Raw genomic sequence first — 57376 nt, 5'->3', positions numbered from 1 at the left:
GAGGGCGGCGTGACGGCCGGCCCTGCCAAGGGCGTCGGCGCCGCCGTGCGCTTGCGCCCCGGACAGGCCGTACGCCTGTCAACCGCCGGACAGCCTGGGCCGATCTTCGTCGCTCAGGCCGGACGGATCGATGACTGGAACCACGGCCGGATCAGCTTCGACGGCGCATCGCTGGGCGAGGCCGTGGCCGAGATGAACCGCTACAGTCGCACGCCGCTGCGCGTCCTGAACCCTTCCCTGAACCGCCTGCCGATCGACGGCGTGTTCGAGGCCGGCGACACGGCCGCCTTCGCCCGGGCGGTCGGCCGCCTGCACGGCGTGGCCGCCCGCACCGATGGAAAGGCCTGGACGCTCTCGTAGGCTAGTTTGCGGCGTCGACCTTCCAGCCCCAGGCATCCATCATGATCTGGAACAGGTGAGTGTTGGGGAAATAGCCGCGCACCCGCTGGGCGCCGGCGCCGGTCGCCAGGGCGACGACCTCCTCGCCCGTATGGCTGCGGTTGACCATGACGTTCTTCAGGCGAACGACGTCATCGTCCTTGCCGGCCGCCTTCCAGGCGTCATAGCCCTCCAGCAGCGGCTCGCCGCGACGGCCGCCGTCGACCTGCAGACCGAACGAGTGGTCGGCGGTGAACAGCAGCAGGGTGTCCTTCAGGTCGACCCGCCCCTCGACCTCGGCGATCAGCTTGTCGAAGTCGACGATGTTCTGCAGGCCCTTGCGGGGGTCGTCGGTGTGGGCGTCCCACTCGACCACCAGCAGATAGCCCTTCGGCGAGCCCTTCAGCAGGTCCAGGGCCCGCAGCGTGGCGGCGCGAACGTCGATCTTGTCGGAGACGACGACCGGCCTCGTGTTCGCGAGGGGCGCATCCTCGAGCCTCGCGTAGATCGGACGGCTGTGCGCCTTGGCCAGTTGGTCGAAACCGGCGCCGGTCGCAGCCAGTTGCTGGCCGATCTTGTCGCGCCCTGCGCCGATCAGCACGTCGACGCCGTCGCCAAAGCGCGGCTTGAAGGCCTGCTGGAAAATCTCGCCCCATTTGCCGCGATCATTGGAGTGGGCGTAGGTCGCCGCCGGCGTCGCGTCGGCGATCGGCTCGGAAGTCACCACGCCGGTGCGAAGCCCCCGCTCCTCGGCATATTCCAGCAAGGTCTTGGTCGGCGCGCCGTCGGTCTTGCCACGCACCGCGGCGGGCGACTGGCTGATCACGCCGTTGCGCGTCTTCACGCCAGTCACGATCGAGGACATGCCGTTGGCCGAGTCCGACACGAAGTTGTCGACCGGCGAGGTCTCGCTCAAGCCCAGGTTCGGCCACCCCTGGACATGCAGCTTGAGGGGCTCGCCATAACCCAGAAGGCTCGCGGCGTTGATCGACGCCACGCCGCCCGCGTCCGCAAGGAAAAGAATGACGTTCTTGGCCTGGCCTAGAGCCTCCGGGTGCGCCGTCTTCGGCGCCTGGACAGCAGAGCGCGGCGATACAGTCTGCGCCCAGGCCGGAGCCACGACGGTCAGCGACAACACCGATGCAACGACCAAAAAACGTCCGACCATACGGGTCTTCCCAACAAGTGCTTCCACCAATTGGGACGCCTTCTAGCGGCCTGTTGCAGGGATTAGTGTGAAATGAGTGTCACACGCCAAGCTCGGTAAGAGCCTCGGCCAAAAGGTCCATCTCGGCCATTGTGTTGAAAAGGTTGGGCGTCACCCGGATGCAGGCCCCGCGCTCAACGCCGTCGCGGGCGACGGTGAAGATCCGGTGGCGCTCCAGCAGCTGTCGCGCAATCGCGCCATTGTCTCGCATCGAGGTCTTCCCGGCGATCCGGAAGGCGGTGATGGCGCCATAGAGTCCGGGCTCGTCCGGCGTGAGGACCTGCACGCCCGCGATGGACCGCGCCCGGACGACCCAGCGATCACGCAACGCGCGCAGCCTCTGGCTCTTGCGGTCCAGGCCGATGCGGGCCTCGAACGCCAGGGCGGCCGGCACGGTCAGGAAGGCGGCGGCGTTCAGCGTGCCGGTGTGGACGCGTTCACCGATCTGGTCGGGCCCATCGGGCGCCGTGGCCAGGTCGTGATCGATCTTCGAGAGCGCGCTCTTGCGGATGTGGACGATGCCGACACCCAAGGGCGCGGCCAGCCATTTGTGGCCGTTCAGGCCGACGAAGTCGCAGTCCAGGTCCGGTAGCGAGAAGTCCAGCTGACGCCAGCTGTGGGCCGCGTCGACGATGACGTCGATGCCCTTCTCGCGGGCCAGGGCGGCGATCTCGCGCACCGGCAGGGCCAGCCCGGTGCGGTGGCTGACATGGGTCAGGAGAACCAGCCGCAGGCGCGGGTAACGGGCGAACGCCTCGGCATAGGCCGCGATCAAGGAGGCCTTGGTGGCCGGTTCCGGCAAAGCGATGCGTACAACTTCGGCCCGCTCGCGCAGCGCCATGCGCTTCATGCAGTCTTGCATGCTGTCGTAGTCGAGATCGGCGTAAAGAACCGCATCGCCCGGCGTCAGGCGGTTGTAGCCGCCGATCAGGGTTTTCATCGCCTCGGTGGCGTTGCGGGTGAAGGCGATCTCGTCCGACGGCACGCCCAGGGCCTCGGCGAGACGATCGCGCACCGCCATCAGGTCCCGACCCATGCCGCGACGGGAATAGTAGCTGGTGTCGCGGTTCACCCGCGCCAGCTTTTCGAAATAGTCGGCCTGGACCGGACGGGGCGTCGCGCCCCAGTTGCCGTTCTCCAGCTGGACGATCTCGCGCGTGACGTCGTACTCGGCGGCGATCTCGCGCCAGAAGGCCTCGTCGTTGTTCGGGGCGTTTGCCGAAGCCGGCGTGAGAGACGTGGCCGTCGGCAGAGCGGCGCCGCCAATCAGAAGCGCACGACGGTTGAGCTCAGGCATGGTGTTCTCGCTGCAAGGCAGAAGGAGCGTGGCGGTCGAACCACCACGCTCCGTTGTTCGATCCTGATCGGGATCTACGTCAGAAATTGTAGCCCACGCGCACCCAGTACTGGCCACCGTCGGTGTCGAACGGCGCGTTGCGCGAGTAAAGCAGGCCACGGTTGGCGTCGAGCGTGGCCCGGCCGGGATAGGAGTTGAACAGGTTCTCCGCCCCCACCTTCAGGTTCACGCCGTTGGAGAAGCTGTAGGAGACCGACAGGTTGGCCAGCACCATCGGGTCGAACTCCTGCCACAGGCGCGTGGCGTCGTCCGGGTCGGTGCCCATGTCGATCCAGGTGCCGTAATAGCGGATGCGCGACGAGATGGAGAACGCGCCCAGGTCGTAGCCGAAGCCGGCCGAGATGCCCGCGCCGGGACGCGAGCGTCGGGCGAACAGCTCCTTGTTCAGCGGGTTCAACGGCGCCAGCCGGTCGTCCAGGATCTCGGTTTCGTTCTGATTGTACGAGACGCTGGTGTTGAAGCGGCCCGGCCCGATGTCGCGCCGATAGGCCGCTACGATGTCCACACCCTGGGTGCGGGCCTCATAGGCGTTCATGAAGAAGCTGAGCGAGGTGAAGTTCTGCGGGTTGGGCATACCCGCCGGGATCGACTTCGACTGGGTCGTGAGGCGGTTCTTGGAGTCGACGCGATAGAAGTCGACGCTCAGGGTCAGGCCGTGATTGTTGTAGACGAGGCCCACGGCGCTGTTCTTCGACGTTTCCGGCTTCAGCGGCTTGGCGCCCAAAGCGATCGCCAGCGGATCGTCGACATTGAGGCGACCGCTGTTGTTCACGCTGCCGTTGGTCAGGTTCAGGCTCTGGGTGAACGCGGAGGAATAGAGGTCGAAGGGCTTGGGCGCGCGGAAGCCCGTCGAATAGGTGCCGCGAATGGCCAGGCCGACCGGCAGCTCGTAGCGGGCGGCCAGGCGGTAGTTGAAGTTGCCGCCGAACGAGTCGTGGTCTTCGTAGCGGCCGGCGGCGCCGAGGGTCAGGGGCTTGATCGGCCGCCATTCCAGGTCGAGATAGGCGGCATAGCTCTTGGCGTCCCATTCGCCGGCGCGCGTGGGGCCATAGCCCGGCATGCCGTTGGAGCCGACGGCCAGACCTTCCGCCGCGCCCGGTCCGATTTCCCACGACGCCTGGTCGCCCTGCTGCACGCCGTAGGTCAGCTTCCGGGCTTCGGCGCCGAACGCGATGTTCAGCGGCTCTTCGCCGCCCACCGGAAGGCGGTAGACGAAGTCGGCGTTGGCGACGAGGTCGTCCTGATACTCACGGCCCAGGAAGAAGTTCGTCGGGCTCTTGGGGCCCAGCGAGGCGTTGACCGTGTCGTCCAGGGTGAAGGCGACGCGGCTGCGGCCCCAGGTGAGCGCGACGTCATAGGTCAGGCGATCGGTCAGGTCGCCGCGCGCTCCGCCCGACAGGTGGTAGTCCTCGATCTGCGAGCCGAGCTGCGGCGTGAAGCCAGCCGGAAACAGCGAGAGGAAGCTGAAGCCCGGGAAGGCCTTCGTCGTCTTGTAGACGTTGCTGGTGGCGTCGGGATTGCGCCAGTTGAAGTCGGTCATCCCCTCGCTGTCGTTGAACAGGCCGAAGGCGTAGAGCTCGACATTGCCGGTCAGATGGTAGTTGGCGTTGATCGAGCCCTTGAGGCGCTCTTCCTCCGGCTGCCCCCACTTCTGGACCGGATCACGAACCTTCACACCGGGGTGGTCCTGCTCGAACTTGATGGCGTCGGGGCGCTGGACCTGGCGGCCGGTGCGGCCTTGCTTGTTGTACTCGAGCGCGCCGCTGACGGAGCCCTTGTCGCCCAGGCGCAGACCGCCGCCCAGGCCGAAGCGATATTCCTCGCCGTCGCCCGCGTAGTAGCGCGAGACCTGGCTGAAGGCGCGCAGGCCGGGGCGGTCGTCGAGGATGATGTTGATCACGCCGGCGATGGCGTCGGAACCGTACTGGGCCGAGGCGCCGTCCCGCAGGATTTCGGTGCGGCGGATCGAGGCCGACGGGATGCTGGACAGGTCCGGGGCCTGACCTTGGGCCGAGTTGTGGTAGCGGCGGCCATTGACCAGGGCCAGGACGTACTTGCCCGGCATGCCGCGCATGGTGGTCGGACGCACGAACGCCGGCGGGTCGGCGTGCAGGCGCTGGACGTTGAACGACGGGGCCAGCAGGGTCAGCGTGTCCTGCAGGTCGCCCGAGACGCTTTCGCGGATCTCCTGCTGCGACAGGACATCGACCGGCGACAGGGTCTCAGCGGCGGTGCGCGAGGCCTGACGGGTGCCGGTGACCACCAGCTCGGTCAAGGCGTCGGTGTCGGCGTGGGTCGTCGCCGTGGGCGTCGCCGACGGCGCGACGGGCCGGGCTTGCGACGTGCGGGCGGGCGCTTCGGGCGCGGCCTCGATCAGCACGGAATCGCCAACGATGCGAGCCGTCACGCCGCTGCCGCTGACCAGGCGCGACAGGGCGTCCACCTGGCTGAAGCGGCCTTCGATCGCGTGGCTGCGGCGCCCCTGCAGCAACGCGGGGCGTGCGGCGACCTGCAGTCCGGTGACGCGCGAATAGGCGGTCAGCGCGCGGCTCAGGTCTTGGGCCGGAATGGAAAAGGCGTGCTGGGCGGTCTGCGCCGTCGCGACGGCGGGCGACACGGCCAGGGCGGCTGCGAGCGCAAAGATAGAAGCGCCAAGAGCGCGTTTGGACGTCATGTCGGTATCCCCCAAGAAACGTCGATTTCCGATCGACAAGGGTTCGATGTCCGGCCGCCGCCGAACCCGACATTTCTTTTTGTGAAACCTTAGTGACGACCTGGCGGAGACTTCCGGGTGCGGACGATAACCTGTTCAGCGGTCGTCTCGACCTCGACGTCATACACACGCGAGATCAGCGCCAGAGCCGCCTCTGGCCGCGACAGTCGGAAACGCCCGCTCACCGGGATTTGCCCGGCCGTCGCGTCGATCGTGATCGGCGTCGTCGAGAAGCGGTCGATCTCCGCCACCAGGCGTCCCAGGGTCGATGCGTCGGTGTCGAACCAGCCGTCGATCCAGTCGGGTTGGTCGGAGGGGGCGTGTGGCGTTCTGAGGATGGCGCCGCGTTCCAGCGTGGCCCGGTCGCCGGGCGCCAGATCGAGGGTGTGGCCGTCGCGCGTGCGCAGGCGCACAGCGCCGCGATAGAGGGTCACCTCCGCGCGGGCCGGGTTCAGGCGGTCGATGTTGAAGGCGGTGCCCAGAACGCGCACGACGCCGGCGCCGGTGTCGACCACGAAGGGGCGACCGTCGTGGCGCACGTCGAAATAGGCCTCGCCCTGCTCAAGGGTGGCCGAACGCCTGAGCAGCCCCTGCCGGACCGACAGGCGCGCGCCGCCGTTCAGTCGGATCGCGCTGCCGTCGGAGAGGGTCGCGATCCGCGTCTCGCCGCGCCGGGCCTCCAGGGTTCGATGCTCCATCCAGGGAACAAACAGCACAGCGCCGATGCAGGCGGCCGCCATGGCGACACCTAGAGGCGCCATCACAAACCAGGGGATCCGCGCCGCCCTGCGAGGGCGCGATCCTTGCGCCACGGCGCTCGCGGCCTCCGCCAACGCGTCGGAGCTCCAGAGCGCGCGCATCTCGGCGAAAGCCTCACGGTGGGCCGGGCTGGCGTCCATCCACCTTTCGAACGCGTCGGCCTCTTCCGGAGGAACGCCGGGCTCCGCGGTGCGGTCCGCCCAGGCGGCGGCCTCGGCCCGTATGCGCTTGTCGTCGACCATCAATGCGCCGCCCCCGGTCCGCGGCGCTTCTGGCCGCAGGCTTCGTTGAGGTCCAGCAGGCCGCGCGTGACGTGTTTCTCGACGGCCTTCAGGTTTAGGCCCAGTTCCTCCGCGATGAAGGCGCAGCTCTGACGGTGGATGCGACGACGGATGATGATCTCCCGCCGCAGGCGCGGCATACGCTCCAGGGCGCGCTTCAGGGTTTCGACGGCTTCGCGGCCTTCGACAACCCGCTCGGGCGAGGGCTGCCCGCTGACAATGGATTCGCTCAACTCTTCGGCTCCCCAGCGGCGTTCGCGTCGGAATTGCTCGTTCACGAGGTTCTCGGCGATGCGCGTGGCTAGGCCGTAGAGATTGTCGATCCGGCCGCCGCGCTCGTACTCGATGAGCCGCAACACGGTCTCCTGGGCCACGTCGTCGGCCAGGTCGGCCCGCTTCAGCCGTCGGCGCGCCAGCCGACGGACGAAGTCGCGGACCGGCGACCAGGTCAGCGTCGCCTCTCTCTCATTGCCGTCGTACGCCACGCTCCGCCCCCGCCGGAACGGCGTGTTTGATCATCGCAGGGCGCGGGATAGCGGCGGCCCGTGACGGTTGAATGTTCGTCGGCGTCGAAGTCGCGCGTACGACGCCCCACCCTGCTGCACGGAAACTGCACTCAACTTCCCAGCCGCCTGCAAGGGTGCGGCAGTCGTTGCTGGACGCCGGCGCCGCATCCGTCGTGTCCCTGTCACGAGGTCTCGACCCATGCCGATCACGCCCAAGCCACGCGCCGCCTTCTGGCTGAAGAGCGTGCTGGCCGTTCTCCTGATCACGCTCGCCGACGTGATCTTCTTCCGTCAGCCCATCGGCGCGAACTTCGGCGCCTACGGCGTGGCCCTGATCCTGGCCGTGCTGGTCGCCGCGCCTGCGGCCCGGCGTCAACCGCGCATGCTGGCGGCCCTGGCCATCGCAGCCGGCGCCGCCCTGCTCTCGCTCGAGCATCCGACCTTCGCGATGGCGAGCCTGTTCGTCCTGGCCCTGGGCGTCGCCGTGTTGTCGCCCCGCGCGCCGGGCGCGGACGACGTTTGGCCCTGGGCTCAGCGCCTCACCATGGCGATGCTGGGCGGCGCGCTCGGCCCGCTGACGGACCTTCGCCGACTGCGCGCCGGCCGCTTGCGGCGGCGACGAGGCCGTGCGGGCCTCTCGCGGTTCTCCAGCCTGCTGCTGCCCCTGGCCGGCGGTCTGGTCTTCACGGCGCTCTTCGCGGCCGCCAACCCGCTGATAGCGGTGATGCTGGAGACGATCCGCCTGCCGTATCCCGACATGACGCGGTGGCTCTTCTGGCTGCTGATCGGGACCGCGGTCTGGGCCCTTCTGCGGCCGCGCGGCCTGCGCCGGACGATCGCGCCGCCGGACGGCCGGGGCGACCTCAAGGTGTTCGGCGTGACGCCCACGTCGCTCTCGTTGTCGCTGGTGGTGTTCAACGTGCTCTTTGCCGCGCAGAACGGCCTCGACCTGGCCTTCCTGTGGGGTCACGCGCCCCTCCCCGTCGGCGTGACCCTGGCGGAGTACGCCCACCGGGGGGCCTATCTGCTGATCGCCACCGCCATACTGGCCGGCGCCTTCGTGCTCGTCGCCCTGCGCCCCGGCTCGACCACGGCGGCGTCGCCGGCGGTCCGGCGGATGGTGGTGCTGTTCGTGACCCAGAACGTGCTGCTGGTGGCCTCCAGCGTCCTGCGGACCCTGGACTACGTCGAGGCGTACGGCCTGACCCAGCTGCGCCTTTCCGCCCTGGCCTGGATGGCGCTGGTCGCGGTCGGCCTCGTGCTGATCTGCGTGCGGCTGCTCCAGGACAGGAGCTCGAGTTGGCTGATCAACGCCAACGCCACGGCCGCCGCCCTGGTGCTGGTCGTGGTCAGCCTGGTCGATCTGGGCGGCGTCGCGGCGACCTGGAACAGCCGAAACGCCCGCGAGATCGCCGGCCACGGTCCCCGGCTGGACCTCTGCTACCTCGAAGCCCTGGGTCCCGCCGCCCTGGTTCCACTGACCGAACTGGAGGGACGACCGTTGCCGCAGGTCCAAGCCGAAGCGGTCACCTCGGTCCGCACCCGCGTGATAACCGCCGTGGAGCGCCGTCTGTCAGACTGGCGAACCTGGTCGTGGCGCGACGCCCGCCGCCTGCACGCCGCAAGGACCCTGATCGCGCACCGCCCTGCGCGCCCATCACAACCGCCCCGCAACTGCGACGGCCAGCCTTCCGGCGCGGGAAGCTCATATAGCGCCCAAGAAGCGTTGACCGGCGCGGCTCAACCTTGAACATGACCGCCATGCCGCAACGGATCCTCATCGTCGACGACGACCCGCACATCCGCCAGCTCCTGGTCTTCGCCCTCGAGAAGGCCGGCTTCACGACGTGCGAGGCCGAGAATGGCGAGGCGGCCCTGGCCAAGGCGGCCGACACTGCTCCCGACCTCGTCGTGCTGGACATCAACATGCCGCGCATGAACGGGTTGGAGGTCTGCCGCCGCCTGCGGAGCGAGAGCGACGTGCCGATCCTGTTCCTCTCCTCGCGCGACGAGGAGATCGACCGGGTCCTGGGCATCGAACTGGGGGCCGACGACTATGTGGTCAAGCCGTTCAGCCCGCGCGAGGTGACGGCGCGGATCGGCGCCATCCTGCGACGCACCGGCTCGCAGGGGTCCAAGGCCCAGGCGCCGGACGAGGGCCTTGGCCGAGGGCGCCTGAGCCTTGATCCCGACGGCTGGATCGCCTCCTGGGACGGCCAGGATCTGACCCTGACCGTCACCGAATTCGGCATATTGCGCGCGCTGGCGGCCGCCCCCAGTAAGGTCTTCACCCGCGACGCCCTTATCGACCGCCTGCGCGGCCCGGGCTTCGCCATCACCGACCGCACCATCGACAGCCATGTGCGGAACCTGCGCAGCAAGTTCGCTCAGGTCGGCGGCCACGACGTCGTCGAAACGCGGGCCGGCGTCGGCTATCGCCTTGGCGCGTGCCAGGGCGGCAGCGCTTGATCGGTCGGGCCAAGGCCTTCCTCAAGCGTCGCTGGCCCCGCCTGCGGCTGAGGCTGATCCTGTTCGCGGTGCTGTTCTTCGCGGCCGCCATGCCGGGGATCAGCGCGATCTTCCTGCGGGTCTATGAGAACACCCTTGTTCGCCAGACCGAGGCGGAACTGGTCGCCCAGGGCGCGGCCCTGGCGGCGATGGCGGCGGTGAGCTGGCCGGGCGCGCCGCCGCCTGACCCGAACCCCGATCGCGCGAAGCCCGGCTACTATGCGCCCGAGCCAACGACCTTGGACATGCGCACCGCCGCCGTCCTGCCCGAACGCCCGGCTCCCCGCTTCAGAGGCCAGGCCGCGAACCCGGCCGCCTTGCACGTGGCCAAGGCCCTGGATCCGGTCATCGAGCGCACGGTCCGCACGACCCTGGCCTCGGTCCTGATCCTGGACGAGAAGGGCGTGGTCGCGCGCGGTTACGGCCTGGGCGGCGACCTTTCAGCCCTGGCCGAGGTGAAAACAGCCCTGGCCGGACGGCCGCGAACCGTCGTGCGGCGCAGCGGCGACTATCGCCCCAGCTACGCCTTCGAATGGCTGAGCCGCGCCTCCGGCGTCCGCCTGCACCACGCCAGGCCGATCCAGGTGGGCGATCGCATCGTGGGTGTCGTCCTTCTCTCGCGTTCGCCGCGCGCGCTGTTTCGCGGGCTCTATGAGGATCGCGGCAAGATCATCCTGGGCGTGGCCGGCATTTTCTCCATCCTGGTGCTGCTGTCGGGCCTGGTCTCGCGCGGCGTGACCCGCCCCATCGAGGCGCTGAGCGTGGCCTCGCGGGATATGGCCACTGGACAGGGTGCGCCGCCCGAGACACCGACCACCGCGGCGCTGGAGATCCAGGCGCTGTATGGCGACTTCCGCGCCATGGCCGAGGCCATCGACCGCCGGTCGAGCTATCTGCGCGACTTCGCGGCGGCCGTCAGCCACGAGTTCAAGACGCCGCTGGCGGGGATCGCGGGCGCCGTGGAACTGCTGCAGGACCATGGCGAGACCATGAACCCGGAAGACCGGCGACGCTTCCTGGACAACGCCGCGGCCGACACGGCCCGGCTGTCCCTGCTGGTCACCCGGCTGCTCGACCTGGCCCGCGCCGACATGGCCCGTCCCGAGCTGAACGCGGCCACCAGCCTGATCACACCCCTTCGCCGGGCGGCCGATGCCGTCGCCAGCCAGACCTTCCGTGTCGACCTTCGACTGCCCGACACCGCGCCACTCGTGGCGGTTCCGGAACCGACGCTCGACGCCGTGCTGGGGGTGCTCTTCCAGAACAGCCGCCAGGCGGGCGCCAGTCTGGTCACTGTCAGCCTGCGCGAGACATCTGAGACGATCGTGGCCTTGATCGGCGACGATGGTCCCGGCGTCCCCGGCGCCGATCGCGCCCGCCTGTTCGAGCCCTTCTTCACCAGCCGCAGAACCGAGGGCGGCACAGGTCTTGGCCTCTCCATCGCCCGCTCCCTGCTCGCCGCCAACCATGGCGCGATACGCTTCGTTGAGAGCGACATCGGCGCGGCGTTCGAGGTGGTCCTGCCTCGCGCGCGCTAGATCTGCACGCGGTCTTGAACCGATCTCGACATCGGCCACGACGCGGCCTGCACCGCCTCCAGCGATCCTCGCGGCTCAGGGAGGACAGGCCATGGATGGAAACGAGAACGGAGAAGCCTATCGGCTGGCAGTGCGGCCGGCGCACGATGGCTGGCGATGGACGCTGCTGCGCGGTGAGACGATTGCCATGACGGGCGAGGCGCCCGGCCTGGAAGACGCCGTCCGGTGGGCCGATTTCGCCGCCGGCGCGCATGCCGCCTTCGAGCGGATCGGCCGACGGCGCTTCTAGGCTAGTTCGAGAGGACAAAGGTCAGACGCCCGCCACGGGCCAGGGCGGCGTGATCGATGAAGAGGCCGTCCAGAGGCCGCCCGTTCCAGCGCACCGAGACCAGACGTCCGTTCGCCGGCCCGCGCCGCTCGATCGCGATCGCGTGGCCGTCGGTCAGACGGATCGTGGCCTTGCGGACGGAAGGGGTGGTCAAGGCGTAGCGGGGCTCGCCGGGAGTCAACGGATAGAGCCCCAGTGAAGCCCAGACATACCAGGCGGCCATGCCACCGGCGTCGTCGTCCATGCCATCGGCATAGCCCACGGGATCCAGGGCGAAGGCCCGGCCACGCCAGGGCGCGGCGCGCTTGCCGCCGTTGGTGTACCAGTGGTCCATCGGCCTGTGCAGGATCTGATCGACGAGGCGCGATGTCGGCTCAGCCTCTCCCGTCTTCGCGTAGAGGAACGGGGCGTGGATATCCGGCTGGTTGGTCATGTTGAACAGACCCTCGTCGAAGAACCGCGTCAGCTCGGCGCTGAACCGTGGCTTTCCCAGCCCCTGGTCGACCAGCCAGTCGAGGTCGAAGACGGGCGCCCAGCGATATTGCCAGAGCGTGCCTTGGTAGAGCCCCCTCGCCTTCACCACGTCGAAGTCACCGGACACCTGGCCGAACACCCGCCGCCACATGTCGCGATAGGCCAGGGCCTCGCCTCGCAGGCGGTCGGCGGTGTCGATCTGGCCGAGGTCGCGCGCCAGCTCGGCGACGGCCCAGGTGTCGTAGGCGGTCTCGATCTGCTCATCGGGCGTCTTGCGCGGCAGGTCTTTCAGCTCAGTGATCATCAGCGGCAGGATCGCACCCGCGTCGAAGCCGTCGATTCCCTTGCGGCGGAAATCCAGCAACGCCACGCCTGCATGCTCGGTGCGCACGGTGATGAAGGGTTCGGTTTCGGTCGCCCACTGGACCTTGCCGGCCAGATAAAGCTCGGCGAGCGAGGCGGCGATATCGTTGGAGCGGTCGGGATCCAGCAGGCCCAGCAGCGGCAGCTGAGTGCGGTAGTTGTCCCAGACGGCCCAGCCAGCGTAGCGATGACGCCCCTTGGGCGCCCGATGCAACGAGCCGTCCGAGCGCCGATACCAGCCGTCGGCGTCGTCGATGCGCACGGGAGTCTGCAGGACGCGAAAGAGATGCGTGTAGATCAGCCGCGCCCGCTCGTCGTCGCCCGCGACCTGAACCCGTCCCAGTTCCGTGGTCCAGGCCGCACGGGCCGCGGCCCGCACCTGCTCCAGGCTTCGCGCCCCGATGACGGTGTCGAGTACGCGGCGGGCCGAGGCCGGATCCACAACCGAAAGGCCCGTCCGTACCGTCACGCGGTCGCCGGCCGCGACCGGCAGATCAAAAGCCAGGCGATCGCCCTCCAGATGCGTGGCGGCGACGGTGACCGGTCGCTCGTTCAGCATGAGGGTCACCGCGAACGACAGGTGATAGAGGCCGGCGTCGCAGACCGTGCCGGCCGACATCCGCCCCCGCAGGTCACCGGCCTCGCGCGCCGTCCACTCGGCCGTTCGCTGCCGGGTGTAACCGTGGCGCGGATCGAACACGACGCGGACGATCCCGGCGCGCGGCATGTCGAACTGCGAGACACCGGCTGCCCCCAGCGCCGCAAGCTGGGCCTCAATGCCCTGGCCGTAGCGAACCCGGTACCAGCCGGGCGCCGCGCGCTCTGAGGTCTTGTCCATGGACCAGACCGGCTCGTCCCCTGCGTAGCCGACCGCCACATGCAGGTCTCCGCCTGCGCCGCCGCAACCGACGCCCACAGCCCGCGTGTGCGAAAAGCCGGTCAGCTGCGTGGCGGCGAAGTCATAGCCTGCGTGCTGGGCGGGACGCGTGTCGGGTGACAACTGCACCATGCCGTAAGGGCCCGTGGCCGCCGGCGTCAGCTGACCGTGGTCGCCCGATGTGCCGACGAACGGATCGACCAGATCGACCGGATCCGCAGCGCGCGCAGCGGTCGGGCCCGCCAGCAGCACGCTTAACGCCATCGCTACACCTAAGCTGCGCATCGCACTCCCCCGGCGTTTCCGCAAGACGGCGCCAATAGACGCGATCGGTGACAACTTGGAGACGTCGAAACACGCCCAAACACGACAGATCAGCAAAGACATCGCAAAATATTCGTGACGCCTGTCAGCCTCTCTCGCCCTGGCGTCTCTCTCCCGTGCGCTCATGCAAGCACGGGGGATCAAATGATCAGTTCAAAGTCTCACTACCTAGCCGCCGCGGGCGGCCTGGCGCTCCTGGCGGCGTTTCCGGAATGGGCCACGGCCCAAGTCCAGTCCGCGCCGGAAGCCACCAAGTCGGCCGCGGCCGCCGACGGCACCGAAGTTGACCAGGTGATCGTCACCGGCCTGATGCAGGGCCTGCGCCGCTCGATCGACGAGAAGCGCAACAACGACATGATTTCCGACAGCGTCAGCGCCGACGACATGGGCAAGCTGCCCTCGTCGAACCTGACCGAAGCCGCCTCGCGCATTCCCGGCGTCTCGGCCGTGCGTAACCACTTCACCGGCGAAGGCGACCGGGTCGTGATCCGCGGCATGTCGACCGAGTACAACGCCTACGCCGTCAACGGCGTGCGCATGGGCGGCACGGGCTCGCCCGGCGACAACTTCCACCGCGGCGTGCGCCTCAGCTTCCTGCCGACCTCGGGCATCGACCAGATCACTGTCTACAAGAGCCTGCTGCCCTACATGGACGGCGACGCCATCGGCGGCACGATCGACATCAAGACCCCGACGGCGTTCGACTATAAGCCGACCTACATCGCCGGCTCTGTCGAGGGCACGCTGCTGCAACAGCGCGACGACCGCACCTCGTGGGCGACGGACCTGCAGATCGGCAAGCAGTTCAGCGACCGCCTGGGCGTGTTCGTGACCGGCAACTATTCCAAGCGCCGCTCGCAGTTCGAGCAGATCGGCAACTCCGGGGATAACATGCCCCGCACCTGGTACAGCACGACCCAGAGCCTGGACTTCGATCCGAAGACCTTCGTGACCCGCGGTCTCGAAATGTCGACCGGCAACACCGACGTCGAGCGCTGGGGCTTCAACGGCTCGCTGGACTGGCGCGGCGACAACCACCTGTTCCACCTGCGCGGCCAGTACAACGAGTACACCGAGACCCAATTCCGCAACCGCCTGAACTTCCGCAACGAAGGCGGCACCAGCGTTTCGAACCGCCTCGAACAGGTCGACAAGAAGGCTGGCGGCCTGGCCCAGCCGCAGAACGCCATCATCGGCTATGGCGGCAAGGGCGCGATCTACAGCTACACCACCGCCCAGATCATCGACCGCGACAAGGACGGCGTGATCACCGACGCCGACAAGGGCAGCGCCGGCTTCTACAGCCTGAACGGCGCCTCGGGCGCGTGGGACCCGAAAGGCTTCCGCCTACGTCGCTACTGGGAAGGCGGCACCACCAAGGGCCTGCTGTCGCTGGTCAATCTGGGCGGCGAAAGCACCTTCGGCGACTTCAAGATCGACTACGACGCGTCGCACTCGGAATCCGAGGACAACATCGTCGACAGCTACGAGATGTACTTCGGCCGCAACGCCTATCTGTGGAAGGGCAACGAGGGCGTCGAGATCGTCAACCAGGGCAATCCGCAGTACCTGAAGTGGGTGCTGAACTCGGCCGGCATGGCCGGCGTGCAGGACCTCAAGGAGTTCACCGCCTCCAGCCTCAGCGGCAGCTACGGCGGCGCCAAGGAGACCCTGAACCAGGGCCAGTTCAACGTCTTCTACAAGCCCGCCGGCTCGTGGCTACAAGAGGTGCGCGCGGGCGCCAAGTACTACAAGTCCGAGCGTGAGCGCATCAACGGCTCGCTGATGGATCTGTCGCCCAAGGGCACGATGGCCGACTACTCGTCGCTGTTCGGCGAACCGGTCACCGACATGTTCGGCGGTCGCTACACCGGCGCACACCAACTGGGCGCGGTCATCGACACCGACAAGATGATGGCCGAGATCAAGCGCGGCCAGGCCGGCCAGTCGACCCTGCTGACCAAGAACGAGGTCGACGCGATCGACTACGCCTCGACCTGGTTCTACGACGAGCAGGTCGTTTCGGCCTACGCCATGGCCACGGCCCGCTTCGGCAACGCCGAGATCATCGCCGGCGTGCGCATGGAAGACACCAAGAACACCATCCGCGCCTGGACCGAAGACCCGGTGCGCGGCGAGGACTACACCAAGGACACGTCGGGCTTCACCAACTGGCTGCCCTCGGTGCACCTCAACTACGACCTCAACGCCAACGCCAAGCTACGCGCGGCGATCTGGACCAGCGTCTCGCGTCCGGACATCAACCGCATGACCTCGGTCAAGGAGTACGGCTACAACAGCGACCCGGACAACGACGGCGTCACCAACCCCACCAACCAGTGGGTTCTGGAGAGCATCTCTCAGGGCAATCCGAACCTGAAGCCGATGACCTCGACCAACTACGACCTGTCGGCCGAGTACTACAACGGCCGCACCGGGGCCTACTCGCTGGCCTTCTTCTACAAGGACATCGACAAGTTCCTGTTCCGCTCGTCGTCTTCGATCATCCAGAACGGCACGGCCGGCGAGTTCGACGACCCGTCGGGCGTCTCGATCTCCCAGCCGCTGAACGGTCACAAGGCCAAGATCTACGGCGTCGAGTTCAACGCCCGTCAGCAACTGCACTGGCTGCCTTCGCCGTTCAACGGCCTGGGCGTGGCGATGAACGCGACGCTGCAGAAGTCCAAGGCGACGACGGGCCTGTCCTGGCATCCGGACGGCTACACCCTGCCGTTCATGGAGACGCCCGACCAGATCGTGAACCTGGAACTGTTCTGGGAGCATAAAGGCTGGGAAGCCTACGTGGCCTACAACTACCAGGCCGCCTCGCTGGAAGACATCGAGGACTACGGCAACGATCCCTACGAGCAGAACTACCACTTCGTGGATCTGATGCTGCGCCGGAAGATCAACGAGAACCTGACGGCGACCTTCAAGGTCCAGAACCTGCTGGACAGCTACACCTACTACTACACCTTCGGCAAAGGTAAGGGCGGCGTTCGCGACTACATCGAGAACGGTCGCTACCTCAGCCTGAACATGAACTGGCGGCTCTAGACCCGCCTTCGGCCCGCGGGACCTGGCGTCCCGCGGGCCTTCTGCTTTTCCGCTTTCAAGGACATCCTCATGCGCCCCACCGTTCGCCTCGGCGCGATCCTGTTTTCCAGCGCGCTGGCGCTGTGCGCCGCCCCCGCCTTCGCCCAGACCTCGGCCATGCCCGAGCGGGTGATCGTCAACCTGACCGACACGCCCGCCACCAGCCTGGCCTTCAACTGGCGCGCCGCGCCCGGCTCGGGCGACGGCTTCGTCGAGTACGCTCCGCTGACCCCGGGTCCGGCCTATGCTCAGCAGGCGACGCGCGTCGCCGCTCAGCGCACCCCGGCGGCGTTCAAGACCCGCGACGACCAGGACGTCGCGGCCGAGTACTACAGCGTCCGCATCACCGGCCTCACCTCCGCCAGCCAGTACATCTATCGCGTCGGCAAGGACGGCGCCTGGTCGCCCTGGCGCCAGGTGCGGACCGCCGCCGCCGAGGCCAAGCCCTTCACCTTCCTCTATATGGGCGACGTCCAGAACGACATCCGCGCGATGGGCGGCCACGCCGTGCGCCGAGCCCTGAAGGAAACGCCGGACGCGGCCTTCATGCTGTTCACCGGCGACCTGATCAATCGCGCCGACAATGACGCCGAGTGGGGCGAGTGGTTCGGCATGGACGTCGACCGCATCGCCGAGACGCCGTCGCTGATGACCCCCGGCAACCACGAGTACACCAAGCCCCAGGGCGCGGTCGCCCAGGCGCTGGCCCGCCAGTGGCGCCTGCAGTTCACCCTGCCCGATAACGCCCCCATCGAGGCGCTGAAGGAGACCGTCTATCGCGCCGACTACCAGGGCCTGCGTCTGATCTCGCTGGACGCCGACATGATGGACGAAAGCCCGGACTCGGCCCGCGCCCAGGTCCAGTGGCTGGAGCGCCAACTGGCTGAGAACCCCGGCCGCTGGACCGCCGTGTTCCTGCACTATCCGCTCTATTCGACGGCCAAGGGTCGCGATCAGGGCGAGCTGCGCGTGGCCCTGCAGCCGCTGTTCGACAAGTACGGCGTCGACCTGGTGCTGGCCGGCCACGACCACACCTATGGCCGCGGGCGTCCGCATCCGAAGGGCCCCGTCTACATGGTCTCCAATGTCGGCCCCAAACAGTACCCGCTGGGCGACCTCAGCTGGACCACGCGCAAGGGCAGCGGCATCCAGCTGTACCAGCAGGTCGAGGTCTCCCCCACCCGGCTGACGGTGCGCGCCTATACGATGGACGGCGTACTCTACGACGCCTTCCGCCTGGACAAGAACGGCAAGGGCCCCGCCGCCCTGACCGATCTCGCGCCCAAGACGCCCGAGCTGATCCTGCGCAAGGACGATAAGAAGTGAGGGCGCTCGGACTTGCCCTCCTGCTGGCGGGGCTGGCGGCGACGCCGGCCCTGACCCAGCCCGTCTGTGGCGCGACGCCGGTCATGGACGGGCTGCAGGCCCAGCTCGAGCGCCCCCGCGGCGACCTGCTGATCGCCGCCCACCGCGCCGGCCACCTGAACGCGCCGGAAAACGCGCTGGCCGCCATCGAGGAAGCCGTCGTCGAGGGCGCCGACCTGATCGAGATCGACATCAAGGTCTCGGCCGACGGCGTGCCCTATCTGATGCACGACCAGACCGTGACCCGCACCACCGGCGGCAAAGGCGACGCCGAACGCCTGACCTACGCCCAGGTGCGGGCGCTGACCTTGAAGGGCGGGACCGAACCGCCGCCCACCTTGCTGGAAGCCCTGCGCCGGTCGTGCGGTAGAGTGCTTGTCGACCTGGACCTGAAGACCGAGCGCGTCGCCCCGATCGTGGCGGTCGTCGAGGGCCTGGGCATGCTGGACCAGGTGATCTTCTTCGACGGCGACAGCAACGTGTTGCGACAGGTCCGCAAGCTGGCGCCGACGGCGCGGGTGATGCCACGCGTGGCTGAGCGCGACGCCCTGAGAGACAAGGCCGCGGACCTGGCGCCCGTCGCCATCATCCATGGCGATCCGGACTCGCTGGTCCCCGCCCTGCAGGCTGGAATCCGCGCCCTGCCCGCCCGCACCTGGATCAACGCCCTGGGCGAGGTCGACGAGGCGATCGAAGCTGACGCTCCGGACGTCTGCGCGCGCCTGGGCGCCCTTGTCGACCTGGACGCCAACGTGATCCAGACGGACCAACCTCGGAGGCTGAGGAAGGCGCTTGTCGCCTGCGGGTTGAAGGCCGCGCCCTAGAAGCTGCGGGTGATCGCCAGGGTCACGGTCGGACCATTGCGCACATACTCGCGCAAATGGTCCGGCCCGGACCCGAAGGTGTACCAGTAGGTGTGGCTGTTGAGCGCGTTGCGGACCTGGAGCGACGCCAGGCCGGTGTCCCCGAACCGCCGGCGGATGCTGAGATCCACGAAGCTGTAGCCCCGCTCGTAGGGGTCATTGCCGAAGCTGTCCATGCCCTCCAGGAAGGGCGACTGGTGGTTCCAGCCCACGGCCGCCTCCCAGCCGCCGCCCTGCCAGAACAGCTCCATGGAGGCCAGGATCTCGGGCGTCTCGGTGAACGGCAAAACATCGCCCGGCGGACGCCAGGAGATGTTGGCCGCCGCCTTGCTGACCTGCCAGGTCAGGGTCGCCGTCAGTCCCAGCTTGCCCAGCTGCGGCGGGAGCCGGTCGAAGGCATGGCGCAGACCCAGCTCCAGGCCGGTGATCCGCGCCCACCGCCCGTTGACATAGGCCTTGACCGGCACGCCGTCCTGCGAGCCGTTGTCGATCAGGCCGCCGTCGCGGATGGTGCTGGTCGACGCCCGATAGAGGAAGTTGCGGATCTCCTTGCGGTAAAGCGCCAGGGACCAGATCGTGGAGCCGCCATAGCGCTCCAACGACAGGTCGTAGCCCGTCGCCTCCATCGGACGCAGGTCGGGATTGCCTTGCCGCACTTCGGTCAGCACCCATTCCGACTCTGGATTGGCTTCGCCGTTCTTGTCCGGATCCTGGTCGTAGACGTATTGCTGCGCCGACGTCATCCGGGCGATGTCAGGCCGTGCAAAGCTCGTCCACACCGCCGCGCGCACGACGAGGCCGTTCTCTAGCGCCCGTCGATAATGCACCGACGGCAGCACGTTGATGAAGTTGTTGCCGCGCCGCAGCAACCCTCCGCCGCGGATCGCGTCGACGACGGGGATCACCATGCGGCTGTGCGTGTATTCGACCCTCACCCCGCCGGTCAGCAGGTTGTCGCCCCAGCGCGCAGTCGCCATGGCGTAACCCGCCAGGGCGTCCTCGTTCAGGCGGAAATTGGTCTGCCGCGTCTCGCCCTCGGATTCCGGATCGATCGTGAAGTTGCGGCCATCGCCGGCATAGGCCCGCTTCAGCTCGGCCAGCAGGGCGTCCGTGCTGAAGGTGACCCCCAACTGATGGACGCCCGTATAGCGCCCGCTAAAGAGGTCGGTGACCGTCTCACCGAACAGCCCGCTCAGGTCGGCCAGGGTCGCGGGCCCCTCCAGGGCCGGGCGGGAGACTGTCACGCTCTTGCGGTCGGAGCGCATGTAGCGTCCCCCCATCCGCACGGTCTCCAGCCAGGAGCCGGTCGGCGCGTAGGTGATGTCGATCTGCCCCTGGACCAGCGTTTCGGCCGCCTTCTCCGAACCGCCGCTCAGGCTGCGGAACTTGTAGGATGCCGGGTCCTGCACGCCCTTCAGGCCGGCAGCGTTTAGGCCCCATAGCGGATAGCGCGGATCGTCGGTCTCGATGATCGCCACGCCGCGGTTGCCCAGCCAACCGACCGCGTCGGTGCGGAATTCCAGCGTGTAGCCGTCGTCGAGATAGTCCTGCGACCGCGATACGGAGAGGTCGTAGTCCAGGGTCCACGGCCCGGCCCATTTCTCACCGCCCAGGGTGATGGAGGACAGCAGCCCCGACTCTTGAGTCGCTTCCCAGAATCGCCGCAGCCGAAAGCCCATGGGGTCCCAGACGCCCGACGCGCCTTCCAGGCTGTAGACCGAGCGCGTCTTGCGGTCCGCGTCGGTGATCCGGCCATCGCCGTCGACGTCCTTCATCTGCGCCGGGGTGTAGCCGTAGACGCGACCCAGCACTGGATCGCTCCCGACAACCATGTCCTGCGGCTGGCGCAATCCGGTCAGGGTCAGGTCCGCCTGGGTCAGCCGCTCGGTTCCCTTCAGGCCGTCGTTCCGGAAGTTCAGGCGATTGCGGTATTCCTGGCCCTCATAGTGGTTGAACTGGAAGCGCAGGTGCGCCGTCTGGGCCTCGCCCCGCCAGTCCAGGCTGCCATTGACGCCCACGCGACGGACGCGCGTGTCGCCGACCGCCAGCTCCATCCCTCGCTTGAGGAAGGTGTCGGCGTCCAGGCCCGTCGTCTGGACACTGGGGTACCAGGCCGGCGGCAGGTCGTCGCTATCGCCGCCCACCATCTCGAAACGCGAGCGGGCGTCGCTCCAGTTGGCGGCGACGAAGACGCCCAGTCGGTCCGAGAACCGGCGCGAGGCGGCGACCGCCAGCTTGCTGGCCGGCGGATTGTCGAACCGCGTCAGCCAGCCGCGCTCGACCGACACCCGCACGTAATCACGCTTGGCGTCGAAGGCCGTGGGCGTGCGGATGTCGATCAGCCCGCCCAGGGCGTCGCCGTCCATGTCCGGCGTGAGGGTCTTGTGGACCGTCAGCGTGTCGACGCCCTCGGGCGGCAGATAGCCAAGCCGCACGCCGCGATAGAACTTGTCCGCTCGGGAGCCGACGCCCCCCAGGCGCACGCCGTTGATGCGGTAGGCGTTCCACTCGGTCCCCATGCCGCGCACGGTGATGCGGTCGCCCTCGCCGGTCTGGTGGTTGCGCAGCACGTTGACGCCAGGCAGCCGCGCCAAGGACTCAGCGACGTTGCTGGTCGGCAGCGTGCCCTGGTCGTCGGCGCTGATGATGTCGCTGACACCGGCGTTGCGGCGCTTGAGCTCCAACGCCTCGCGCGTGGCGCCATCCCGTCCCAGGATCACCACCGCCTCAACGGCGGTCACGGGCGTCGCCGGAGCCTCTGGCAGAGATTGTACGGGCGCGGCCTCGACCGCCAGGGTGTCGCCGATGACCCGCACCCTTAGGCTCGGGCCGACAAGCTGCGCCAAAGCCTCCCGCGCGGTCCCTCGCGTACGCAGCGGCTGAGCCACGCGACGGCGGATCAGGGCGCTATCGGCGACGATCGCGACCCCAGCTTGCCGGGACAGTTCGCGGATGGCGTCGGACAGCGAGCCTCCAGCGATGGTGTATTCGCGCCGAACCGCCAACCGACCGGCCGCCTGCGCCTCAAACGCAGGCGTCAGGATCCCCGTGAGAACGGCGGCTCCCAGCAGGTACGCGCGCGGCGACGCCATGCCCGGGTCAACGGTCGATCAGGACGCGGCCAGACGCTTCGGTCCGCAACTTCAGCCCCTGCGTCGCCGCCACCACAGTCAGCACCTCGCGCGGGTCCGAAGCCTCGAACCGCCCGCTGACCCGTCGACTGGCCAAGGCCGGATCGCCGAGACCGGCCTTCAGCCCCGGCGCCTGGCGTTGCAACGCCAGCAGCAGGTCGGCCAGGCTCATATCGTCGGCGTCGATCCAACCCTTGGTCCAGTCCGGCGAGTCGCCGTCGGCCGCCAAAGGCTGAGTCAGCGAGGCGGTCAGCGGGCTCTTGCCTGCGACCAGGCGATGCCCGGCCGTCATCACGACGCGGGCTTGCGGGTCCTTCAGGTCCGCGACCTCGATCCGACCTTCCAGGACGCTGATCTCGACCGCGCCGTCGCTACGCTCGTCGACATTGAAGCGCGTCCCCAGGGCGGTGATCCGATGCGTCGCCGTGTAGACCGAGAACGGCCGCTGGGCGTCCTTGGCGACCGCGAAGAAGCCCTCGCCGCGCAGACGCACCTCCCGCTTCCCGCCGTCGAAAGTGGTTCGGATATCGCTGCCGCCGTTCAGCTGAACCGTCGAGCCGTCATCCAGCGACGCGGTCAACGGACGCCCGGCCGGCGCCTGGAACGCCTCGGTGGTCACCACCTGGCGGGCCGGCCAAATCATCACGCCGACGGCCAGGGCCGCCGCCGCAAGCCCGGCGCTCCAGGCGGCGGCCCAACGCCAGGATTGCGCACGCGGTCGGACGGGGGGCAGGTCCTTGAGGGTCGCCCCGCTAGCCTGCATCAACGCCGGATCAGCCAGCATTTCGGCATGCGCCCGCAGCAGCGCCGCGCGCTCGGGGCCGCCGTCCAGCCAGGCGCGCAGCTCGGCGTTGGCGGCCTCGCCCATCTCTCGCCGACGCTGGCGATCGGCCCACACGGCCGCCTGTTCTTCGATATCGTCTTCGCGCTTCATCAGATGTTCGAGACCGCCCGGCGCACCTCGATGGCGGCTCGGCTATAGTGTTTCTGCGCCGCCTCGACCGAGATTCCCAGACGCGCGGCAATCTGGGGATAGCCCAATTCGGCCGACTGTCTCAGCACGAACACTTCCCGACGCAGTCGCGGCATGGCCTGCAGGGTCCGGGTGTAGAGGTCAGCCCGCTGCTTCATGTCCAGCGCCTCAAGCGGCGACGGTTCGCTCGACGGGACATGCTCCTCGATCGCGCTGGCCGGCGCGCCGGAACGACCGCGGTCGCTGAGCAGGTTGAGGGCGATGCGGAACGCGTAGGCCACCGGGTCCTTCAGCGGCGCGGCGCGCGAGCGAGCCAGGGCGCGCACTTGGGCCTCCTGGCTGATGTCGTCGGCATCGGCCTCGCTACGCACGCGACTGAGCACCAGAGCCCGCAGACGACTGGCGTTCTTGGCCAGCAGGTGTCCCGTACTCGTGTCTTCAATCAGCATCACGAGCAGCTTCTAGGGTTCAATCATGACGCATCGAAAACAACACGGTGAAAGAACGGCCATGCTCGGATGCTGAATGCCCGCCTCGCCCGATGAACGTGCCCGCGTCAGGGCCTTAAGAGGGGTCCCTTCGATCAAGCGTCCGGCCTACGATCGTTCCGCGCAGGAAGGACGCCGCCTGATGGATCTGTTCGGGATCGATGGCGTGATCAAGCTGCGGCGCCGTGATCAGGGCTACATCGTAGCCGTGTCGGCTGAAGGTTTCGGCTGCGTCACGGCTTTCGGTCGGTGATGTGATGGCGTCGCGCTCGCCACACGACATGAAAAGATCCGGCGCACCGGGTTGTTTTGGCTTCGGAGGCCCGACGAGCCGCCCCGCCAAGGCCATGACGCAGGCGAACGGCAGCCCCGCGGCGACCGCGGCGATGGCCAGGGTCGCCCCCTGACCGAAGCCGAAGACGGAAAGGTTGTCGCTCGAGACGCCTTCGGCTTCGCAGGCCTTGAGGATCCTGGGCCAGAGCCGCGCCAAGGCCGCGTCCACCGCCGCCTCGTCGGACGGTCCGCCGGTCTCGATGAACCATCCCGCCCCTCCCGGCGGCGTCAGGATCACGGCCGCCGCGTGGGGAACGCGACTGACGAGGGCGTCGGCGATCGGAATCAGATCGTCAGCGTGCGCTCTGTGCGGGCCCAGCACGACGATCAGGTGTTGCGGGGCGCGTGGCCCGACTCTCGGCGTAGGCTCGGTGGCCACGAGGGCGGCTTTCGGCTCGGTCATCACACTCTCCCGCCCGGCTGGGGGCCGGGCTCGGCCGCGGCCGCAAATCATCGTCTCGCCCACAGTGAAGAGCGTCGGCGCTCCCGGCTTTCGCCCCAGCGCTATGGCGCCGCCTTAGGCAGCCTCAGCTCACCTTTTAGGCGCCTTGAACGATCGCATCCGCCCGACATCATCATCATTGAGCATCGTCTGATTGTCATACAATGTGCTTCAGTTCTGGCAACTGGAGACTGCTCGACATGATGCGATTGATTGGCCGCTGGCGGCAGCTGTGGATCATGGCCATCGCCTGCTGGGCGGCGACAGCGTGGGGATCCGGCGCGGCGGCGCAGGGCAAGGCGTCCACGGATGCGAACCTGAAGGCCAAGGCGCCCTGCGAAAGCTTGGTGGCCTGGGACCTATCACGGCTGGAAGGCGCGCCGACCTCGATCACCGCGGCCAAGCTGGTTCCGGCGGCGAACGGCGTGCCGGAATATTGCGACATCAGTGGCTATGTGCAGCCGCAGATCCAGTTCCAGCTGCGCCTGCCGACCAAGACCTGGAACGGCCGCTATTTCCAGGTCGGCTGCGGCGGCTTCTGCGGCGGCGTGAACATCCAGAACTGCGGCGACGTGCTGGCCAAGGACTTCGCCGTCAGCGCCAACAACATGGGCCATGTCGGCCACTTCCTGCGCGATCCGCTGTGGGGCGAGAGCCAGGACGCCCGCCGCGACTACGGCCGCCGCGCCACCCACGTCTCGGCCATTGCCTCGAAGGCCATCGTCGAGAAGTTTTACGGCGCAAAGGCCGCCTTCTCCTATTTCCGCGGCTGCTCGACGGGCGGGCGCGAGGGGCTGATGGAGGCCCAGCACTATCCGGGCGACTTCGACGGCATCATCGCCGGCGACCCCGCCTTCGCCGGCCGCCTGGGCGCGATCGCCAACACCTGGGACGCCCAGTACCTGCTGAAACCTGACAACACCCCGGTGATGTCCGACGCGACGCTGCAGGTGCTGCACCAGGCGGTGATCGCCGCCTGCGACGGGATCGACGGGGTCAAGGACGGGATCATCATGGATCCCCGCGCCTGCAAGTTCGACCTGAAGACCGTGCGCTGCAAGGACGGCGGCGAAGGCGCGACCTGCCTCAGCGACGCCCAGATCGCGGCGGCCGCCAAGGTCTATGACGGCCCGCGCAACAGCCAGGGCGAACGCCTGTTCCCCGGCGGCGAGACCTTCGGCAGCGAAGGCGCCTGGAAGGGCGACGACCGCCTGACCCTGGCCGACGGCGCCCAGCGCTTCCTGAACTTCACGCCCAATCCGCCCGCGTCGTTCACCTATCGCGATTTCGACTTCGACACCGACATCCCGAAGATCAAGGACGCCCTGACCCGCTACGACCCGGTCGCGCCGGGCGAGGCGCCGGACCTGACGGCTTTCGAGGCGCGCGGCGGCAAGCTGATCATCTATCACGGCTGGGCCGACCAGGGCGTCTCGCCGCTGAACACGCTGGACTATTACGCCCAGGTCCACACCCGTCAGGGCGGGCTGGATAAGACGCGTGGCTGGTTCCGCCTGTTCATGGTGCCGGGCATGTTCCACTGCCGCGGCGGCAACGCCCCCAACACCTTCGACTTCATGCCGGCCGTCATGGCCTGGGTCGAGAAGGGCCAGGCGCCGGACGGCGTGGTCGCCACCCAGAAGGACGCCGCCGGCGCCGTCATGCGTCAGCGCCCGCTCTTCGCCTATCCGCAGGTCGCGACCTATGACGGCAAGGGCGACGTCAACGCCGCCGAGAGCTGGAAGGCCGCCACGCCGAAGAAACTGACCGACGATCGCATCGACTGGATCTTCAGCCCGAAGACCCCCGCCCCGCAGACGGAAGAGCAACAATGAGCCCCCTGATCGTCGGCATCGGCGGGGCCACCCGCCCCGGCTCGACCACCGAACTGGCCTTGAAGGTCAGCCTGGCCGCCGCCGAGGCGGCCGGGGCGGAGGTCCGGCTGTTCGACGGCGCCTTCCTGGCCAGCTTGCCGCACTACGATCCCGCCGCGCCCCGTTCCCCGGCCGAGGCGGAGTTCATCGCGGTCTGCCGGGCCGCCGACGGCTTCGTGATCGCCAGCCCCGCCTATCACGGCGGCGTCTCGGGCATGGTCAAAAACGCCATCGACCTGATGGAAGAGATGCGGGCCGACCCGCGGGTCTATTTCGACGGCTGCGCGGTCGGCTGCATCGCCACGGCCTATGGCCCGCAAGGCGGCGGACCGGTGCTGGCCGGCCTGCGGGCCATCGTCCACGCCATGCGCGGCTGGCCCACGCCCTGCGGGGCCTCGGTCCAGAGCGCGCCGGGCCTGTTCGACACCGAGGGCCAGTGCCAGGACACCAAGGTCCGCGAGCAGCTGGAACTGGTCGGCCGGCAGGTCGTCGCCTTCGCGCGGACGACAGCCCAAGCCGCTTGATCCTGATCAATTTTCAGGCGCCGCGCGGCCATCGGCTTCGCGACGCCGCTTTGCCGTCCGCCCCCTCAACTCGATTGCATACCGTATGCGACAGGGGCGGGACCCGCCTCGGAAAGGCCGATTTCCTTGATTACCCAAAATGCTAGACGCGGGCGCCGCAAGGCGGCCCTTTCCGTACTGTTGGCCGCCTCCGCGCTGGCCGGTTCCGCCCAGGCCCAGGACACGGTGATCCACGCCGGCCGCCTGATTGACGGCCTGACCACCAAGCCGCGCGAGCAGGTCTCGATCCTGATCGCCAAGGACCGCATCACCGGGGTCGAGCCAGGCTTCGTCACGCCGGCCGGGGCCAAGGTCATCGACCTATCCAGGGCCACGGTGATGCCCGGCCTGATCGACTCGCACACCCATGTCACTTCGCTCAGCCGCACCGGCAACGGCATCGCCAAGGCGGTGACCAATTCGGCCCTGGATGCGGCCCTGGCCTCGACGGTCAATGTCAGCAAGATCCTGCAGTCGGGCGTCACCACGGTGCGCGACCTGGGCGGGCTGTCGGGCATCGACGTGGCCATGAAGAAGGCCATCAACCAAGGCTCGGTCGCGGGCCCCCGCATGTGGGTGGCCGGTGAGGCCATCGGCCCCACGGGCGGCCACAATGACTGGAGCCACGGCTATGCCGAGGACGTCTCGCGCCGCGACTGGGGCGCCGGCATCGCCGACGGTCCCGACGCGGTGACCAAGCTGGCCCGCAAGGAGCACAAGCTGGGCGCCGACCAGATCAAGATCATGCCCAGCGGCGGCGTCGTCAGCCAGGGCGACGATCCCAAGGCCCAGCTGATGAGCGAGGCCGAGATCAAGGCCGCCGTCGACGCGGCCCATGCCCTGGGCATGAAGATCGCGGCCCACGGCCACGGCAAGGCGGCTATCGACGTCGCCGTCCGCCTGGGCGTCGACTCGATCGAGCACGGCACCTATGCCGACGCCGAGTCCTTCAAGCTGATGAAGGCCAAGGGGACCTATTTCATCCCCACCCTGCTGACGACCCAGCGCCTGTACGACGCGGCCAAGAACCGGCCCGAGACGCTGAACCCCTCGACCGTGGCCAAGGTGCTGGCCATGGGCTCCAGCCTGACCAAGCTGACCAACGCTCATGCCGCCGGCGTCAAGATCGCCTTCGGCAGCGACACCGGCCAGGGCGAGAACGTCAAGGAAGGCGCGCTGATGGTCCAGGCCGGCATGAGCCCGGCCGAGGTCATCACCGCCGCCACCGCCGCCGGCGCCGAGCTGATCGGCTCGCAGGACATCGGGGCCGTCGCGCCGGGCCGCTACGCCGACATCATCGCCATGGCCGGCGACCCACTGGCCGACATCACCGAGCTGGAGCGCGTCAAGTTCGTCATGAAGGGCGGCAAGGTCTATCGGGCCGACGGCGCGCCGGTGTTCGTGGAGCTGGTGAACCCATGACCGCTGATGCGCTCGACACCGTCGCCGCCCCGCCCGTCCGCAAGCCGCTCGGCGCCAAGGGCTGGCTGATCATCGGCATCTGCCTGTTCGGCATCTCAACCGGACCGGCCGCCTTCGGCCTGGCCTCGCTGGGCCTGGTCATCAACGCCTTCCAGGACCAGTTCGGCTGGAGCCGCAGCGAGGTCAGCGGCGCAGCCTCGTTGATGATGCTGTGCACGGCCCTGTCGCTGCCGCTGGTCGGCGGCCTGGTCGACAAGTTCGGGGCGCGCCGCGTCCTGATCCCGTCGGTGATCGCCCTGGGCCTGTGCCTGCTGGCCATCCCGCTGGTGGTGACCAAGGCCTGGCAGTTCATGGCCGCCTATGTGCTGATGGGCACCCTGGCCGCCGGCGCCAACAGCGTGCCCTACATGCGCATCCTGGCCTCGTGGTTCGACCGCTCGCGGGGCCTGGCCATCGGCATCGCCGGCAGCGGCACGGGCCTGGGTTTTGCCTATGTGCCCCTGGTCGGCCAGGCGGCGATCCACCAGTTCGGCTGGAAGGGCTGTTATGTCGCCCTGGCCCTGATCATGCTGTGCGTCACCCTGCCCATGGTGCTGTTCCTGCTGAAGGAGAAGACCGAGGGCGAGGCGCCGATCGATTCCGACACGCCGACCGCCGAGGCCAATCCGGCCGAAAGCCAGGGCGACACGCTGAAGGGCGCGATGGCCAAGCGCGACTTCTGGGTGCTGGCCTCGATCTTCGTGGGCCTGGCCTTCGTGCTGTACGGCCTGATCCCGCACATGGTCCCGCTGCTGACCGACCGAGGTCTGACGCCCGAGGCCGCCGCCAGCATGGCCTCGCTGTTCGGTTTCGCCACCTTCGGCGGCCGGGTGCTGATCGGCTTCCTGATCGACCGCTTCGACGCCCGCAAGATCGCCGTGATCTTCTTCGGCCTGTCGGCGCTGGGCATGGGCCTGCTGGCCGTGCCGCTGCCGACCTGGGCGCTGATCGTCCCGGCCCTGCTGCTGGGCGGCAGCCTGGGGGCCGAGGTCGACATGCTGGCCTATCTGACCAGCCGCTATTTTGGCCTGAAGGCCTTCGCGCGGATCTTCGGCGTGCTGTTCTCGGCGGTGATGGTGGCGATGGGCCTGGGCCCGGTGGCCTTCGGCGGGGTCTATGACGCCACCGGCTCGTACCAGGTGATGCTGGCGATCGGCGCGCCGGTCTGCATCGTGGCGGCGCTGCTGATGCTGGTCCTGCGCCCCTATGGCGAGCGCAAGCGGGGCGCGGCGATCTCAATCACCTGACCGGGATCATCCCTTCGCCCAAAGAGAAAGGGCCGCGCCTCCTTCGAGGCGCGGCCCTTTTGCTGGGTGTGGGACCCTAGTAGTGAGCCGGATTGCCCTCGACCTGCACGCGGAAGCCCGAACGCAGCTGCGGGAAGTAGTCCCACACGGCCAGGTGCTGGGTGCAGCGGTTGTCCCAGAAGGCCACCGCGTGCGGCGTCCAGCGGAAGCGGACCTGCCAGTAGGCGTTTTCGGCGTGATTATAGAGGTACTGCAGGAGGGCGTTGCTCTCCTCGCGGCTGACCTCGTTGATGTGGCTGGTGAAGCCGCGGTTGACGAACAGCACCTTCTTGCCGGTCACCGGATGGGTGCGGATCACCGGGTGCACCGCCTTGGGGAACTTGCCCTCGGGATCGAAGCGGCCGAAGGCCAGAGCGCCGTCGTGGGTCGCCGTCAGGGTCTCCAGATAGGTCTTCATGCCCGGCGACAGCGCGTCATAGGCCGCATACATGCTGGCGAAGATCGTGTCGCCGCCCAGGGTCGGCAGGGTGTGCATGTAGAGGATGCTGCCCATCGGCGGCACGGCCAGGCACGACATGTCGGTGTGCCATTCCTCGCCGGCCACGTGCTTGGAGGTCTCGTCGGCGTGCAGCTTGCGCACCTCGGGATGGTCCGGCAGGCCCTTCAGGGCGTGGGCCTGCAGCTCGCCGAAATACTGGCCCACGCGCTTCAGCCGGGCCGGATCCAGGTCCTGGTCGCGGAAGAAGATCACCTGGTGGTCGGCGATCGCCTGGTTCAGGTCGGCCAGCTGATCGGCCGACAGCGGCTGCGACAGGTCGATGCCGCCGATCTCGGCGCCCAGGGTGGGCGTCAGCTTCGACGCGGTGATGGTCTTGTAGGCCATGAAGAAAACTCCGGTCCGTGGACGCCCGGCTTCCGCGGGTCGCCCTCCCCCTAAAAAGCGATGACGCCGGCCTCGCCGACCGGCTTTGTCATACAAAGCAGATTGCTTGATGAAGCTCAATTTCTTTGTATACAGTATGCAGAAATTCATCATCGAACGCCGTCATTGCATACAGCATGCCGATTGCGTTGGCGCCGCCCCTCCCCTAAGCCAGCAAAGGGATTCCGACGGAGACGGGGATGGTCAGGAAGACGGGCGACATCGCGCCGGGGGAACGGCTGCGCGACCAGGTCTATCGCCGCATGCGCGAGGAGCTGCAGTCAGGCGCGCTGGAGCCTGGCCGTCGCCTGGTCGAGACCCAGCTGGCCGAGACCTACGGCGTCTCGCGCACCCCCATCCGCGAGGTGCTGCTGCAGCTGTCGCGCGAGGGCGTGCTGACCCAGCAGGAGCGCGGCTTCCTGGTCCCGATCGACACCCAGAAGGACATCCTGGACCGGCTGGAGATGCGCCGCCTGCTGGACGCGCGCCTGGCGCGCCACGCCGCGATCGAGGCCACGCCGGACGAGATCCGCGCCCTGGCCAAGGCGCACGAAAAACAAGAAAAGGCCCACGCGGCCGACAAGGCCAAGGCCTTCATCGACGCCAACGCCGAGTTCCGGGTGCTGCTGCGCGAGATGTGCCGCAACGCTCTGCTGCGGCGCTGCGCCGGCATGGTCGACGACGTCTTCCAGACGATGCGCGGCCGCATCCATGAGTCCTCCGAGAACCGTGACCTGACCCTGGCTTGCGACGCCCGGATCCTGCAGGCCCTGCAGGACCGCGATCCGGATGCCGCCGAGGCGGCGGTGACCGATTTCGTCGATCGGCTTCTGGCCTATTTCACCGCGCGCGCGGCCGCCGAGTAGGCGCAAGATCGCGCCCTCGCCGGTCTTCAACGGCGAGCTTGGGGAGGCGGCGGAGCGTCCGGGCTGGGCCCGGAGATGTGTTTAGTGGAGTACCGTTTCGGCCGAGGCCGGAGCGCTCCGCGTGCTCGTTGTTCCAGAGCCTTCGACGCGCGGGGTCTTAACCCGCTTCCGAAAGAGGCCCCAGGCGGGCGGAAGGCCTGCGTTCCCTCCGGACCGCGCGGGCGATTTCAGCCCGCGCCTGCCGCGCCGATCGAACCCCTGGCGGCTGGCTTTCGTCCCGATGTTTCAGGGAACCCGTCCAGATCCGTCGCAAGGGCGGCCCTAAGACCCCCGATCAGCGCTTCCCGCTCGATCACCCCCACCGCTCGCTCGGTCGCCGGCCGGACGCCCTCCCCCGCGATGGGACGAGGAGAAGTATGGGGGCGGTTTTCGGGGTGATGCGTCGATTTTGGATGGGCTCGAGGGTGGCGGGGGTAAGGCGTTGGATTTGTTGATGCGGAGGGGCGGTTATGCTCGTGGAGATGCGGGGATAGGCGTCGCTTCAAGACGCTGAGCAAACGCTTAGACGTTCACCCCCTGCCCTACGCCCGTCATCCCGCGCTTTATGCGCGGGACCCATCTGTCCGCCGCACGTGAAGTGCGGACCTAAGCTCGCACGCACAAGCTGAACCATGGGTCCCGCGCATAAAGCGCGGGATGACGGTTGGGATTCAGAGCTTCGAACGCCGCCCTACCCCGCCTTCGCCAAATCCAGCGCAACATCCGTGATCATGTCTTCCTGGCCGCCGACCATGCGGCGCTTGCCCAGTTCCAGCAGGATGGTGCGCACGTCCAGGCCGTGGTCCTCGGCCGCCTTTTCGGCGTGGCGCAGGAACGAGGAATAGACCCCGGCATAGCCCAGGCTGAGGGTTTCGCGGTCCACGCGGACCGGCCGGTCCTGCAGCGGGCGGACCAGGTCCTCGGCGGCGTCCATCAGCCTGAAGAGGTCGCAGCCGTGGTTCCAGCCATAGACGTCGGCGGCGGCGATGAAGACTTCCAACGGCGCGTTGCCGGCACCCGCCCCCATGCCCGCCAGCGAGGCGTCCACGCGGATGGCGCCGTTCTGGACGGCGGCGATCGAGTTGGCCACGCCGAGGCTCAGATTGTGGTGCGCGTGGATGCCGCGCTCGGTCTCGGGCTTCAGCACCTGGTCATAGGCCTGCAGGCGCGCGGCGACGGCGTCCATGGTCATGGCCCCGCCGCTGTCGGTGACATAGACGCAGTGCGCGCCGTAGGTCTCCATCAGAAGCGCTTGCTGAGCGAGAGCCTCGGGCGGGCTCATATGGCTCATCATCAGGAAGCCGGCGACGTCCATGCCCAGGCCCCGGGCATATTCGATGTGCTGCCTGGAAACGTCGGCCTCGGTGCAGTGGGTGGCCACCCGCACCGAGCGCACGCCCATGTCGTAGGCGCGCTTGAGGTCATGCACCGTGCCGATGCCCGGCAGCAGCAGGGTCGTCAGCTTGGCGTGGGTCAGCACCTCGCCCACCGCCTCGATCCAGTCCCAGTCGGTGCAGGCCCCGAAGCCGTAGTTGAATGACGAGCCCGACAGGCCGTCGCCGTGGGCGATCTCGATGGCGTCGACCTTGGCCTCGTCCAGGGCCTTGGCGATCGTGCGGACGTGGTCGACCGAGTAGCGGTGACGGATGGCGTGCATGCCGTCGCGCAGGGTGACGTCCTGGATGTACAGCTTCTTGTCGGTCATGGTCAGGCCGCCTTCTCAGCGCGGTGCGCGACGATGGCCTCGGCGGTCTTCAGCGCCGCGGAGGTCATGATGTCCAGATTGCCGGCATAGGCCGGCAGGTAGTGGGCCGCGCCCTCGACCTCGAGGAAGATCGTGACTTTCAGGCCCGTGAAGCTGCGCTCCATCTCGGGGATGAACAGCGGGGCGTTGTCGCCCAGGCGCTCGAACTGCACCTTCTGCTTCAGGCGATAGCCGGGAACATAGGCCTGGACCTCGGCGACCATGGCCTCGACCGAGGCCTCGATGGCGGCGGTGTCGGCGTCGTCGCAGAGGCAATAGACGGTGTCGCGCATGATCAGCGGCGGCTCGGCCGGGTTCAGCACGATGATCGCCTTGCCGCGCGTGGCGCCGCCGACCGTCTCGATGGCGCGCGAGGTGGTCTCGGTGAACTCGTCGATATTGGCGCGGGTGCCGGGACCGGCCGACTTGCTGGCGATCGAGGCGACGATCTCGCCATAGTGGACCTTGGCCACGCGACCGACGGCGGCGACCATCGGGATCGTCGCCTGGCCGCCGCAGGTGACCATGTTGACGTTGGGCGCATCCAGGTGCGCCGCGCCATTGATCGGCGGCACGGTGTAGGGGCCGATCGCGGCGGGCGTCAGGTCAATCACCTGCTTGCCGTGGGCGCGCAGCACCGCGTCGTGATGCTTGTGGGCGCCGGCGCTGGTGGCGTCGAAGACGATGGCGATGTCAGCGAAGCCCGGCAGTCCCACCAGGCCGTCGATGCCGCCGGCGGTGATCGGCACGCCCAGACGCTCGGCGCGCTTGAGGCCGTCCGACTCAGGGTCGATGCCGACGAAGGCCCCCATCTCCAGCGTTTTGGACAACCGCATGACCTTGATCATCAGATCGGTGCCGATATTGCCCGATCCGATGATCGCCACCTTGGTCTTGTGCCCATTGGGCGCCTGACTGTTCATCACTTTCCGATCCGCGAGCCGAAACCTGTCGCCCAAGAGGCGGATCTTTGTCATACGATATTATCTTCATCACGCAAGTCGGAGAGGCAGGATGGTGGTCGGCGAACGCTTGGCATTGATCGGTTACGGGGCGATCGGGCGTGAAATCGCTCAGGAAATGACGCGGTTGGGCGAGGCCCATCAGCTGGTCGCCGTGCTGGTTCGGCCCGGTCGCGAGGCCGACGGCGCGCCGATCGTCAACGACCTGCAGGGCCTGCTGGCCGCCAAGCCCGACATCGTCCTGGAATGCGCCGGCCATCAGTCGGTGCGCGACTACGGCGCCGGCGTGTTGGCGGCGGGAGTCGACCTGCTGGTCTCGTCGGTGGGCGTGCTGGCCGATGCGGAGATGGTCGCGACGCTGGCGGCGGCCGAGGCGAAGGGCGGCGGCCGCGTGCTGCTGCCGGCCGGGGCGATCGCCGGGCTGGACGGACTGTCGGCCGCGCGCCTGGCCGGGCTGTCGACCGTGACCTACACCTCGCACAAGCCGCCGGAAGCCTGGCGCGGCACGCCGGCCGAGCAGCTGATCGACCTGGACCACGCGCAGGACGAGGTCGTGTTCTTCGAAGGCAGCGCCCGCGACGCCGCCCTGGGCTATCCCAAGAACGCCAATGTCTCGATCGCCGTGTCGCTGGCGGGCATCGGCCTGGACGACACCCGGGTGCGGTTGGTCTCGTCGCGCAAGGTCACCGATCCGTTGGGCGTGATCGAGGCCGACGGCGCGTTCGGACGCTTCCTGTTCGAGATCTTCGGCAAGGCCTCGGCCACCAATCCCAAGACCTCGGCCCTGACCGCCTATAGCCTGCTGCAGACCGCCCGCCTGGGAATCGCCCTACCCGCCTTGCGGTTGATCAAGGAGAACGCTCGCAGGACTTGATCTTTGCGCTATGCGCGGCCCGGTGAGTCTTTGTAGGATAAGCAGACAATCAGGCTTGGCCGAAGCCGCATGGAAAAGCTGAGGACGCCTTGGAATACGAAGACCTTCGCATCATCGAGACCCCGTCGCTGGTCCGTGACTATACGCTGGAAAAGCTGCGCAACGCGATCAGCACCGGTCTGTACCCGCCCGGCGCGCGGCTGGTGGAACGCGAACTCTGCGAGGCCATGGGCGTCTCCCGCACCTCGGTGCGCGAGGCCCTGCGCCAGCTGCAGTCGGAAAACCTGGTCGAGGTCAGCAAGCGCCGCAACATCAGCGTCGCGGTGATCACCGCCAAGGACGCCGAAGACATCTATCTGATCCGCGAAATGCTCGAAACCATGGCGATCCGCCGCTTTGTCGCGCTGGCCAGCGCCGACGAGGTCAAGCTGCTGGTCAAGATCCAGAAGACCATCGCCAAGACCGCCGCCAAGGGCGAGACGCGCCAGCTGGCCGCCATGGCCGGCGATTTCTACAACACCATCCTGGAAGGCGCCCGCAGCCGGGTGATCTCGGAAGTCGCCCGCCCGCTGCTGGCCCGGGTCAACTATCTGCGCGCCATGTCGATGTCCGAGCCCGGCCGGATGGAAGGCGGTCTCAGCGAGTGGGACGCCATGGTCGAGGCCGTGGCCGCCGGCGATGGCGACAAGGCCGCCCACGCCATGGCCCAGCACCTGCGCAACTCCCGCGCCGCCATCGTCGCCCGCCTGGAAGCGGACGAAAACCGGGCGGAGAAGGTCGCTTCTTAGGCAGCCGGGACTGCGTCCCGACAGCCTAAACTTTATATGATTGTCATACAAAGATTCGAGCCATAGCGTATCTCCGTTCAATGGAGTGCGCTCATGGCTTCCCCGCGTAAGGTCATCATTGTCGGAGCCGGCCCGATCGGCGCGGTGCTCGCCTGGGCGCTGCGTCGCAAGGGCGTGCCGGTCATCCTGATCGAGGCGCTCGCCGAGCCCGAGATCGACTGCCGGGCGGCCTCCTGCCATCCCCCAACCGTCGCCATGCTCAGCCAGCTGGGTCTGCTGGAAGACGGGTTGATGCAGGGGCTGGTGTCCCCGGTCTTCAACTATCTGGACCGGCCGACCGGCGCCCTGGTGGCCCGCTTCGACATCCGCGAGATGCAGGATGTCCCCAGCCACCCGTATGTCCTGCAGTGGGAGCAGTACAAGATCGTCAAGACGATCGTGCCGCGCCTGCAGGCCGACGACGGCGCCGAAGTGCGGATGAGCACCCGCCTGATCGACATCGAACAGACCGCCGACGGCGTGAAGGCTCGCGTCCAGACCGACGGCCAGGCCGAGGAGATCATCAAGGGCGCCTACATCGTCGGCTGCGACGGCGCCCGCAGCACGGTGCGCAAGCTGACCGGCTTCGAGTTCGAAGGCTTCACCTGGCCCGAGCGCTTCCTGAAGATCGACACCTATTTCGACTTCACGACGCTGCGGCCCGAGATCGACAATCGCAACTACTTCGCCGATCCGGACGAGTGGCTAAATCTCTTCAAGGCCCGCGGCCCCGAGGGCGACGGCCAGTGGCGCGCCGTGGGCCCCACCCTGCCCGAGCAGACCGAGGAAGAGCTGCTGGACCCCGACTTCATCGAGGCCCGCCTGCAGAAGTTCTGCCCCAAGCCCGGCCGCTACGAGATCGCTACGGCGGCGACCTATCGCGTCCACCAGCGCGTGGCCTCCAGCTTCAACAAGGGCCGGGTGCTGCTGGCCGGCGACGCCGCCCACGTCAACAACCCGGTGGGCGGCATGGGCATGAACGGCGGCATCCACGACGCCGTGAACCTGACCGAGAAGCTGGCCCAGATCCTCCTGGAGGGCGCTGAAGCCGAGCCGCTTCTGGACCGCTACACCCGCCAGCGGCGCAAGGCCCAGACCGACTTCGTCCAGGCCCAGAGCATCCAGAACAAGAAGACCCTGGGCGAGGCCGATCCGACCGTCCGGGCCGCCAATCTGGAAGCCATCCGCGTGGCCGGGATCACCCCGGACCTGCACGACGCCTTCATCCGCCGCGCCTGCATGATCGACGCCGTCAAGGTCGCCGACGCGGTTCTCTGATCCAGACTAAGGAAACCAAGACCAATGGCCGCCCGTCACGCCCGCCCCGCCCATCTCGAGAACGCCACGCTCGAAGAGATCGCCGACAAGTACATCGCCAAGTTCGAGACCCGCGTGCCCGACTGGGACGCCTTCTCCGACGCCAATATCGAGGGCTATCGCCGCGCCCAGCACCGCTTCATCGGGGCCGGCGCCTCGGGCAAGCACGACGCAGCCGGCATCATTCCGGCCGAGAACTTCACCCTGTCGATCATGCTGGTGCCGCCCGGCCAGGGCAACGCGCCGCACACTCACGAGGTCGAGGAGGTGTTCTTCATCCTCAAGGGTCGCTGCGTGGTGTTCATCGACGACGAGGACGGCCGCCGCGTCTCCAGGGAGCTGGGCCCGTGGGAGTGCATCTCCTGCCCGGCCGGCGTCATCCACGGCTATGTCAACGAGACCGACGAGGACTGCTACCTCCAGGTCGTCCTGGGCCGCGGCCGCCCCGACGTCGCCGGCTTCGCCGACCAGAAGCTGTTCGAGAACCGCGAACGGCACCTGAAGGACTGAGGGCTCTTCCCGGAACGATAAAGGGCGCTGGCTTCACCGCCAGCGCCCTTTTTATCCCTCTCCCTGCGGAGCCCGCGCCGGTAGGCTTGGGTGGTGAGAGGTTACAGCGCAGGACACCATCCGACTGGAGCTGAAGGCCCCGAAGCGGACGAAGCGAACTTCACAGAAGGGTGGTTAGCCGCCATTTGCTCAGATACGGTCCACAGATGTCCGAGCTTCCGAAAGTAAAACTCTCACGTCTCCGGGAGATCGGTTGGTCTCAGTGGGATCCCATTGGCCTAAGCCAGATGGGTGACGACGACTGGAAGGACGGCGGACCCTGCGCCGACGAGTACGACAGCTACCTTCTTGGCGTGGTTGGGCGGCTGAGGCGAGGAGAACCGACGTCCGACACTGTGTCGTACTTGGAGGACATCGAAATCGACCACATGGGTGGCGGGCGAAATGCTACGACCCGTAGTCGAGCGGAGGCCACCGTGGCCGCTATTGCCGACTATCTAGCAACGCTTCCTGCTGGACCGCTCAAAGTCCGTTGAGGGTGGTGAGCGGACTTGCCCTGCGTCCTTCGAGGCCCGCTGCGCGGGCGCCTCAGGATGAGGAGCGTTTTGCAATCTTCCTCATCCTGAGGTGCGAGCCGGAGGTGAGCCTCGAAGGACGCAGGGAGTGTCCGCCTAGGGTCGTAAGCGGAAGCCGGCTCATTTATCACGACCGTCATCCCGCGCTTTATGCGCGGGACCCATCTGTCCGCCGCAGGTCCGGAGCGAAATAGGTCCCTCACTCGAAAGCTGAACCATGGGTCCCGCGCATAAGGCGCGGGATGACGGACGGGCGCGATCAATGCCGACATGGGGTCGCCAACAGGAAATGACGCCTGTTCTGGAAGCGGACCGCCCACCTGTTCAAGGGCATGGCGCGGACGGACCAGCTGCATGGCGCTGGCAATTCCGTGGGCTGGCGTTCCGTCGTCACAGCGCGCCCGGGGAGGCAGGGAGCCAGGGCGACGGAAGGTGAAACATCTCTCCCTCCCACCGCTGCGCGGCGGGCCCCTCCCCCTCTCTATGAGAGAGGGCCTCCTTCACCTCAAACGTTCAGCGCCACGCCGCCCATCCCGCTGGCCCAGGACGGCAGGGATTCGTAATAGAGGATCTCGCCGCGCGCGTGCGGCACGGCGCCGGCCATGGCGATCCAGGCGGCGACTTCCAGGCCGCCGTTGCCGGCCGCTTCCAGGATCTCGGCGTTGGTCAGGCGGGTCAGTTCCTCGGCGTGGCCGCTGACCAGGTTCTCCATGAACCAGCGGTCCCAGTCTTCGTTGACCCGCCCCTCCTCGGGCACCGCCAGCCAGTGCGACAGACCACCACCGGCCAGCAAGGCCACGCGCTCGTCGGCGGGCCGGCGCTGCTCGACGAAGCGCTTCAGCAGCGCCCCGGCGGTCCAGCACTGCGCGGGAGCCGGCGACGGATCCAACACCGAATTGACGTAGAAGATCGCCGTCGGCAGGGCGCGGGCGGGATCGGCGACGCCGTGCGGGATCATCACCCCATGGTCGGGCCGCACGCCCTCCATGGCGTCGACCGGCAGGCCCTGCTCGGCGCAGAACGCCGCCAGGCCCAAGGCGAAGTCGGGCGCGCCGGGGATCGGATCTGTCGGCAGCCCCATGTCGCCATAGGGCGTAAGCACCGCGTCCGTCGCCACCGCGAACGGCGCGGGCACGTCGACGCGAAAGTTGTTCAGGTGGTCGCTGGTCAGCACGACCAGCACATCGGGCTTCAGCGCCTGGAGGCGGGCGCCGATCTCGCGCATGCCCTGGAACACGCGCTCGGCCTGGTCCTCGACGCCATCGGGCGCCCCCAGGACGTGGGAGGTGGCGAAAGCGCCGACGATCTGGCCCACGGGCTATCTCCGGTCGAAATAGTAGCTGATCGGGAAGCCCTTGATGGTCAGGCGGCCCGACCAGATCAGCCACTTCATGATCAGGTTCGGGTGAATGCCCAGGGCGTAGAGGTCGTCGCGGTATCCGGTGCGCAGCACCGGCCGCACGTCGGCCGGCACGCCGAAGCGCTCGAACAGCGCCTCGTCGTCCTCCTTGACCAGACGCCGGTCGCCCGGCGCCTGGATCAGGTGGTGGATCATGTCGTGGACACCAGCGGGAGCGGCCATGCTCAGGCCGCCTTGGTCCGCTGGAGGAAGGCGTCGACGGCGGCGCAGAAGTCGTCGCGGCGCTCGATCATCGCCCAGTGGCCGCAGTGGGGCACGATATAGCCCCAGCTGTTGTCCAGCAGTTCCAGGAACTTGTAGGCGCGCGGCAGGATCGACACCCCGTCCTGCTTGCCGTTCACCACCAGGGTCGGATGCTTGATCTTGCGGATCTCGTCTTCCGGATAGTTCAGGGTGCCGGTGCGGGTCAGGGCGTTGATGGCCTGCAGGGCCGCCTTGATCTCGGGGTCTTCGCACAGGTCGTAGCGGTACTGGACCATGGCCTCGGAGGGCTTGAAATTCGGCCCCGTCAGACCGCCGATCACCCGGCGCATGCCCTCGACCGTGAAGTCGTACTGCAGGTTATGCAGCAGGTGCGCCGAGGGCTTTTCCGGGATCGGCAGGCCGGCGCTGCCCATCAGGACCAGCTGGCCCACTAGGTGCGGACGGTCGATGGCCACGCCGATCGAGGCCGCGCCGCCCATCGAGTTGCCGACCAGAGCCACCCCCGACAGGCCCATGGCCTCCAGGAAGTCGCCCAGATGCTTGTTGCGGCCCGGCTGGTCGTAGCGATAGCCCTCAGGCGACGGCTTGTCGCTGTAGCCGAAGCCGATCATGTCGGGCGCGATCACGCGGTACGACTTGGCGAAGACCTGGATGCACTCCAGCCAGTTACCATAGGCGTCGGCGCCCGCGCCGCCGCCGTGGACCAGGACCATGACCGGCCCCTCCCCGGCTTCCAGATAGTGGGTGCGCACGCCGGCGGCGTCGATGAAGTGCGAGCTGACGCCCGTCCCTTCCAGGCTGGGAACGCTGATCATCGCAGGTGCTCCGGCGTCTGGATGCCACGGTTGCAGCGGCTGGCCAGGCGCCGCCATTCCAGCAGGGTTACGTCCGGCTCGCAGAGCATCTCGTCCAACCAGCCGTAGTCGTCCTTGTAGAAGGGCTCGGTCACTTCACGCGCCCAGATGTCGTCGGCGTTGAACCCGTCCAGGCCGTGCGGCTTCCAGATGGTCTCGAAGTCGTTGGCGAACTTCATCCGCTCTTCGTCATTGCTGACGTGGCCGCCGATGGTCTGGAAGTAGATGTGGCTCTCGCCGTCGATCGGCACGTACCACTCGTACTGGTCCATGCCCTTGTTCGGGAACGAGTCGACCTTCAGCACGCCGGGCAGCCAGCACGAGGTCTTCATCGCCGCCGAGGTGCCCTGGACCGTGGCCGTGCGCGGGCCGGTGACGACCACCTCGCCGTCGATCATGCCCTCCCACATCGGCTTGTGCAGCGCGAAGTCGTCGATCACGCCCTTGGGGCCATCGGGCTCCTCGACCGTCACCACCGCGCCCGGCAGCGGCGTGTGGCCGATCGGGAAGTTGAAGGTGCGGTAGTGGCGAAGCGTGGTGTCCTTGTGGATGAAGATGTGCAGGGCGTCGAAGCCGTTCTCGGCCCCCAGGCGCCAGTTCGAATTCACCACCCGGTGCTTGCCCAGCACCATGACGTTGTCATCCAGGAAGCCGGGCGGCACGTCGTGCGCCAGCGGCGGCGGCGGACCGTCCTCGGTGTCGCCGATGAACACGAAGATCACGCCCTTGGCCTCTTCACAGGGGAAGGTGACGATCTTGCGCCGGCCGATCAGGCGGCTTTCCGGCACGGCCAGGATGTTGACCAGCTCGCCCGTCTGCACCCGGTAGGTATAGCCGTGGTACCAGCAGGTGATGGTGTCCTTGGTGTAGCAGTCCAGCTTCTTGGACAGGGGCACGCCCCGGTGCAGGCAGCGGTCGCGGATGGCGAACACCTTGCCGTCGATGCGCTTGAGGATCAGCGCCTCGCCCAGCATCTTGACCGTGATGGCCTGGCCTTCCTCGATCTCCTTGGAGAAGCGGACCGGGTACCAGTGATTACGAAAGCCGAGCTTGGCCTCCACATAGCCTTTCCAGTCGCCGACTGCGTTGGCGACGTCCGGATTGACGAATTGCTGCTCGCTCATGCCTTCCCTTACTCGTGCTCGTGGTCCGGAACGCGACAGACGCGGCCAAACTTTGTATGACAATATGACGTTGAACGCAGATATCGAAACACACTTCGAACCGACGGCGACGCCGATCGGTCAGGCGCCCAGCTTTCAGGCGCCCTGATCAAACCTGAGGCTGACCGAGCCGATGCCGGTGATGATCGCCTCGACCTGATCGCCGGGCGCGACGGCGGCCATGGGTCCCAAGGCGCCGGTCAGGATCAGCTCGCCGGCCCGCAGGGGCTGGCCCAGGGCGGCGCTCTTGCGCGCCAGCCAGGCGGCGGCGTTCAGCGGATGGCCCAGGCAGGCCGCCCCGGTCCCGCGCGAGACCGCCTCGCCGTTGACGCTCAGGGTCATCTCGCAGCCCAGCAGGTCCAGGCCCTCGGGCCGGCGCGCGGGCGTGCCCAGCATGACCAGGCCCGACGAGGCGTTGTCGGCGACGGTGTCGACGATGTTGATCTTCCAGTCGGCGATGCGGCTGCTGACGATCTCGATGGCGGCGATCACGCTGGCGGTGGCGGCCAGCACGCCCTGCGCGTCGATCTCGGGATCGTCGATGTCGGCGCCCAGGAAGATGGCGATTTCGGCCTCGACCTTGGGCTGCTGCAGACGGGCATAGGGCACGACCTGGCCGGGCTCGTAGATCATGTCCGAGAACAGGTGGCCAAAGTCGGGCTCGCCCACGCCCAGCTGCTTCTGCACCGCCTCGGAGGTCAGGCCGATCTTGCGGCCGGCCGGGCGACGGCCCGCCGCGCCCCAGCGGCGCACCTGAGCCATCTGCACGGCATAGGCCGCTTCGACGTCCCCGGCGGCGAAATCCGGACTGACCGGCGCCAGCAGCGGACCGTCATAGGCGGCCAGCAAACGCGCAGCGGTGTCCTCAATCAGATCAGCTTGAGTCATTCGGCCCCCAAAGCATGAAATTATGTATGACAAACTGGCAATCAGACCTATCAGCGACACGCGGCGGCGCCAATCCTTGCGTGACTGATTTTTTGTATTATTGTCATACAAAGATTGAAGCAGACGAGTCCGCCCATGCACGCCGCCCATTTCAGGTTCGCCGACGGCAAGACGCTGGAGCTGATCGTGGCGCCCGGCCAGACGGTGCTGGAAGCGGCCATGACCATCGACGCGCCGCTGCGCTATGACTGCGCGTCGGGCTCGTGCGGGGCGTGCGTGGCCCAGCTGTGCGAGGGCGAGACCGAGTTCGACGCCGGAGCGCCCTCCCCGCTGTCGCCAGCCGAATGCGCGGCGGGCCTGCGCGCCACCTGCATAACCCGTCTGCGGGGGAACGCCGCCTTCGAGCTGCCCTACGCCCTGGAGCCCGCCCCTTCGGCGCCGGCCCGCTACCAGACCCAGGTGATCAGCGTCGAGCGCGTGGCCGCCAGCGTCCACCGCCTGGTGCTGGCCCTGGACGACGAGGACTTCGTATTCCAGAGCGGCCAATATGTCCGCCTGCGCCCGCCGGGCTCGCGCGAGGCCCGGGCCTATTCGATCGCCAGCGCCCCGGACGGCCAGGGCCAGCTGGAATTCCTGATCCGTCACGTCGAGGGCGGCATGATGTCGACCTGGCTGGCGGACAGCGCCAAGGCCGGCGACCGCGTCACCCTGCACGGGCCGCTGGGCAGCTTTGCCCACGACGCTCGCGCCGCGCGCCACGTGTTCCTGGCCGGCGGCACGGGCCTGGCCCCGGCCGTCTCGATCCTGCGCCAGCTGGGCGAGGCCTCGGGGCCGGCCCTGCTGTGCTTCGGCTGCGCCACGCCGGACGATCTGTTCTACGAGGCCGAGTTGGCCGAACTGGCGCGGAGCAATCCGGACCTGGAGATCCGCACCGCCGTCATGGGCGGTGACTGCGGCGACCGCGCCCGCCTGGGCACGGCCCTCTCGCTGCTGACGCCGGACGACGTCACCGCCGACGCCGCCTACTATCTGTGCGGCCCGCCGCCGATGATCGAGGCCAGCCGCGCCTGGCTGGACGCCCAGGGCGCCAAGCCCACCGCCATCCGCTGCGAGCGCTATATCCCCGGCGGCTAAGCCGCTTTCGCCATTCTTCGGAAGACCTCGACCGCCTCGCCAGGGTCGTGCGCGGCCAGCAGCGTCGCCAGGGCCATGCGCGCCTGGCTGGCGCCCAGGTCGCCGGCGAAGATCGCCCCAGCCTTCTGCAGAGCCAGGCCCGTGGCGTAGTCCGGCGCGCTGGCGCCCTCGGGGCAGCGCGAGGCGACCACGACGACCAGCCCCGCCGCGATCGCCGCCTTGACCGCTTCCAGCGCCGAGGGCCCGACATTGCCGCGCCCCAGGGCGCACAGCACCAGCCCCTTCAGCCCCAGATCCGGCGCGGCGGCGATCAGCGGCGCAGCCGAGCCGGCGCCCAGGGCCACCAGCTCCACCGCGTCCGACGGCGTCACCAGCGGCAGCGGTCCCAGCCGGGCGCGACGCCCCGGCGGCGGCAGGACCGAGCGGCCGACGACCTTACCCTCGACGCCGTCGCGGGCGCGGAAGGCGCGCATGTCGCTGGTGTGGATCTTCACCGCCTGGCGCGCGGGGATCAGCCGGCCGGCGAAGGCGATGACCACCCCGGCGCCCGCCATGGCCGGCGAGGCGGCGGCGGTGATCGCGTCACGCAGGTTCCGGGGGCCATCCGACCGCCCCCGCCCCGCCGCCCGCTGGGCGCCAGTGAAGACCACGGGCTTGTCGCCGGATGCGACCAGATCGACCAGGAAGGCGACCTCTTCCATGACGTCGGTGCCGTGCGCCACAACGATGCCGTCGACCTGCGGCTTGCCCTGCGCCTCGACGACGGCGGCGGCCACGGCCGCCATGTCCGAGAAACTCATCGCCTCCGACAGGCCGCTATGGACCTGCCACACGCGCACCGGCGGCGCCCCCTCGGGCAGCAGGCCGGCCAGGCGGTCGTCGGCGTCGCTGGCGGCCAGGGCCCCGTCGGCGTTCGGCCGCGAACTGATCGTGCCGCCCGCGTCGAGCAGCAGAATGTGGCCCATGCCCAAACTCCGGTCATTCGTGAGGAAAAACGCTTGCGGCGTCACGGCCGCTTGTCGCATTTTCTGTATGACAATATGACATTGTTTGCACGCCTTCAGAGGCGCTTTCTCTTCGATTTCAGGACTTAGCGACCGACATGACCGCCGACGCCATTCGCCTTTGCGCCGCCGACGACCTTGCCGACGGCGAGATGCGCCGCTTCGACCTCGACGGGCAGGATCCGATCGTGCTGTGCCGGGTGGGCGACGACTATCTGGCGGTCGACGATGAGTGCACCCACGCCATCGCCTCGCTGTCAGAGGGCCGACTGGAGGGCGAGGTGATCTTCTGCCCGCTGCACGGCGGCAGCTTCAACGTCCGCTCGGGCAAGGCGTGCAGCCTGCCCTGCAAGCAGAAGCTGCGCACCTATCCGATCGAGATCGCCGACGGCGCGATCTGGGTCTCGCTCTAGCTATCTTCCGACCGCATAGGCCTGCATCAGGCGCGGCGTCGCCGCGGCGCTGAGCAGGCCGTCGGCGCGGCGCTCGGCCGCCGTCAGCCGTCCCGCCGACCAGGCCGGGGCGACCTGCAGGTCGTGACCGCGCGCCTTCAGATCGGCGATCACCGCCTCGCCGGCGCTCTCCTCGATCACCGACACCCCCGGCAGGGCCTGGCGCGGATAGAACGAAGACGGGAAGTGCACGGTGTGGAACAGCGGCAGGTCGATGGCCTCCTGCAAGCCCAGACCATGGTGGATCCTGCGCAGCAGCAGCGCCAGCTGCCACTGGTCCTGCTGGTCGCCGCCCGGCGTGCCGCAGATCAGGGCCGGCCGTCCCTCGTGCAGGGCCAGGGTCGGGGTCAGGGTGGTGCGCGGCCGTTTCCCAGGCGCAAGGGAGGACGGTAGCCCCGGCTCCAGCCAGAACATCTGGGCGCGGGTGTTCAGCGCGAAGCCCAGCTCCGGAATGGTCGGCGACGACTGCGGCCAGCCGCCCGAGGGCGTCGCCGAGACCATGTTGCCCCAGCGGTCGATGACGTCGAGATGGACGGTGTCGCCGGGTTTGAGGGTCGGCTTCAGGTGGGCCATGGTCGGCTCGCCGATGCCTAAGCCCCCCGCGGTGCCGTCCGCCGGCTTGACCATGCCCAGGGCGCGGGCGACCTGGTCCTCGAAGCCTGGCAGGATCCCCGGCCGGATCTCGTCGGAAGCCCGCGCGCCGATCAGCTTGCGGCGCTCGACGGCATAGGCCTCGCTCAGCAGGGTCTCGATCGGCACGTCGACGAAATCGGGGTCGCCGTAATAGGCCTCGCGGTCGGCGAAGGCCAGCTTGGCGGCTTCCAGCACCACGTGGGCGAAGTCGGCGCCGTTGGGATCCATGGCCGTCAGGTCGAAGCCCTTCAGCAGCGACAGCGCCTGTAGAAGGACCGGCCCCTGCCCCCAGGGCTGCGTCTTGCAGACCGTCCAGCCGTGATAGTCGAAGGTGGTCGGTGCCTCGTAGGTCGGCCGCCAGCCGGCCATGTCCTGGCCGGTCAGCAGGCCCCGGTGGCGGCGGCCGCTGGAGTCCATCAGCGGCTCGGCCCGGCAGAAGCGGTCGATGGCCTCGGCGACGAAGCCCTCGTACCAGGCGGCCAGGGCGCGATCGAGCTGCTGCTCGCGGCTCCCCTCGCCCGCCTCGTCGAGGATGCGCTTCCAGGTCGCCGCCAGGGTGGGGTTGCGGAACAGAGACTGCGGCGCGGGCGCCTCGCCGCCGGGCAGCCAGATCGGGGCCGAGGTCTTCCACTCGGTCTCGAACGTCTCCTTCAGCTCGGCCAGGGCGCGCGAGACGCCGGGCAGCACCGGATGGCCGTGCTCGGCATAACCGATGGCCGGCTCCAGCACGTCGGCCAGGCGCAGGCGGCCGTGATCGCGGACCAGGGTCAGCCACGCCCCGAACGAGCCTGGCGTCACCGCCGCCAGCAGGCCCGAGCCCGGCACGGCGTCCAAGCCCAGGGCCTTGAACGCCTCGATCGTCGCGGCGGCCGGCGCGGGCCCCTGCCCGGCCAGCACCTCGACCCGGCCGGTCTCGACCGAATGGAAGATGATCGGGACCTCGCCGGCCGGACCGCACAGATGCGGCTCGACGACCTGCAGCGCGAAGCCCACGGCGGCGGCGGCGTCGAAGGCGTTGCCGCCCTTCTCCAGCACCGACATGCCCACCGACGAGGCGATCCAGTGGGTGGAGGCGACGACGCCGAACGTGCCGCGGATTTCAGGTCGGGTGGTGAACATGCGTGCCTCCTGGAGGTCCGACCTAGGCCTCTCTCACGGCGCGTCGTCAATATGATTGTATGACAAAAAATCTCAGCCTAAGACCAAGCTGAACAATCGATCACGCCCGGAGCAAGCCTTGTCCAAGTTCTCGTCCGTCCTGGCCCGCCTGCGGCCGGACAACTTCACCCTGAGCCTGCTCGGCACCGTGATCCTGGCGTCCCTGCTGCCCTGTCGGGGCCAGGCGGCGACCATCGCGGGCGCGGTCACCGACCTCGCCATCGCTCTGCTGTTCTTCCTGCACGGGGCCAAGCTGTCGCGCGAGGCGATCCTGGCCGGCATCGGCCACTGGCGGCTGCACCTGCTGGTGCTGGCCTGCACCTTCGTGCTGTTCCCGGTGATCGGCCTGGGTTTCAAGGCCGTTCCGGCTGGCCTGCTGGACCCCACCATCGCGGCGGGGCTGCTCTATCTGTGCATCCTGCCCTCGACCGTGCAGTCGTCGATCGCCTTCACCGCCATCGCGCGGGGCAATGTGCCGGCGGCGATCTGCGGGGCGTCGCTGTCGAACATCTTGGGCGTAGTGCTGACCCCGATCCTGGCGGCTGTGCTGCTGGGCGCTAAGGGCCAGGGCGGCGACATGCTGGGCGCGGCCGGGTCGATCGTGGTCCAGCTGCTGGTCCCGTTCGTGGCCGGCCACCTGCTGCGCCCCTGGATCGGCGGCTTCGTCGACCGCCACAAGAAGGTGCTGACCCTGGTCGACCGCGGCTCGATCCTGCTGGTGGTCTACACCGCCTTCAGCGCCGCCGTGGTCGAGGGCCTGTGGCGCAAGATGGGGGCCGGCGACCTGGCCACGATCCTGGTGCTGGACGGCGCGCTGCTGGCCCTGGCGCTTGGGGCGACCAACCTGATCGCTCGCCGCGCGGGTCTCTCCAAGGCCGACGAGATCACCCTGGTGTTCTGCGGTTCGAAGAAGAGCCTGGCCTCGGGCGTGCCGATGGCCGGCCTGCTGTTTCCCGCCGCCGTGGTCGGGCCGATGATCGTGCCGCTGATGCTGTTCCACCAGATCCAGCTGATGGTCTGCGCGGTGCTGGCCCGCCGCTACGCCGATCGCCCCGAGGACTAGCCCAAAAGAAAGGCGGCGCGGCCCTGGGACTGGACCGCGCCGCCGACACCTGACGAAAGGGGAGATAACGTCAGGCGTATTCGCGTGAGGCGACGATGAACGCCGCGCCCTTTTCCAGGAACGGCCGGATCATCCGCAGGCAGGCCGCCGGCTGGTCGACCTGGGCCGCATGGGCCGCGTCATAGACGTAGCTGAGGTTCACGTGCGGCAGGCTGCCCGCCAGGGTCCAGCCGGTCTCCGGCGGAACCGTCACGTCCAGCGTGCCCATCAGCACCAGGGTATGGGCCTGGATGGTCGGCAGGGCCTCGACCAGCGCCTGGTCGACATAGACCCCAGCCATGTAGTCACGGAAGACGCCGCCATTGGCCATCGCCTGCTCGCGGGTCGGGGCGAACGCGGCCGCCTTGTCCGGATAGGCGAACAGGTTGGCGCGCGCCTGTTCTGGCGTCAGGCTGGTCTCGTCCATGCCAAAGCGCAGGCCGGCCGGGGCCTCCAGCACCAGGCGACCGACGCCCTTGGGATGGCGTGCGGCCATCCACAGGGCGATCCAGCCGCCGAACGAGGCGCCCATCACGTCGGGCGCCTCGCCGATCACCAGGGCCGCGAACTCGGCGGCCAGATTGGCCAGGTCGACGACGGTGTCGACGCCGGCATGGCGCGGCGTGCCGTCGAAGCCCGGCAGGATCGGCACATAGACCTTGCGGAACTTGGCCAGCCCCTGGACCACCTCGGTCAGCAGCGCGCCCCCGGCCGGGTGCAGGTACAGCAGCGGCTCGCCCTCGCCGGCCACGAAGTAGGACAGCTCGCCCGTGTAGAGCGTGACCTGTTTGCGTTCGAAAGTCATGGCGGTCATTCCCTACAGGTCGCGGACTTGCGGCAGGACGCGGTCGCGGAACAGGTCCATGCCCTTCTTGACGACCGGGATCGGCAGGTCGCCGATCTGCATGCTCATGTTCAGGCGGCCCGCGCCCAGTTCGCTGCGGAAGCGCTTGATCTGCTTCACGACGCTGTCGGGGCTGCCGCAGATGATCGAGCCGGCGTCGATCATCTCCTGGATGGTCTTCTTGGCCGCCACCTTGTCGAGACGGCTGTCATAGCTGGCGCCGGCCTTCTGCTTGGCGAAGTAGCCGGCCTGCAAAACCAGCTTCAGCGCGTCGTAGGTCGGCTTCATCAGCGTGCCGTGGAAATAGTCCAGGGCCTGGGCGAAGACCTCGTGGGCCTCCTCGTCCGTCTCGCAGATGCAGGTGCTGGCGCCCATCATCACGTGGTCGTCGGTCGGGACCCAGCCGCTGGACTTGGCCGTCTCGCGGAAGATGTCGACATTGTTGCGGGCCAGGGTCATGTCGGAGATCAGGCCCATGGCCATGATCGCCTTGCTCTCGGCGGCGAACACCGCGGACTCCTCGTTCGAGGCCGACATCAGGATGGTCGGATAGGGCTTCTGGATCGGCTTGGGCCAGATCGACACCGACTTGAACTGGAAGAATTCGCCTTCCCAGCCGAAGGGCTCCGGCTCGGTCCAGCACTTGATGATCAGCTGGGCGGCTTCCTTCTGGCGGGCGCGGCTCTCGCCGGGGGGCGAGTTGTAGGCGATGTACTCGTGCGGCACGCCGCGCATGAAGCCGGCGATCAGGCGACCGCCGCTCATCACGTCCAGCATGGCGTATTCCTCGGCCACGCGGATCGGGTTCGACAGCGGCAGCAGGTTGCCGATCATCGCCAGCTTCGAGACCTTGGTCTCGCGGGTCAGGATCGAGCCGATCAGGTTGCAGTTGGGCATCAGGCCGTAGGGGCTGAAGTGATGCTCGTTGCAGCCGATCCAGTCGAAGCCGCACGCCTCGGCGTGGACAAGCAGGTCGATATAGTCGTGGTAGAGCTTTTGCCCCTTGATGGGGTCATAGTCCTTGTTGGGCGTCGGGTAGACGCGCGGCGGCTCGGGATAGCCGGGCCATGGCATCAGATTGAAAAAGCCGAACTTCACGCTGGATCCTTTCCGGGCATACGCGGAACGCGCCCTCAGGCGGGGTCGATGTTGGGGGTGACGGGAGTGAGGGCCTGGCGCAGCGGCTTCAGGCCCAGGGCGAAGGCGATCGCGCCGGCGATCACGCCGATCACGCCGACGATGGCCATGGCCTCGCCGATCTTGCCGGGGTCGCGCAGGACGTGGTCGCTGATCAGGGCCACGGCCAGCGGCACCACGGCCGCGCCGATCACGCCCTGCATCAGGATGTAGAAGGCCGAGACCTGGCCGCGCAGGCGGTTGGGCGAGATCAACGTCGCCACCGTCGCCTGGTGGCCTACCGAGGCGCAAACCAGGAAGACGCTGACGGCCAGGGCCAGCAGGCTCAGGGCGGCGGTGGGCGCCAGGGTGATCAGCGCCGCGAACGGCAGCAGCAGCACGGCGCAGACCAGGCCGGTCTGGAACGGCGCGGCGGTCTTGCCCTGGGCGTAGCGCCGGTCAGTCACGGCCGCCCCGACCACCTGGCCAAGGCACGCCGGCCCCAGGAAGATGAAGCCCAGGGCCAGGCCGATCTCCTTGGGCGACAGGTGATAGTGCCGCCCCAGGAAGGCCGGTCCCCAGGCCAGGAAGGCCGCGAACGGCACATTGGTCATGCCGTAGCCGAAGACATAGGCGGCCACGACCGCCCAGCGGCGCTTCATGAAGGCCCAGAAGGTCTCGCCCCCCTTCTTGGCTGGCCGGGCGTCGGCCTGCGCGCCCTCGCCCTGACGACGCGGCGGCTCGCGCACGGCCAGCATCAGCAGGGCCACCAGCAGGCCCGGCAGGCCCACGGCGATGAAGATGAAGCGCCAGGGCGCCAGCGCGCCCAGGATTGGCAGGGTGATCGTCGCCTGGCTGTTGGCGAAGCTGATCAGGAAGCCGCCGATCAGATAGGCCAGGCCCGACCCCAGCGAGACGCCCATCGTATAGATGGCGATGGCGCGGCCGCGCGACTTGGGCGGGAAGTAATCAGCGATCATGGAATAGGCGCCGGGCGACAGGGCCGCCTCGCCCACCCCGACGCCCATGCGGGCCAGGAACAGGTGGCCGAAGTCCTTGGCCAGCCCCGAAAACGCGGTGACCAGGCTCCACAGCGCGATGCCGGCGGCGATCACGCCCTTGCGCGAAGTGCGGTCAACCAGCCAGCCCAGCGGCAGGCCCATGGTCGCGTAGAACATCGAGAAGGCCAGGCCGTTGACCAGGGCGATCTGCGTGTCGCTGAGGCCCAGGTCAGCCTTGATCGGCCCGACCAGCATCGACAGGATGATCCGGTCGACGAACGAGAAGACATAGGCCAGCAGCAGAATCGCCAGGGCAAAATAGGCCAGCCGGCGCTGCGGCCATGCTGTCACGACTCTCTCTGACGTCTCTTCCACGCTTGAACTCCCCGTCGGCGCGGACAACGGCCGGCCGCGCCTGGCGTTCTTAGTTTTTGGTGTGATTGTAATACAAAGAATAGAGCGTGCGCGGAGGCATCGTTCGTCCCGGCGCCGCCTTTTGGAGCGCTCATGACAGCGCCGGCTCAGCAATTGGGCGCCGCGTGAAAAACGGTTGACCCAGATCAATGCGTCTTCCGAAAGCGCCGCCCCGTAAGGCCCAACAGCGAGACCGGCAATTGATGTGGATCAATGACAAGGATCGACGTTGCGGCGCCCACGTGGCGAGCAAGCACGCCCCTCAAGCGCTCACGCTTTCGGCGTAACGCGGGAATTTCATCGCCCGGCCGATCCCGGCCGCGTTGTCGGTTTGTCAGACAAAGTCACTTTGTATGACAGTAAACTTGTCTGACAACGACCGGGCCGACGCGCCAATCTGGCCGACCAACGGAGCTGTCGTCGCGGCCCGCTTATGCGGGCGCTTTCGCAGAGACGTCCGCACGCCAAACGGCGGCGGCAAGGGGATGAAGATCATGTCGTATGCTTTCGGGGCCCACCGCCCCGCCCAACGCTCCCGGACCCTTCGCCAAGGCCTGATGCTGGCCACGGCCGGCCTGGCCTCGCTGGTCGCCGCCCAGGCCCACGCCCAGGCCGCCGCCGACAGCGACGTCGTGACCGAGATCGTGGTTTCGGCCACCCGTCGCGGCGACGTGTCGGTGCAGAACACCCCGCTGGCCATCACCGCCTTCTCGGGCGCGACGCTGGAGAAGCAGGGCATCGCGACCCTGCAGGACCTCTCCAAGGTCGACCCGTCGCTGACCATCCAGAGCTACGGCGCCTCGCAGACCAAGGTGATCATCCGCGGCATCCAGTCGAACGTCGGCGCCACCTCGGGCATCTATCTGGACGAGACCCCGCTGGTCGGCGCCATGGGCGGCAACATCCTGGGCGACGGCAAGCCGGGCCTGCGCCTCTATGACCTGGACCACGTCGAAGTGCTGAAGGGTCCGCAAGGCACCCTGTTCGGCGCCAGCTCGATGAGCGGCACCCTGCGCGTCATCACCACCAAGCCCGACCTCAACGACTTCGGCGGCCGCATCTCGGTCGGCGCCGCCGCGCTGAAGGGCGGCAACAACTATTATGACGGCAACGCTTCGCTGAACGTGCCGATCATCGAGGACAAGCTGGCCCTGCGGGTCACCGGCTGGTCGGAAAGCGGCGGCGGCTTCGTCGACCAGACGGTCAACGGCGTGCTTCACAAGAACAACAACGACGCCCACGTGAAGGGCGGCCGCGCGATCCTGCTGTTCCAGCCGACCGATCGCCTGACCATCACCGCCACGGCGACCCACCAGGAAATCGACGTCGACGGCACCCAGGCCTGGCACACCGCCACCGGCCCGTACAACAACCCCTCCCCGACCATCGAATTCTACCGGGACAACTACAACCTCTACAACGTGGTGGGCGAGTACGACCTGGGCTTCGGCACGGTCACGGCATCCAGCTCGTACACCAACCAGCGCGTGGTGAACCCCAAGGACAGCACGCCCACGGCCCAGGGCTTCGGCCTGACCGGCTCGACCCTGTTCGTGCCGACCGCGGTGTTCCAGGACTGGGTGTCGGAACTGCGCTTCTCGTCGAAGTGGGACAGCCCGTTCCAGATCGTGGCGGGCGGCTATTACGAGAACAGCCAGTCGGTCTACCAGACCAACTCGGTGGTCGCGAACAGCACCGGCGGGGCGCTCTGCTACACCTTCAGCGAATGCGTGGCCAAGGGCCTGCACAAGCCGGGTCGCGGCAACAGCCTTTATGAGTTCGGCACCAACACCAAGCGCAGCGTCGGCCAGTACGCCGTCTACGCCCAGGCCGACTACACCATCAGCGACAGCCTGACCGCCACGGTCGGCCTGCGCTACTTCAAGGCCGACATCCACGACATCATCACCAACCTGCAGACGGTGTTCCCGGACTTCATCTTCGGCCGCGTCACCACCCCATCGGTCACCGGCGACAGCCGCGGCAGCAACGACAAGCCCAGCTTCAACTTCGCCCTGATGTGGAAGGCCACCCCGGACGTCAGCGTCTACGCGCGCGCCGCCTCGGGCTTCCGCATCGGCGGCGTCAACACCGCCACCTCGCTGGCGCAACAGGCCGGCGTCGTCTTCCCGGGCACCTACAATCCCGACAGCCTGTGGAACTACGAGCTGGGCGTGAAGAGCTACTGGCTGGACCGCAAGCTGTTCATCGACGCCGCCGCCTATCGCATCGACTGGAGCGGCCAGCAGCTGTCGGCCCAGGCGCCTGGCGCCTTCGCCTATACGATCAACGCCGGCAAGACCGAGGTGAACGGCGTCGAGATCAACTCGACCTTCAAGCCCATGCCGGGTCTCAGCCTCAGCGGCAGCGTCAACTATGTCGACGCCAAGCTGGCCGATGACCTGCCCGCCGACGTGATCGCGGCCGGCACCTTCGGCTACACCGGCGACCGCGTGCCGCTGACGCCGAAGTGGGCCATGACCTTCTCGGCCGAGTATGAGGCCGACCTGACCGCCGACGTCCGGGGCTACGCCCAGGCCGGGATCAACTACCGTGGCGGCTCGACGACCTCGTTCAACAACCGCAACACCTACAACACCAAGCTGCCGGCCTTCTACATGATCAACGCCAAGCTGGGCGTGCGGAAGGACGCCTGGGATCTCAGCCTGTTCGGCGAGAACCTGACCGACAAGGCCGCCTATCTGGGCGTGGTCGAGTCGCTGGACGGCATCCGCGTGTTCTCGCCGCGCCCGCGCACCGTCGGCGTGCGGATCAGCAGCTCGTTCTAAGGGAAACTGCCCGTCGCCAAGGGGCTCTGGATCAAGACGTCCAGAGCCCTGCGGCCTCGCTCACCGCCGCGCGTCGAACCGGCGCATCCAGGTGACCAGATCCGCGTCGGGATGACGCTCGACGATCGAGGCGAACGTCTCGGCGCGCTCGTCCTGACCCAGCTTGAAGACACCGCGCAGGGTCAGCACCCGGGCGCGGAAGCCAATGATCGCCCCCGACAGCTGAGCGTAGCGGGGGCCCAACTCTTCGGCCGACCATGGATCGTCGCGGCCAGCCTCGACCAGTACCGCCAGGGCGTCGATCGCCGGGCGAGTATGGTCGTCGTCCAGCGTGACCTCGGCCTCGATCCGCAACGAGGCGAAGTTCCAGGTCGGGGCCCAGTCGCGCCGGCCGGCCTGGCTGGGCGAGACATAGGCTTGCGGACCGCAGAACAGGAACCGCGCGCGTCCGGCCTGGCGCATGGCCGCGCACAGCGGGTTGCGCCGCGCCAGATGTCCGATCAGGCCGGTCAGCGCGCCATCCGCATCATACTCGCCTATCATCGGCAGCAGGGTCGGCTCATCGACGCCCTCCCCGCCGACGCTGACCCAGGCCAGCGGATAGGCGGCGATCAGGTCGCGGACATCCTCAGGCCGGAAGGTCTCGAACGGCGAACTCACCCTCAGGCCTTGCCCAGCGCCGGCGGACGACGCGCGGCGATCCACGGCGAGGCCTTCTCGTAGGCGTGACCCAGCTTCAGCACCGCCAGATCGGCGTGGTTGGGGCCGATGATCTGCAGGCCGATCGGCAGGCCGTGCGCGCCGCCGAAGCCGGCGGGCGCGGCCAGGGTCGGCAAGCCGGCCATGGTCGGCGGCAGGGTCACCTCCATCCAGCGGTGATAGCTGTCCATCTCGACACCGGCGACCTGCTTGGGCCAGTGGGTGGCGTTCTCGAACGGGAAGACCTGGGCGGTCGGCAGCACCAGGAAGTCGAAGCGCTCGAAGGCCGTGCGGAAGGCCTGGTAGATGCGCGTACGGCCGGCCGACGCCACGGCTAGTTGCGGCGCGGTCAGTTTCATGCCGCCCTCCACCTCCCAGATCGCCTCGGGCTTCATCAGGGCGCGCTTGGCCGGGTCATCGTAGAAGGCCTGCAGGTCCGAACCGACCGACCAGTGGCGCAGGGTCACGGCCGTGCGCCACATCTCGGCGGCGGGTTCGGACAGGCTGGCGGCCTCGACCGTCATGCCCAGCGCCCTGAAGCCCTCCAGCGCCTTGACGCAGGTGTCGAGGATCCCCGCCTCCATCGGCAGGGCCCCGTTCAGGTCGCCCAGCCAGCCGATCCGCTTGCCCTTCCAGTCCTGGTCCAGCGCGCCGGCGAAGATGGCCGGATCGTCGGGCAGCGAGAACGGCGAGCGCGGATCCTGGCCGGCCTGCACCGACAGCAGCAGCGCCAGGTCCTCGACACTGCGGGCCATAGGCCCCGAGGTGGCGAAGTTCTGCCAGAACATGTCGCTGTTGGGGACCGACGGCACACGGCCGAACGACGGCCGGAAGCCGAAGACGTTGTTCCAGCCGGCCGGATTGCGCAGCGAGCCGCCGAAGTCGCTGCCGTCGGCCAGGGGCGCCATGCGCAGGGCAAGAGCCACCGCGCCGCCGCCGGTGCTGCCGCCGGCCGAACGGCCCGGGTCATAGGCGTTGCCGGTGACCCCGAAAAGCGGGTTGAAGCTGTGCGAGCCCAGGGCGAATTCCGGGACGTTGGACTTGCCGACGAAGATCATGCCGGCCTTGCGCATCCGCTCGACCACCAGGCTGTCGGCGGCCGGGATGTTGTCGCGCAGCAACGGCGAGCCCTGGGTGCTGCGGATGCCCTTGACCGGCGCGGTGTCCTTGACCGCGTGCGGCAGGCCATGCAGCGGACCGTGGAACCGGCCGGAGGCCGCGTCCTCGTCCATCGCCGCCGCCTGCTTCAGCAGGACGTCGCTGTCGACACGCGAGACGATGGCGTTGAAGCGCGGGTTCAGGCGGTCGATCTGGGCCAGGTGGGCGCTCATGGCCTCACGCGAAGAAAGATCGCGGCGGCGGATGGCGGCGACCATCTCGCGGGCGCTCATCTCGACGATCCCGGACGCGCCCTTGGCCTTGGTCTGGGCTTGGGCGAAGGCCGGCGCGGCCAGGGCGGCGCTTGCGGTCGCCAGCAGGGTTCGACGGCTCAGGTCCATGGTCTTGTTCCTCGTCACAGGTGCGCGTCGAACCAGGCCAGCACCCGTTCCTGGATGTCGGTCTGGTGGGCGGGTTCGTAGAGCCAGTGCGGCTCGCGCGGATAGCTGACCATGGTGGCGTCCTTCCCCAGCAGGCGCAGGCCCCGGTAGAAGGACAGCCCCAGGCCGACCGGCACCCGGCGGTCCAGCTCGCCGTGCAGCACCAGCACCGGAACCTTGACCCGGTCGATGGACCGCACCGGCGAGGACGCATCCATCCGCGCCAGATTCTCGGGGAAGCGGCCGAAATAGCCGGCCACGAAGTCGGGCGTGTCGGTGGTCAGCAACATGGACGGGATGTCGACCGGGGCCGCGCCGACGATGGCGGTGCGGAAGCGGTCGCTGTGGGTCGCTGCCCAGGCCGACAGAAAGCCGCCATAGCTCCAGCCGCCGATGCCGACCCGAGCCGGATCGGTGATCTTCTGGGCCACCAGCATGTCCAGGCCGTCCAGCACGTCCTGGAAGTCGTTGCCGCCCCAGTCGTTGATCGGGCCGCGCGTGAAGCCGATGTCGCGGCCTTCCGAGCCGCGCGGATTGGGCAACAGCACCGCATAGCCATGGGTGGCCAGCATCTGAGCCCAGTCGTGCCAGCTGCCCAGCCAGCCCGACCACCACAGGCCTTCGGGGCCGCCGTGACCCTGGATCACCGTCTTGATCGGCGTACCGGCGACATAGCCCGGCGGAGTCACCAGGGTCCCGTAGACCGTCTGGCCGTCCTTGCTGCTCGTCCAGCTGACCTCGTTCACCGAGGCCAGGGTCCATTGGCGCACCTGCGGATTGAGGTCGGTCAGGGGCTCGGCCTTGGCCTGGCCCATCGTCCACAGCCAGATGTCGTCGGGCCGGGTCGGGGTGTCGGCCGCCAGCGCCACGCGCTTGCC

General features: G+C 68.2%; 47 protein-coding genes and 1 pseudogene (2 of these 48 only partly in view). 21 read left to right on the top strand and 27 right to left on the bottom strand.

What is annotated here, in order from left to right:
• Positions 1-360 carry the final stretch of a FecR domain-containing protein gene (locus ABDW31_RS21920; protein WP_184720432.1) on the top strand. The gene continues 549 nt to the left of window position 1, outside the view, so the window shows 360 of its 909 coding nt (coding positions 550-909); its start codon lies off the left edge, out of view; its stop codon occupies positions 358-360.
• Position 361: 1 nt separating this feature from the next.
• On the opposite strand, the gene ABDW31_RS21915 is transcribed toward ABDW31_RS21920, so the two are convergent.
• The 5 genes from ABDW31_RS21915 to ABDW31_RS21895 all read right to left on the bottom strand — a co-directional run bounded on the left by ABDW31_RS21915 (position 362) and on the right by ABDW31_RS21895 (position 7180).
• A complete protein-coding gene (locus ABDW31_RS21915) occupies positions 362-1546 on the bottom strand; it encodes an alkaline phosphatase (protein WP_184720434.1) in 1185 nt (394 codons plus the stop codon).
• Positions 1547-1625: 79 nt separating this feature from the next.
• Positions 1626-2882: an aminotransferase class V-fold PLP-dependent enzyme gene (locus tag ABDW31_RS21910; protein WP_184720436.1), complete on the bottom strand. Its 1257-nt coding sequence runs from the start codon at positions 2880-2882 to the stop codon at positions 1626-1628.
• 79 nt (positions 2883-2961) lie between these two features.
• The gene (locus ABDW31_RS21905) at positions 2962-5616 is read right to left on the bottom strand and encodes a TonB-dependent receptor (RefSeq protein WP_184720438.1); all 2655 of its coding nucleotides are present in this window, start codon (positions 5614-5616) and stop codon (positions 2962-2964) included.
• Positions 5617-5705: 89 nt separating this feature from the next.
• Positions 5706-6656, bottom strand: coding sequence for a FecR domain-containing protein (locus tag ABDW31_RS21900; RefSeq protein ID WP_184720440.1), 951 nt, complete (start codon positions 6654-6656; stop codon positions 5706-5708).
• The gene (locus tag ABDW31_RS21895) at positions 6656-7180 is read right to left on the bottom strand and encodes a sigma-70 family RNA polymerase sigma factor (RefSeq protein WP_184720442.1); all 525 of its coding nucleotides are present in this window, start codon (positions 7178-7180) and stop codon (positions 6656-6658) included. Before ABDW31_RS21895 ends, ABDW31_RS21900 begins: the two co-directional genes overlap by 1 nt.
• Positions 7181-7400: 220 nt before the next feature.
• Here ABDW31_RS21895 and ABDW31_RS21890 point away from each other — a divergent pair, with 220 nt between their 5' ends.
• From ABDW31_RS21890 to ABDW31_RS21875, 4 genes are all read left to right on the top strand, one after another.
• On the top strand, positions 7401-8951 hold the full coding sequence (locus ABDW31_RS21890) for a DUF4173 domain-containing protein (protein ID WP_184720444.1): 1551 nt from the start codon (positions 7401-7403) through the stop codon (positions 8949-8951).
• An 11-nt stretch (positions 8952-8962) separates the two neighbouring features.
• Complete coding sequence (locus tag ABDW31_RS21885) at positions 8963-9670, top strand: response regulator transcription factor (RefSeq protein WP_343699552.1); 708 nt, start codon at positions 8963-8965, stop codon at positions 9668-9670.
• The gene (locus ABDW31_RS21880) at positions 9667-11247 is read left to right on the top strand and encodes a HAMP domain-containing sensor histidine kinase (RefSeq protein ID WP_184720448.1); all 1581 of its coding nucleotides are present in this window, start codon (positions 9667-9669) and stop codon (positions 11245-11247) included. Before ABDW31_RS21885 ends, ABDW31_RS21880 begins: the two co-directional genes overlap by 4 nt.
• A gap of 91 nt (positions 11248-11338) precedes the next feature.
• Entirely contained in the window at positions 11339-11536 is a 198-nt protein-coding gene (locus ABDW31_RS21875; RefSeq protein WP_184720450.1) for a hypothetical protein, read from the top strand.
• 1 nt (position 11537) lies between these two features.
• Here the strand turns inward: ABDW31_RS21875 and ABDW31_RS21870 are convergent, their stop codons facing one another.
• On the bottom strand, positions 11538-13553 hold the full coding sequence (locus tag ABDW31_RS21870; RefSeq protein WP_221444698.1) for a glycoside hydrolase domain-containing protein: 2016 nt from the start codon (positions 13551-13553) through the stop codon (positions 11538-11540).
• Between the two features lie 204 nt (positions 13554-13757).
• Here ABDW31_RS21870 and ABDW31_RS21865 point away from each other — a divergent pair, with 204 nt between their 5' ends.
• The 3 genes from ABDW31_RS21865 to ABDW31_RS21855 all read left to right on the top strand — a co-directional run bounded on the left by ABDW31_RS21865 (position 13758) and on the right by ABDW31_RS21855 (position 18898).
• A complete protein-coding gene (locus ABDW31_RS21865) occupies positions 13758-16670 on the top strand; it encodes a TonB-dependent receptor (protein WP_221444699.1) in 2913 nt (970 codons plus the stop codon).
• Positions 16671-16739: 69 nt separating this feature from the next.
• Positions 16740-18035, top strand: coding sequence for a metallophosphoesterase family protein (locus ABDW31_RS21860; RefSeq protein ID WP_184720454.1), 1296 nt, complete (start codon positions 16740-16742; stop codon positions 18033-18035).
• Positions 18032-18898, top strand: coding sequence for a glycerophosphodiester phosphodiesterase family protein (locus ABDW31_RS21855; RefSeq protein ID WP_184720456.1), 867 nt, complete (start codon positions 18032-18034; stop codon positions 18896-18898). The genes ABDW31_RS21860 and ABDW31_RS21855 overlap by 4 nt, the downstream gene beginning before the upstream one ends.
• Here ABDW31_RS21855 and ABDW31_RS21850 read toward each other — a convergent pair.
• The 4 genes from ABDW31_RS21850 to ABDW31_RS21835 all read right to left on the bottom strand — a co-directional run bounded on the left by ABDW31_RS21850 (position 18895) and on the right by ABDW31_RS21835 (position 24265).
• Positions 18895-22029, bottom strand: coding sequence for a TonB-dependent receptor (locus tag ABDW31_RS21850; RefSeq protein ID WP_343699551.1), 3135 nt, complete (start codon positions 22027-22029; stop codon positions 18895-18897). The two genes, ABDW31_RS21855 and ABDW31_RS21850, sit on opposite strands and share 4 nt — an antisense overlap.
• A gap of 7 nt (positions 22030-22036) precedes the next feature.
• A complete protein-coding gene (locus ABDW31_RS21845; RefSeq protein WP_184720460.1) occupies positions 22037-23002 on the bottom strand; it encodes a FecR domain-containing protein in 966 nt (321 codons plus the stop codon).
• The gene (locus tag ABDW31_RS21840) at positions 23002-23490 is read right to left on the bottom strand and encodes a sigma-70 family RNA polymerase sigma factor (RefSeq protein ID WP_184720462.1); all 489 of its coding nucleotides are present in this window, start codon (positions 23488-23490) and stop codon (positions 23002-23004) included. Before ABDW31_RS21840 ends, ABDW31_RS21845 begins: the two co-directional genes overlap by 1 nt.
• 115 nt (positions 23491-23605) lie before the next feature.
• A complete protein-coding gene (locus ABDW31_RS21835; RefSeq protein WP_184720464.1) occupies positions 23606-24265 on the bottom strand; it encodes a hypothetical protein in 660 nt (219 codons plus the stop codon).
• Between the two features lie 239 nt (positions 24266-24504).
• Between ABDW31_RS21835 and ABDW31_RS21830 the strand changes: the two genes are divergently transcribed.
• The 4 genes from ABDW31_RS21830 to ABDW31_RS21815 all read left to right on the top strand — a co-directional run bounded on the left by ABDW31_RS21830 (position 24505) and on the right by ABDW31_RS21815 (position 29449).
• Positions 24505-26139 carry a tannase/feruloyl esterase family alpha/beta hydrolase gene (locus ABDW31_RS21830; protein WP_221444700.1) on the top strand — a complete coding sequence of 545 codons (1635 nt, stop codon included), beginning with the start codon at positions 24505-24507 and terminating at the stop codon, positions 26137-26139.
• The gene (locus tag ABDW31_RS21825; protein WP_184720466.1) at positions 26136-26702 is read left to right on the top strand and encodes an NADPH-dependent FMN reductase; all 567 of its coding nucleotides are present in this window, start codon (positions 26136-26138) and stop codon (positions 26700-26702) included. Before ABDW31_RS21830 ends, ABDW31_RS21825 begins: the two co-directional genes overlap by 4 nt.
• A gap of 180 nt (positions 26703-26882) precedes the next feature.
• Positions 26883-28163 (top strand): amidohydrolase family protein, encoded by a 1281-nt coding sequence (locus ABDW31_RS21820; protein ID WP_221444701.1) that lies wholly within the window; start codon positions 26883-26885, stop codon positions 28161-28163.
• On the top strand, positions 28160-29449 hold the full coding sequence (locus tag ABDW31_RS21815) for an MFS transporter (RefSeq protein ID WP_184720468.1): 1290 nt from the start codon (positions 28160-28162) through the stop codon (positions 29447-29449). Before ABDW31_RS21820 ends, ABDW31_RS21815 begins: the two co-directional genes overlap by 4 nt.
• A 76-nt stretch (positions 29450-29525) precedes the next feature.
• Here the strand turns inward: ABDW31_RS21815 and ABDW31_RS21810 are convergent, their stop codons facing one another.
• Positions 29526-30332, bottom strand: coding sequence for a TauD/TfdA family dioxygenase (locus ABDW31_RS21810; RefSeq protein ID WP_184720470.1), 807 nt, complete (start codon positions 30330-30332; stop codon positions 29526-29528).
• Positions 30333-30571: 239 nt separating this feature from the next.
• Here ABDW31_RS21810 and ABDW31_RS21805 point away from each other — a divergent pair, with 239 nt between their 5' ends.
• Entirely contained in the window at positions 30572-31237 is a 666-nt protein-coding gene (locus tag ABDW31_RS21805) for a GntR family transcriptional regulator (protein ID WP_184720472.1), read from the top strand.
• Between the two features lie 730 nt (positions 31238-31967).
• Here the strand turns inward: ABDW31_RS21805 and dmpG are convergent.
• Complete coding sequence (gene dmpG / locus ABDW31_RS21800) at positions 31968-32981, bottom strand: 4-hydroxy-2-oxovalerate aldolase (protein WP_184720474.1); 1014 nt, start codon at positions 32979-32981, stop codon at positions 31968-31970.
• 2 nt (positions 32982-32983) lie between these two features.
• Positions 32984-33943: an acetaldehyde dehydrogenase (acetylating) gene (locus tag ABDW31_RS21795; protein ID WP_343699550.1), complete on the bottom strand. Its 960-nt coding sequence runs from the start codon at positions 33941-33943 to the stop codon at positions 32984-32986.
• 91 nt (positions 33944-34034) lie between these two features.
• Here ABDW31_RS21795 and ABDW31_RS21790 point away from each other — a divergent pair, with 91 nt between their 5' ends.
• The 4 genes from ABDW31_RS21790 to ABDW31_RS21775 all read left to right on the top strand — a co-directional run bounded on the left by ABDW31_RS21790 (position 34035) and on the right by ABDW31_RS21775 (position 37510).
• Positions 34035-34856, top strand: coding sequence for an aspartate dehydrogenase (locus ABDW31_RS21790; RefSeq protein ID WP_184720478.1), 822 nt, complete (start codon positions 34035-34037; stop codon positions 34854-34856).
• Positions 34857-34945: 89 nt separating this feature from the next.
• On the top strand, positions 34946-35644 hold the full coding sequence (locus ABDW31_RS21785; RefSeq protein WP_184720480.1) for a GntR family transcriptional regulator: 699 nt from the start codon (positions 34946-34948) through the stop codon (positions 35642-35644).
• A 93-nt stretch (positions 35645-35737) separates the two neighbouring features.
• Positions 35738-36961, top strand: a complete 1224-nt coding sequence (locus ABDW31_RS21780) for an FAD-dependent monooxygenase (protein ID WP_184720482.1) — start codon at positions 35738-35740, stop codon at positions 36959-36961.
• Positions 36962-36985: 24 nt separating this feature from the next.
• On the top strand, positions 36986-37510 hold the full coding sequence (locus ABDW31_RS21775) for a cupin domain-containing protein (RefSeq protein ID WP_184720484.1): 525 nt from the start codon (positions 36986-36988) through the stop codon (positions 37508-37510).
• 707 nt (positions 37511-38217) lie between these two features.
• On the opposite strand, the pseudogene ABDW31_RS21770 reads toward ABDW31_RS21775, so the two are convergent.
• From ABDW31_RS21770 to ABDW31_RS21745, 6 genes and pseudogenes are all read right to left on the bottom strand, one after another.
• Positions 38218-38304 (bottom strand): annotated as a pseudogene (locus ABDW31_RS21770) (hypothetical protein); the annotation flags it as partial.
• Between the two features lie 286 nt (positions 38305-38590).
• Positions 38591-39400 (bottom strand): protocatechuate 3,4-dioxygenase, encoded by an 810-nt coding sequence (locus ABDW31_RS21765; RefSeq protein WP_184720486.1) that lies wholly within the window; start codon positions 39398-39400, stop codon positions 38591-38593.
• Between the two features lie 3 nt (positions 39401-39403).
• Entirely contained in the window at positions 39404-39667 is a 264-nt protein-coding gene (locus ABDW31_RS21760; protein ID WP_221444702.1) for a hypothetical protein, read from the bottom strand.
• Between the two features lie 2 nt (positions 39668-39669).
• Complete coding sequence (locus tag ABDW31_RS21755; protein ID WP_184720488.1) at positions 39670-40524, bottom strand: alpha/beta hydrolase; 855 nt, start codon at positions 40522-40524, stop codon at positions 39670-39672.
• Positions 40521-41687 carry a Rieske 2Fe-2S domain-containing protein gene (locus ABDW31_RS21750; RefSeq protein ID WP_184720490.1) on the bottom strand — a complete coding sequence of 389 codons (1167 nt, stop codon included), beginning with the start codon at positions 41685-41687 and terminating at the stop codon, positions 40521-40523. The genes ABDW31_RS21755 and ABDW31_RS21750 overlap by 4 nt, the downstream gene beginning before the upstream one ends.
• A 135-nt stretch (positions 41688-41822) precedes the next feature.
• The gene (locus ABDW31_RS21745) at positions 41823-42614 is read right to left on the bottom strand and encodes a fumarylacetoacetate hydrolase family protein (protein ID WP_343699549.1); all 792 of its coding nucleotides are present in this window, start codon (positions 42612-42614) and stop codon (positions 41823-41825) included.
• 135 nt (positions 42615-42749) lie between these two features.
• Between ABDW31_RS21745 and ABDW31_RS21740 the strand changes: the two genes are divergently transcribed.
• A complete protein-coding gene (locus ABDW31_RS21740) occupies positions 42750-43748 on the top strand; it encodes a 2Fe-2S iron-sulfur cluster binding domain-containing protein (RefSeq protein WP_184720499.1) in 999 nt (332 codons plus the stop codon).
• Here ABDW31_RS21740 and ABDW31_RS21735 read toward each other — a convergent pair.
• The gene (locus ABDW31_RS21735) at positions 43745-44713 is read right to left on the bottom strand and encodes an asparaginase (RefSeq protein WP_184720501.1); all 969 of its coding nucleotides are present in this window, start codon (positions 44711-44713) and stop codon (positions 43745-43747) included. The genes ABDW31_RS21740 and ABDW31_RS21735 overlap by 4 nt on opposite strands.
• A gap of 137 nt (positions 44714-44850) precedes the next feature.
• Here ABDW31_RS21735 and ABDW31_RS21730 point away from each other — a divergent pair, with 137 nt between their 5' ends.
• Positions 44851-45165 (top strand): non-heme iron oxygenase ferredoxin subunit, encoded by a 315-nt coding sequence (locus ABDW31_RS21730; RefSeq protein WP_184720503.1) that lies wholly within the window; start codon positions 44851-44853, stop codon positions 45163-45165.
• Here the strand turns inward: ABDW31_RS21730 and ABDW31_RS21725 are convergent, their stop codons facing one another.
• Positions 45166-46956: a gamma-glutamyltransferase family protein gene (locus ABDW31_RS21725; RefSeq protein WP_184720505.1), complete on the bottom strand. Its 1791-nt coding sequence runs from the start codon at positions 46954-46956 to the stop codon at positions 45166-45168.
• 118 nt (positions 46957-47074) lie between these two features.
• Here ABDW31_RS21725 and ABDW31_RS21720 point away from each other — a divergent pair, with 118 nt between their 5' ends.
• The gene (locus tag ABDW31_RS21720; RefSeq protein WP_221444703.1) at positions 47075-48058 is read left to right on the top strand and encodes a bile acid:sodium symporter family protein; all 984 of its coding nucleotides are present in this window, start codon (positions 47075-47077) and stop codon (positions 48056-48058) included.
• A gap of 70 nt (positions 48059-48128) precedes the next feature.
• Here the strand turns inward: ABDW31_RS21720 and ABDW31_RS21715 are convergent, their stop codons facing one another.
• The 3 genes from ABDW31_RS21715 to ABDW31_RS21705 are packed head-to-tail and all read right to left on the bottom strand — an operon-like array spanning position 48129 to position 51409.
• The gene (locus ABDW31_RS21715) at positions 48129-48902 is read right to left on the bottom strand and encodes an alpha/beta hydrolase (RefSeq protein ID WP_184720507.1); all 774 of its coding nucleotides are present in this window, start codon (positions 48900-48902) and stop codon (positions 48129-48131) included.
• 12 nt (positions 48903-48914) lie between these two features.
• Positions 48915-50039: an LLM class flavin-dependent oxidoreductase gene (locus ABDW31_RS21710; protein ID WP_184720509.1), complete on the bottom strand. Its 1125-nt coding sequence runs from the start codon at positions 50037-50039 to the stop codon at positions 48915-48917.
• 35 nt (positions 50040-50074) lie between these two features.
• A complete protein-coding gene (locus ABDW31_RS21705; protein ID WP_184720511.1) occupies positions 50075-51409 on the bottom strand; it encodes an MFS transporter in 1335 nt (444 codons plus the stop codon).
• A 557-nt stretch (positions 51410-51966) separates the two neighbouring features.
• Between ABDW31_RS21705 and ABDW31_RS21700 the strand changes: the two genes are divergently transcribed.
• Entirely contained in the window at positions 51967-54261 is a 2295-nt protein-coding gene (locus ABDW31_RS21700) for a TonB-dependent receptor (RefSeq protein ID WP_184720513.1), read from the top strand.
• Positions 54262-54321: 60 nt separating this feature from the next.
• On the opposite strand, the gene ABDW31_RS21695 is transcribed toward ABDW31_RS21700, so the two are convergent.
• The 3 genes in view from ABDW31_RS21695 to ABDW31_RS21685 are tightly spaced (at most 14 nt apart) and all read right to left on the bottom strand, a layout consistent with a single transcriptional unit that may run on beyond the window.
• Positions 54322-54921, bottom strand: a complete 600-nt coding sequence (locus ABDW31_RS21695) for an FMN-binding negative transcriptional regulator (RefSeq protein WP_184720515.1) — start codon at positions 54919-54921, stop codon at positions 54322-54324.
• Between the two features lie 2 nt (positions 54922-54923).
• Entirely contained in the window at positions 54924-56459 is a 1536-nt protein-coding gene (locus ABDW31_RS21690; RefSeq protein WP_184720516.1) for an amidase, read from the bottom strand.
• 14 nt (positions 56460-56473) lie between these two features.
• Positions 56474-57376 carry the 3' end of a S9 family peptidase gene (locus ABDW31_RS21685; protein ID WP_184720519.1) on the bottom strand. Its footprint extends 1059 nt past the window's final position, so 903 of the gene's 1962 nt are visible here — the last part of the coding sequence; the start codon falls outside the window, past its right edge; its stop codon occupies positions 56474-56476.

This window comes from Caulobacter sp., assembly GCF_039596335.1.
Lineage (GTDB): Bacteria > Pseudomonadota > Alphaproteobacteria > Caulobacterales > Caulobacteraceae > Caulobacter.
The sequence above is the reverse complement of the archived record's forward strand: the minus strand, read 5'-3'. Positions and strand labels throughout refer to the sequence as shown.

What these genes read in the sequence shown, in the direction of transcription:
- ABDW31_RS21725 (WP_184720505.1), bottom strand. Translation starts at nt 46,956, where the DNA reads ATGTTCACCACCCGACCTGAAATCCGCGGCACGTTCGGCGTCGTCGCC.
- ABDW31_RS21875 (WP_184720450.1), top strand. Translation starts at nt 11,339, where the DNA reads ATGGATGGAAACGAGAACGGAGAAGCCTATCGGCTGGCAGTGCGGCCG.
- ABDW31_RS21730 (WP_184720503.1), top strand. Translation starts at nt 44,851, where the DNA reads ATGACCGCCGACGCCATTCGCCTTTGCGCCGCCGACGACCTTGCCGAC.
- ABDW31_RS21700 (WP_184720513.1), top strand. Translation starts at nt 51,967, where the DNA reads ATGTCGTATGCTTTCGGGGCCCACCGCCCCGCCCAACGCTCCCGGACC.
- ABDW31_RS21900 (WP_184720440.1), bottom strand. Translation starts at nt 6,656, where the DNA reads ATGGTCGACGACAAGCGCATACGGGCCGAGGCCGCCGCCTGGGCGGAC.
- ABDW31_RS21870 (WP_221444698.1), bottom strand. Translation starts at nt 13,553, where the DNA reads ATGGCGTTAAGCGTGCTGCTGGCGGGCCCGACCGCTGCGCGCGCTGCG.
- ABDW31_RS21910 (WP_184720436.1), bottom strand. Translation starts at nt 2,882, where the DNA reads ATGCCTGAGCTCAACCGTCGTGCGCTTCTGATTGGCGGCGCCGCTCTG.
- ABDW31_RS21780 (WP_184720482.1), top strand. Translation starts at nt 35,738, where the DNA reads ATGGCTTCCCCGCGTAAGGTCATCATTGTCGGAGCCGGCCCGATCGGC.
- ABDW31_RS21815 (WP_184720468.1), top strand. Translation starts at nt 28,160, where the DNA reads ATGACCGCTGATGCGCTCGACACCGTCGCCGCCCCGCCCGTCCGCAAG.
- ABDW31_RS21835 (WP_184720464.1), bottom strand. Translation starts at nt 24,265, where the DNA reads ATGACCGAGCCGAAAGCCGCCCTCGTGGCCACCGAGCCTACGCCGAGA.
- ABDW31_RS21740 (WP_184720499.1), top strand. Translation starts at nt 42,750, where the DNA reads ATGCACGCCGCCCATTTCAGGTTCGCCGACGGCAAGACGCTGGAGCTG.
- ABDW31_RS21805 (WP_184720472.1), top strand. Translation starts at nt 30,572, where the DNA reads ATGGTCAGGAAGACGGGCGACATCGCGCCGGGGGAACGGCTGCGCGAC.
- ABDW31_RS21885 (WP_343699552.1), top strand. Translation starts at nt 8,963, where the DNA reads ATGCCGCAACGGATCCTCATCGTCGACGACGACCCGCACATCCGCCAG.
- ABDW31_RS21690 (WP_184720516.1), bottom strand. Translation starts at nt 56,459, where the DNA reads ATGGACCTGAGCCGTCGAACCCTGCTGGCGACCGCAAGCGCCGCCCTG.
- ABDW31_RS21850 (WP_343699551.1), bottom strand. Translation starts at nt 22,029, where the DNA reads ATGGCGTCGCCGCGCGCGTACCTGCTGGGAGCCGCCGTTCTCACGGGG.
- ABDW31_RS21825 (WP_184720466.1), top strand. Translation starts at nt 26,136, where the DNA reads ATGAGCCCCCTGATCGTCGGCATCGGCGGGGCCACCCGCCCCGGCTCG.
- ABDW31_RS21715 (WP_184720507.1), bottom strand. Translation starts at nt 48,902, where the DNA reads ATGACTTTCGAACGCAAACAGGTCACGCTCTACACGGGCGAGCTGTCC.
- dmpG (WP_184720474.1), bottom strand. Translation starts at nt 32,981, where the DNA reads ATGACCGACAAGAAGCTGTACATCCAGGACGTCACCCTGCGCGACGGC.
- ABDW31_RS21745 (WP_343699549.1), bottom strand. Translation starts at nt 42,614, where the DNA reads ATGACTCAAGCTGATCTGATTGAGGACACCGCTGCGCGTTTGCTGGCC.
- ABDW31_RS21890 (WP_184720444.1), top strand. Translation starts at nt 7,401, where the DNA reads ATGCCGATCACGCCCAAGCCACGCGCCGCCTTCTGGCTGAAGAGCGTG.
- ABDW31_RS21905 (WP_184720438.1), bottom strand. Translation starts at nt 5,616, where the DNA reads ATGACGTCCAAACGCGCTCTTGGCGCTTCTATCTTTGCGCTCGCAGCC.
- ABDW31_RS21860 (WP_184720454.1), top strand. Translation starts at nt 16,740, where the DNA reads ATGCGCCCCACCGTTCGCCTCGGCGCGATCCTGTTTTCCAGCGCGCTG.
- ABDW31_RS21915 (WP_184720434.1), bottom strand. Translation starts at nt 1,546, where the DNA reads ATGGTCGGACGTTTTTTGGTCGTTGCATCGGTGTTGTCGCTGACCGTC.
- ABDW31_RS21845 (WP_184720460.1), bottom strand. Translation starts at nt 23,002, where the DNA reads ATGAAGCGCGAAGACGATATCGAAGAACAGGCGGCCGTGTGGGCCGAT.
- ABDW31_RS21830 (WP_221444700.1), top strand. Translation starts at nt 24,505, where the DNA reads ATGATGCGATTGATTGGCCGCTGGCGGCAGCTGTGGATCATGGCCATC.
- ABDW31_RS21810 (WP_184720470.1), bottom strand. Translation starts at nt 30,332, where the DNA reads ATGGCCTACAAGACCATCACCGCGTCGAAGCTGACGCCCACCCTGGGC.
- ABDW31_RS21750 (WP_184720490.1), bottom strand. Translation starts at nt 41,687, where the DNA reads ATGAGCGAGCAGCAATTCGTCAATCCGGACGTCGCCAACGCAGTCGGC.
- ABDW31_RS21865 (WP_221444699.1), top strand. Translation starts at nt 13,758, where the DNA reads ATGATCAGTTCAAAGTCTCACTACCTAGCCGCCGCGGGCGGCCTGGCG.
- ABDW31_RS21735 (WP_184720501.1), bottom strand. Translation starts at nt 44,713, where the DNA reads ATGGGCCACATTCTGCTGCTCGACGCGGGCGGCACGATCAGTTCGCGG.
- ABDW31_RS21760 (WP_221444702.1), bottom strand. Translation starts at nt 39,667, where the DNA reads ATGGCCGCTCCCGCTGGTGTCCACGACATGATCCACCACCTGATCCAG.
- ABDW31_RS21775 (WP_184720484.1), top strand. Translation starts at nt 36,986, where the DNA reads ATGGCCGCCCGTCACGCCCGCCCCGCCCATCTCGAGAACGCCACGCTC.
- ABDW31_RS21755 (WP_184720488.1), bottom strand. Translation starts at nt 40,524, where the DNA reads ATGATCAGCGTTCCCAGCCTGGAAGGGACGGGCGTCAGCTCGCACTTC.
- ABDW31_RS21790 (WP_184720478.1), top strand. Translation starts at nt 34,035, where the DNA reads ATGGTGGTCGGCGAACGCTTGGCATTGATCGGTTACGGGGCGATCGGG.
- ABDW31_RS21795 (WP_343699550.1), bottom strand. Translation starts at nt 33,943, where the DNA reads ATGAACAGTCAGGCGCCCAATGGGCACAAGACCAAGGTGGCGATCATC.
- ABDW31_RS21840 (WP_184720462.1), bottom strand. Translation starts at nt 23,490, where the DNA reads ATGCTGATTGAAGACACGAGTACGGGACACCTGCTGGCCAAGAACGCC.